At 39.8% G+C, this 57,671-nt stretch carries 54 protein-coding genes and 1 pseudogene (1 of these 55 running past the window's edge); 42 read left to right on the top strand and 13 right to left on the bottom strand.

Going from position 1 to position 57,671, the window contains the following annotated elements; translation table 11 throughout:
- From R2S10_RS18005 to R2S10_RS17985, 5 genes are all read left to right on the top strand, one after another.
- Window positions 1-1,681: the 3' portion of a CheR family methyltransferase gene (locus R2S10_RS18005; protein ID WP_316841799.1), read on the top strand. The gene continues 1,280 nt to the left of window position 1, outside the view; only the last 1,681 of its 2,961 coding nucleotides appear in the window; the start codon falls outside the window, past its left edge; the stop codon is at window positions 1,679-1,681.
- Window positions 1,674-3,299, top strand: coding sequence for a PAS domain S-box protein (locus tag R2S10_RS18000; RefSeq protein WP_316841798.1), 1,626 nt, complete (start codon window positions 1,674-1,676; stop codon window positions 3,297-3,299). The genes R2S10_RS18005 and R2S10_RS18000 overlap by 8 nt, the downstream gene beginning before the upstream one ends.
- A gap of 10 nt (window positions 3,300-3,309) precedes the next feature.
- Complete coding sequence (locus R2S10_RS17995) at window positions 3,310-4,308, top strand: chemotaxis protein CheB (protein WP_316841797.1); 999 nt, start codon at window positions 3,310-3,312, stop codon at window positions 4,306-4,308.
- 18 nt (window positions 4,309-4,326) lie between these two features.
- Window positions 4,327-4,977: a response regulator transcription factor gene (locus R2S10_RS17990; protein WP_316841796.1), complete on the top strand. Its 651-nt coding sequence runs from the start codon at window positions 4,327-4,329 to the stop codon at window positions 4,975-4,977.
- Between the two features lie 178 nt (window positions 4,978-5,155).
- Window positions 5,156-5,695, top strand: coding sequence for an RNA polymerase sigma factor (locus R2S10_RS17985; RefSeq protein WP_316841795.1), 540 nt, complete (start codon window positions 5,156-5,158; stop codon window positions 5,693-5,695).
- A 52-nt stretch (window positions 5,696-5,747) separates the two neighbouring features.
- Here R2S10_RS17985 and R2S10_RS17980 read toward each other — a convergent pair whose 3' ends face one another.
- From R2S10_RS17980 to R2S10_RS17970, 3 genes are read right to left on the bottom strand one after another with little or no spacing between them, the layout of a single operon-like run.
- Window positions 5,748-6,053, bottom strand: a complete 306-nt coding sequence (locus R2S10_RS17980) for a hypothetical protein (protein WP_316841794.1) — start codon at window positions 6,051-6,053, stop codon at window positions 5,748-5,750.
- A gap of 26 nt (window positions 6,054-6,079) precedes the next feature.
- Window positions 6,080-6,856, bottom strand: a complete 777-nt coding sequence (locus tag R2S10_RS17975) for a DUF1080 domain-containing protein (RefSeq protein WP_316841793.1) — start codon at window positions 6,854-6,856, stop codon at window positions 6,080-6,082.
- A gap of 53 nt (window positions 6,857-6,909) precedes the next feature.
- Entirely contained in the window at window positions 6,910-7,656 is a 747-nt protein-coding gene (locus R2S10_RS17970; protein ID WP_316841792.1) for a hypothetical protein, read from the bottom strand.
- A 198-nt stretch (window positions 7,657-7,854) separates the two neighbouring features.
- On the opposite strand from R2S10_RS17970, the gene R2S10_RS17965 reads away from it, so the two are divergent.
- Entirely contained in the window at window positions 7,855-8,154 is a 300-nt protein-coding gene (locus R2S10_RS17965) for a metalloregulator ArsR/SmtB family transcription factor (RefSeq protein WP_316841791.1), read from the top strand.
- An 11-nt stretch (window positions 8,155-8,165) separates the two neighbouring features.
- Entirely contained in the window at window positions 8,166-9,272 is a 1,107-nt protein-coding gene (locus R2S10_RS17960; protein ID WP_316841790.1) for an NADH:flavin oxidoreductase, read from the top strand.
- Window positions 9,273-9,377: 105 nt separating this feature from the next.
- On the opposite strand, the gene R2S10_RS17955 is transcribed toward R2S10_RS17960, so the two are convergent.
- Window positions 9,378-9,641 carry a hypothetical protein gene (locus R2S10_RS17955; RefSeq protein ID WP_316841789.1) on the bottom strand — a complete coding sequence of 88 codons (264 nt, stop codon included), beginning with the start codon at window positions 9,639-9,641 and terminating at the stop codon, window positions 9,378-9,380.
- 141 nt (window positions 9,642-9,782) lie between these two features.
- Here R2S10_RS17955 and R2S10_RS17950 point away from each other — a divergent pair, with 141 nt between their 5' ends.
- Complete coding sequence (locus R2S10_RS17950; RefSeq protein ID WP_316841788.1) at window positions 9,783-10,490, top strand: DUF2490 domain-containing protein; 708 nt, start codon at window positions 9,783-9,785, stop codon at window positions 10,488-10,490.
- On the opposite strand, the gene R2S10_RS17945 is transcribed toward R2S10_RS17950, so the two are convergent.
- Window positions 10,473-11,675, bottom strand: a complete 1,203-nt coding sequence (locus tag R2S10_RS17945) for a DegT/DnrJ/EryC1/StrS family aminotransferase (RefSeq protein WP_316841787.1) — start codon at window positions 11,673-11,675, stop codon at window positions 10,473-10,475. The genes R2S10_RS17950 and R2S10_RS17945 overlap by 18 nt on opposite strands.
- 102 nt (window positions 11,676-11,777) lie before the next feature.
- On the opposite strand from R2S10_RS17945, the gene R2S10_RS17940 reads away from it, so the two are divergent.
- The 4 genes from R2S10_RS17940 (at window position 11,778) to R2S10_RS17925 (ending at window position 14,415) form a co-directional block, all read left to right on the top strand.
- Window positions 11,778-12,347: a phosphatase PAP2 family protein gene (locus tag R2S10_RS17940; RefSeq protein WP_316841786.1), complete on the top strand. Its 570-nt coding sequence runs from the start codon at window positions 11,778-11,780 to the stop codon at window positions 12,345-12,347.
- 114 nt (window positions 12,348-12,461) lie between these two features.
- Window positions 12,462-12,773: a hypothetical protein gene (locus tag R2S10_RS17935; RefSeq protein WP_316841785.1), complete on the top strand. Its 312-nt coding sequence runs from the start codon at window positions 12,462-12,464 to the stop codon at window positions 12,771-12,773.
- Window positions 12,774-12,845: 72 nt separating this feature from the next.
- Window positions 12,846-13,739 (top strand): hypothetical protein, encoded by an 894-nt coding sequence (locus R2S10_RS17930; RefSeq protein ID WP_316841784.1) that lies wholly within the window; start codon window positions 12,846-12,848, stop codon window positions 13,737-13,739.
- A 148-nt stretch (window positions 13,740-13,887) separates the two neighbouring features.
- Window positions 13,888-14,415 (top strand): OmpA family protein, encoded by a 528-nt coding sequence (locus R2S10_RS17925; protein WP_316841783.1) that lies wholly within the window; start codon window positions 13,888-13,890, stop codon window positions 14,413-14,415.
- A 1-nt stretch (window position 14,416) separates the two neighbouring features.
- Here R2S10_RS17925 and R2S10_RS17920 read toward each other — a convergent pair whose 3' ends face one another.
- Window positions 14,417-16,411 carry an ATP-binding protein gene (locus R2S10_RS17920; protein ID WP_316841782.1) on the bottom strand — a complete coding sequence of 665 codons (1,995 nt, stop codon included), beginning with the start codon at window positions 16,409-16,411 and terminating at the stop codon, window positions 14,417-14,419.
- Window positions 16,412-16,627: 216 nt separating this feature from the next.
- Window positions 16,628-17,077 carry a DUF1842 domain-containing protein gene (locus R2S10_RS17915; RefSeq protein WP_316841781.1) on the bottom strand — a complete coding sequence of 150 codons (450 nt, stop codon included), beginning with the start codon at window positions 17,075-17,077 and terminating at the stop codon, window positions 16,628-16,630.
- A 177-nt stretch (window positions 17,078-17,254) separates the two neighbouring features.
- On the opposite strand from R2S10_RS17915, the gene R2S10_RS17910 reads away from it, so the two are divergent.
- The 12 genes from R2S10_RS17910 (at window position 17,255) to R2S10_RS17855 (ending at window position 29,605) form a co-directional block, all read left to right on the top strand.
- A complete protein-coding gene (locus R2S10_RS17910; protein ID WP_316841780.1) occupies window positions 17,255-18,337 on the top strand; it encodes an ionic transporter y4hA in 1,083 nt (360 codons plus the stop codon).
- 106 nt (window positions 18,338-18,443) lie between these two features.
- A complete protein-coding gene (locus tag R2S10_RS17905) occupies window positions 18,444-18,722 on the top strand; it encodes a hypothetical protein (protein WP_316841779.1) in 279 nt (92 codons plus the stop codon).
- Between the two features lie 350 nt (window positions 18,723-19,072).
- Complete coding sequence (locus R2S10_RS17900; RefSeq protein WP_316841778.1) at window positions 19,073-19,309, top strand: thioredoxin family protein; 237 nt, start codon at window positions 19,073-19,075, stop codon at window positions 19,307-19,309.
- A gap of 18 nt (window positions 19,310-19,327) precedes the next feature.
- The gene (nrdI, locus tag R2S10_RS17895; protein ID WP_316841777.1) at window positions 19,328-19,690 is read left to right on the top strand and encodes a class Ib ribonucleoside-diphosphate reductase assembly flavoprotein NrdI; all 363 of its coding nucleotides are present in this window, start codon (window positions 19,328-19,330) and stop codon (window positions 19,688-19,690) included.
- Window positions 19,691-19,694: 4 nt separating this feature from the next.
- Window positions 19,695-21,785, top strand: a complete 2,091-nt coding sequence (gene nrdE, locus R2S10_RS17890) for a class 1b ribonucleoside-diphosphate reductase subunit alpha (RefSeq protein ID WP_316841776.1) — start codon at window positions 19,695-19,697, stop codon at window positions 21,783-21,785.
- A 38-nt stretch (window positions 21,786-21,823) separates the two neighbouring features.
- On the top strand, window positions 21,824-22,807 hold the full coding sequence (nrdF, locus tag R2S10_RS17885) for a class 1b ribonucleoside-diphosphate reductase subunit beta (protein WP_316841775.1): 984 nt from the start codon (window positions 21,824-21,826) through the stop codon (window positions 22,805-22,807).
- A gap of 192 nt (window positions 22,808-22,999) precedes the next feature.
- A complete protein-coding gene (locus R2S10_RS17880; RefSeq protein ID WP_316841774.1) occupies window positions 23,000-23,878 on the top strand; it encodes a universal stress protein in 879 nt (292 codons plus the stop codon).
- An 81-nt stretch (window positions 23,879-23,959) separates the two neighbouring features.
- Window positions 23,960-24,634: a PAS domain S-box protein gene (locus tag R2S10_RS17875; protein ID WP_316841773.1), complete on the top strand. Its 675-nt coding sequence runs from the start codon at window positions 23,960-23,962 to the stop codon at window positions 24,632-24,634.
- A gap of 63 nt (window positions 24,635-24,697) precedes the next feature.
- Window positions 24,698-25,483, top strand: a complete 786-nt coding sequence (locus R2S10_RS17870; RefSeq protein WP_316841772.1) for a metallophosphoesterase family protein — start codon at window positions 24,698-24,700, stop codon at window positions 25,481-25,483.
- A 54-nt stretch (window positions 25,484-25,537) separates the two neighbouring features.
- Window positions 25,538-25,906: a BlaI/MecI/CopY family transcriptional regulator gene (locus R2S10_RS17865; protein WP_316841771.1), complete on the top strand. Its 369-nt coding sequence runs from the start codon at window positions 25,538-25,540 to the stop codon at window positions 25,904-25,906.
- 141 nt (window positions 25,907-26,047) lie between these two features.
- The gene (locus R2S10_RS17860; RefSeq protein ID WP_316841770.1) at window positions 26,048-27,028 is read left to right on the top strand and encodes a M56 family metallopeptidase; all 981 of its coding nucleotides are present in this window, start codon (window positions 26,048-26,050) and stop codon (window positions 27,026-27,028) included.
- A gap of 123 nt (window positions 27,029-27,151) precedes the next feature.
- Entirely contained in the window at window positions 27,152-29,605 is a 2,454-nt protein-coding gene (locus R2S10_RS17855) for an outer membrane beta-barrel protein (protein ID WP_316841769.1), read from the top strand.
- A 115-nt stretch (window positions 29,606-29,720) separates the two neighbouring features.
- Here the strand turns inward: R2S10_RS17855 and R2S10_RS17850 are convergent, their stop codons facing one another.
- The 4 genes from R2S10_RS17850 to metN form a co-directional block, all read right to left on the bottom strand.
- A complete protein-coding gene (locus R2S10_RS17850; RefSeq protein ID WP_316841768.1) occupies window positions 29,721-30,608 on the bottom strand; it encodes an alkaline phosphatase in 888 nt (295 codons plus the stop codon).
- A 170-nt stretch (window positions 30,609-30,778) separates the two neighbouring features.
- On the bottom strand, window positions 30,779-31,603 hold the full coding sequence (gene metQ, locus R2S10_RS17845) for a methionine ABC transporter substrate-binding lipoprotein MetQ (protein WP_316841767.1): 825 nt from the start codon (window positions 31,601-31,603) through the stop codon (window positions 30,779-30,781).
- Window positions 31,604-31,656: 53 nt separating this feature from the next.
- Window positions 31,657-32,310 (bottom strand): methionine ABC transporter permease MetI, encoded by a 654-nt coding sequence (gene metI, locus R2S10_RS17840; RefSeq protein WP_316841766.1) that lies wholly within the window; start codon window positions 32,308-32,310, stop codon window positions 31,657-31,659.
- Complete coding sequence (metN, locus tag R2S10_RS17835) at window positions 32,303-33,334, bottom strand: methionine ABC transporter ATP-binding protein MetN (protein WP_316841765.1); 1,032 nt, start codon at window positions 33,332-33,334, stop codon at window positions 32,303-32,305. Before metN ends, metI begins: the two co-directional genes overlap by 8 nt.
- A 118-nt stretch (window positions 33,335-33,452) precedes the next feature.
- Between metN and R2S10_RS17830 the strand changes: the two genes are divergently transcribed.
- The 9 genes from R2S10_RS17830 (at window position 33,453) to R2S10_RS17790 (ending at window position 42,361) form a co-directional block, all read left to right on the top strand.
- Window positions 33,453-34,043: a GNAT family N-acetyltransferase gene (locus R2S10_RS17830; RefSeq protein WP_316841764.1), complete on the top strand. Its 591-nt coding sequence runs from the start codon at window positions 33,453-33,455 to the stop codon at window positions 34,041-34,043.
- Between the two features lie 124 nt (window positions 34,044-34,167).
- The gene (locus R2S10_RS17825; protein WP_316841763.1) at window positions 34,168-34,647 is read left to right on the top strand and encodes a sigma-70 family RNA polymerase sigma factor; all 480 of its coding nucleotides are present in this window, start codon (window positions 34,168-34,170) and stop codon (window positions 34,645-34,647) included.
- Between the two features lies 1 nt (window position 34,648).
- On the top strand, window positions 34,649-35,248 hold the full coding sequence (locus tag R2S10_RS17820) for a hypothetical protein (protein WP_316841762.1): 600 nt from the start codon (window positions 34,649-34,651) through the stop codon (window positions 35,246-35,248).
- Window positions 35,249-35,420: 172 nt separating this feature from the next.
- Window positions 35,421-36,674, top strand: coding sequence for a murein hydrolase activator EnvC family protein (locus R2S10_RS17815; RefSeq protein WP_316841761.1), 1,254 nt, complete (start codon window positions 35,421-35,423; stop codon window positions 36,672-36,674).
- A 283-nt stretch (window positions 36,675-36,957) separates the two neighbouring features.
- Window positions 36,958-39,477: a DUF5686 and carboxypeptidase-like regulatory domain-containing protein gene (locus R2S10_RS17810; protein WP_316842066.1), complete on the top strand. Its 2,520-nt coding sequence runs from the start codon at window positions 36,958-36,960 to the stop codon at window positions 39,475-39,477.
- Between the two features lie 153 nt (window positions 39,478-39,630).
- Complete coding sequence (locus tag R2S10_RS17805) at window positions 39,631-40,260, top strand: TetR/AcrR family transcriptional regulator (RefSeq protein ID WP_316841760.1); 630 nt, start codon at window positions 39,631-39,633, stop codon at window positions 40,258-40,260.
- 300 nt (window positions 40,261-40,560) lie between these two features.
- Window positions 40,561-41,142, top strand: a complete 582-nt coding sequence (locus tag R2S10_RS17800; RefSeq protein WP_316841759.1) for a DUF4833 domain-containing protein — start codon at window positions 40,561-40,563, stop codon at window positions 41,140-41,142.
- A gap of 114 nt (window positions 41,143-41,256) precedes the next feature.
- On the top strand, window positions 41,257-41,625 hold the full coding sequence (locus R2S10_RS17795) for a LiaF transmembrane domain-containing protein (protein ID WP_316841758.1): 369 nt from the start codon (window positions 41,257-41,259) through the stop codon (window positions 41,623-41,625).
- A gap of 247 nt (window positions 41,626-41,872) precedes the next feature.
- Window positions 41,873-42,361 (top strand): response regulator, encoded by a 489-nt coding sequence (locus R2S10_RS17790; RefSeq protein WP_316841757.1) that lies wholly within the window; start codon window positions 41,873-41,875, stop codon window positions 42,359-42,361.
- A 40-nt stretch (window positions 42,362-42,401) separates the two neighbouring features.
- Here the strand turns inward: R2S10_RS17790 and R2S10_RS17785 are convergent, their stop codons facing one another.
- The gene (locus R2S10_RS17785) at window positions 42,402-43,136 is read right to left on the bottom strand and encodes a GntR family transcriptional regulator (protein ID WP_316841756.1); all 735 of its coding nucleotides are present in this window, start codon (window positions 43,134-43,136) and stop codon (window positions 42,402-42,404) included.
- 240 nt (window positions 43,137-43,376) lie between these two features.
- Here R2S10_RS17785 and R2S10_RS17780 point away from each other — a divergent pair, with 240 nt between their 5' ends.
- The 3 genes from R2S10_RS17780 to fabF all read left to right on the top strand — a co-directional run bounded on the left by R2S10_RS17780 (window position 43,377) and on the right by fabF (window position 45,744).
- The gene (locus R2S10_RS17780; protein WP_316841755.1) at window positions 43,377-43,817 is read left to right on the top strand and encodes a hypothetical protein; all 441 of its coding nucleotides are present in this window, start codon (window positions 43,377-43,379) and stop codon (window positions 43,815-43,817) included.
- Between the two features lie 160 nt (window positions 43,818-43,977).
- On the top strand, window positions 43,978-44,436 hold the full coding sequence (locus R2S10_RS17775; protein ID WP_316841754.1) for a PaaI family thioesterase: 459 nt from the start codon (window positions 43,978-43,980) through the stop codon (window positions 44,434-44,436).
- A 54-nt stretch (window positions 44,437-44,490) separates the two neighbouring features.
- Window positions 44,491-45,744, top strand: a complete 1,254-nt coding sequence (fabF, locus tag R2S10_RS17770) for a beta-ketoacyl-ACP synthase II (RefSeq protein WP_316841753.1) — start codon at window positions 44,491-44,493, stop codon at window positions 45,742-45,744.
- Between the two features lie 108 nt (window positions 45,745-45,852).
- On the opposite strand, the gene R2S10_RS17765 is transcribed toward fabF, so the two are convergent.
- Window positions 45,853-46,686 carry a mechanosensitive ion channel family protein gene (locus tag R2S10_RS17765; protein WP_316841752.1) on the bottom strand — a complete coding sequence of 278 codons (834 nt, stop codon included), beginning with the start codon at window positions 46,684-46,686 and terminating at the stop codon, window positions 45,853-45,855.
- Between the two features lie 157 nt (window positions 46,687-46,843).
- Here R2S10_RS17765 and R2S10_RS17760 point away from each other — a divergent pair, with 157 nt between their 5' ends.
- The 6 genes and pseudogenes from R2S10_RS17760 to R2S10_RS17735 form a co-directional block, all read left to right on the top strand.
- The gene (locus tag R2S10_RS17760; protein ID WP_316841751.1) at window positions 46,844-47,584 is read left to right on the top strand and encodes a phosphatase PAP2 family protein; all 741 of its coding nucleotides are present in this window, start codon (window positions 46,844-46,846) and stop codon (window positions 47,582-47,584) included.
- Window positions 47,585-47,644: 60 nt separating this feature from the next.
- Window positions 47,645-48,424: a phosphatase PAP2 family protein gene (locus R2S10_RS17755; RefSeq protein ID WP_316841750.1), complete on the top strand. Its 780-nt coding sequence runs from the start codon at window positions 47,645-47,647 to the stop codon at window positions 48,422-48,424.
- Window positions 48,411-49,661 (top strand): TolC family protein, encoded by a 1,251-nt coding sequence (locus tag R2S10_RS17750; protein WP_316841749.1) that lies wholly within the window; start codon window positions 48,411-48,413, stop codon window positions 49,659-49,661. The genes R2S10_RS17755 and R2S10_RS17750 overlap by 14 nt, the downstream gene beginning before the upstream one ends.
- Before the next feature lies 1 nt (window position 49,662).
- Window positions 49,663-50,586: an efflux RND transporter periplasmic adaptor subunit gene (locus tag R2S10_RS17745; protein WP_316841748.1), complete on the top strand. Its 924-nt coding sequence runs from the start codon at window positions 49,663-49,665 to the stop codon at window positions 50,584-50,586.
- 2 nt (window positions 50,587-50,588) lie between these two features.
- On the top strand, window positions 50,589-53,636 hold the full coding sequence (locus R2S10_RS17740) for an efflux RND transporter permease subunit (protein WP_316841747.1): 3,048 nt from the start codon (window positions 50,589-50,591) through the stop codon (window positions 53,634-53,636).
- An 804-nt stretch (window positions 53,637-54,440) separates the two neighbouring features.
- Window positions 54,441-57,671: pseudogene (locus tag R2S10_RS17735) on the top strand (hypothetical protein); the annotation flags it as partial.

Below are 57,671 nucleotides of genomic sequence, written 5' to 3'. Positions count from 1 at the left end.
TAACCTTATTAAAGATGCCCCTTTTACCAGACTGGATCTGTTATGTTGTCGGAATGTGATGATTTACCTGACTGCAGATCTGCAAAAGAAACTCATGCCTATATTCCATTATTCCCTGAATATTGGGGGAATTCTATTCCTTGGACCGGCAGAGTCTGTTGGGATTTTTAATGATGCTTTTAACGTACTGGATTCCAAATGGCGACTTTATGAGCGTAAAGACGGTGTTTCAGTAGCGGGGAAATTGATTGACTTCCCCTTTAATATTACCAATCAATCCGATAAAAACATGAAAGGACTGCAGGAAAAACCGGTAGCCAAAAGCTTATTGGCAGAACGTTTTCATAAAGTACTCCTAGAGGCCTATACGCCATCATCGCTACTTGTAGATGATAAAGGAGAGATTTTGTATATTAATGGTAAGGTAGATAAATACCTTAAATTTCCTTCGGGAGAGGCTTCCATGAACATCCATAAAATTGTGGTGGAAGAACTCAAATATGCATTGGGGAATGCCATTCATCAATGTGTGTTGGAAAAAGCCAAAGTAGAATATACGGACTTAAAAGTCAATGTGAATGGTGTTCAGCAAATGGTAGATTTTAGTGTGGATCGTCTGGATGATCTACAGCTGCAAAATCTTTTTGTTGTAGTTTTTATGGATAAAGGACCGATAAAGAAGAAAATCGGAACAAATGCAAAACGCAGTTCAATTCAAGGTGCCGCAGTGGAAGGCCTGGAAAAAGAATTGACCTATACCAAACAGCAGTTACATACTACTATTGAGCAAATGGAGACTTCTTTAGAAGAATTGAAGTCTACAAATGAAGAACTTCAAAGTACAAATGAAGAATTACAGAGTACCAATGAAGAAGCATTGACCACCAAAGAAGAGATGCAGTCTTTAAATGAAGAACTCATGACCATTAATCTTCAATATCAGAACAAAGCGGAGGAATTAACCCGCATGAATAATGATATGAAGAACTTACTGGACAATACAGATATTGGAACTATATTTTTAGACAATAACCTGAATATACTACGGTTTACACCACAAGTCAATAAACTGTTTAATGTGATCAATTCTGATATAGGAAGATCCATTACACATATCGCTTCAAATTTTGATTACCCTTCTATTGAAAATGCCATATTGGAGGTAATAGAGAAGCTAAATGGAAAAGAATTAGAGGTGAAAACTAAAACCAATGATTGGTATAATCTGAGGATAATGCCTTATCGTACAATGGATAATTTCATTAGTGGCGCGGTGCTTACCTTTACAAAAATCACTCCTGTTAAGGCATTGGAGAGGAAGTTCTCGAGCCTGCTGTGCTATATTCAGGCCAATGTAGATCATTTACGTCATGCGGCGGTGATCCTGGATAGGGATGGTAAAGTTTTGGTTGTAAATAGTTTCTTTTTGCAGTTGTTTCAAATGAGAGAAACTGAAATTAGAGAACAATTTTTCATGGAAATTGTTCATAATAGATGGAATACTAATAAGTTAGATGTCTTGTTTTTAACAGAAGATAAGCAGGCTAAGTTATACCTACAGCATGATTTTCCTAGTATAGGTATGAAGAAGTTAATGATACATTTAGAATATGTGCCTGAGTCAAAAAATGAAGAATACACAGTTAGTATTGTAAATTTCATCGAAAAAGAAAGTGAGTAAAAGAAGCGATAGAGAGAAAGTCATATCCTTGCTGCGTGCAAGAATTGGGAAATCCAATGACCCTTCATTGTCTTTAGAGAAACAAATTTCTAATCATGAATTGACGGTACTTCTGGAAGAATTACAGATCTTTCAATTGGAGCTGGAAATGCAAAATGATGAATTGTCTAACTCTTATGAAATGTTGGAATTGGAACGAACTAAGTTTGTAGACTTCTTTAATCTTGCACCTGTAGGTTATTTCATAATCAATCATATCGGTTTAGTGGAGGAAGCTAATCAGACGGGAATTGATATGCTGGCTGTCTCAAAAGAGACCATCATCGGTGCGAAATTCCAAAGTTTCATCGTGGAACCAGAATGGGAAGCTTTCTATGCTTTTTTACACAAAATGAATGTTGCAAAACATAAGAAAAATTGTGAAATCAGGACTATTGCAGCCAATGGGCAGGAATATGATGTCCGTATGGAGGGCATCGCTATTGAAGGTGCTTTGTCAAAAGGCAATAAATATTATGTAACGGTCATTGATATTTCAGAAAGTAAACGCGCCCAGAGAGAACTCATGAAAACTACTCAAAGGTTAGAAATGATTTTGACTGCATCAGGTACAGGAACATGGACAATGGAGCTAGGGAACAACAAATTATTTCTGGATGAGTTTAGTTATTCCGTCCTCGGCTTAATGAGATGGGAATTTGATGGTACCATTAAAGGTTTAGTTGCTTTAATCCATCCTGAAGATAAAGATCTGGTTAAACGTATTTTATTTGATACCATTCATTCTTTTAAAGACCTTGATCTCGAATTTCGCATCATTACCAAACATGGAGTCACAAAGTATATTCTGGCAAAGGGACATGAAGTGGCAAATGAAATTACACCACGATATTTTGCTGGAATTTTAATGAACATTACTGCTCAAAAAGAGCTGGCAAAAGCTGCAGATGAGCTGCAGCAAGAACAGCAAAGATTGGTATTGTCTGCTACTTTTAGTGCCCAGGAAAAAGAACGCTACAAAATCAGTAGTGCCTTGCACGATAGCGTTTGTCAGATTTTATATGGAATTCGTTTAAATCTCCAAAATATACAACTCAAAAATAACCTAAAAGGGGAGTTTGTACATGTCAATAAATTACTGGATCAGGCGATTAGGGAAACCAGGGAACTGTCTTATGAACTGACCCCTTCGGTTCTCCGGGATTTTGGTTTTATTTCTGGACTAAAAGAGATGGGACAACGATTAAGTACCCCGGAATTCCAAATTAAAACGGTGATCAAAGATGAGGTTTATCCTATAAATGAAGAGGTGCAATTGTACGTGTTCAGGATGATCCAGGAATTGATCAGTAATTGTATCAAACATGCTCATGCCTCAGAAGCAAAGATCCAGATTTCCTCGATACACGATTATATCAATATCATTATTAGTGATAATGGTCAGGGCTTTGAAAAAGATGTAGATGAATCCTTATTTCTTGGATCTGGAATTCGGGGAATCAATAACCGCATTTTTCTTTTAGATGGCAAAATCAACTTTAAGACTGGAAAAACGGGGACAACCGTGACCATGCGAATTAAACATGACCCAGAGTTAGTAGAAAGGCTCGGGTCCTAAATCCTAAGGTATGTCCGACAATAAACTGAGAAATATCATTGTGATTGGAACTTCTGCGGGAGGAATCTCTGCGGTATCAAAGCTGGTTGCTGGTTTTGAAGCAAATTTTGATGCCTCAGTTTTTGTGGTGATTCATATGTCCAGAAATTCATTAACGGAAGTCATTCTTAGTCAGATTCAAAAACAAACTGTTTTGGAATGTGTCATTCCTAAGGATGGGGAAGAGATTAGGACTAAGGTCATTTATCTGGCCCCGGCAGACCATCATATGATGATCGAAAAAGATACAATCCTGATCAGAAGGGGGGCCTACGACAACCACTGGAGACCTTCTATAGATGTGTTGTTTCGCTCTGCTGCTGCTGCCTATGACTCCTGTGTTACAGGGATCATTTTAACCGGTTTATTGGATGATGGAACCTCAGGGATGTCGGCCATTAAAAGAAGTGCTGGCAGGTGCATAGTGCAGGACCCTCAAGAGGCGGATTTTCCAGATATGCCAATAAGTGTGTTGAATAGCGTGGATGTAGATTATAAAGTGCCTATTAATGAAATGGCTTATATATTGTCGGATTTGTTTTCAAGGGCGCATTGTGAAGTTGGAGAGGTGCCTGCCGATGTGAAATTGGAAGCTGAAATTACAAAAAGGATGAGTAGCAGTGTGAAAGAGCTGGAAAAATTAGGACCTTTCACTCCAATTACCTGCCCGGATTGCGGAGGTATATTAGTGAAAGTAGAAAATGATCAGATTTCAAGGTACCGTTGTTATACAGGACATACATTTACAGCAAAAGTATTGGAATCTGAAAAGACAAAAAGAATAGAAGAATCCTTGTGGGTAGCCATTCGGATGATGGAAGAACGAAAAAATTTACTAGAGGCGATGACGGATTATAATACTCAGCACAAAATGGAACGGGTGGAACAAATGAAAATCCATATTGATCGCTTAAAAACAATGCTCGTAGATTTAAATGAAAATCTGGACACAAAGAAATATGAAGATTAAAGTGCTAAATTTAGGAAGATGTTACAGATTTTATTAGCAGAAGACCATAATATTGTACGTAATGGCATTAAGATGTTATTGGAGACAGATAAGGAGATACATGTGGTTGCGGAGGCGGAAAATGGGGTTCAAGCTCTGGCATATCTCGCCACCGGAGCAAAAGTAGATCTAGTACTTGCAGATATCAATATGCCCGAACTAGACGGGATAATGCTATTGAAAGAGCTAAAAGAGCATTATCCATCCACGATAGCGGTGATGCTTTCTATGCACGACAATGAAAAGTATGTGACCCAGGCCTTTGAAGCAGGAGCGAAAGGATATTTGTTGAAGAGTGTTGGTGCAGAAGAACTTATTTTCGCTTTAAAACACGTAAATTCAGGAGGGAAATACCTGTGTTCGGAACTGGCTATGAGAATGCTAGGAAAATGTAGTCAAAATACAACACGTACAACGGCCTATCTTCAGGAACCACACGATTTTTCCAATAGAGAACTTGAAATCCTGGCGCTAATCGCAGAAGGATTAACCAATACTGAGATTTCCGAGCGCTTATTTATTAGCAAAAGAACAGTGGAAGGACACCGTCAGACTTTGATAGAAAAAACGGGTTCCAGAAACACAGCCGCATTAATTCATTACGCGATATTGAACGGCTTGATCCATTAGGTAAATACGTTCTTGTTATAAATTGTTTATTTTAGCCATTTAAAGAGGGTTTTTGCGTTAAATACGTAAGGCTAGATATCGATTACCTGTTTTACTTGTGATTTATACGGGTTAGTTGATGTCAGGCCTGCTGAGGCATAGCGTTTGATATTTACATGTCAAACTAATCTATAATCCAATGAGCACTACCACAATCGATTTTAATTTTCAACTTTGGAGCTATAAGGATAACCTAAGATCTTTTGCTCTTGCATTTACTCAGAATGATGATGATGCCGATGACCTGGTTCAGGATACTATGCTCAAAGCGATTCGTTATGAAAGAAACTTTAAGCAGGGTACCAATCTTAAGGGATGGTTATATATGATTCTGAGAAACACTTTTATTAACAGTTACAGGCGCAGAAACCTGGCAAAAACCTTTATGAATTATGGGGTCGACATTACGACTACAGGTGCAGCTTTAGGCGCTTCCCATAATGCAGGGCTAGGGAAGTGTATTATGAACGATATTCATAGTGCATTAGGAAAGCTGCAGCCACAATATTATATTCCTTTTGTGAAGTATTTCGAAGGGTATAAATACCATGAAATAGCAGAAGAATTACAAATCCCGATAGGTACAGTGAAAACCAGAATTCATGTGGCAAGAGGTATCTTGAAAAATGATTTGAAAGCTTACCAGGATCAGTTTTTTCGTAACGGTACTCCCGTATAAAAATAACTTATAAAAATAAAAGGTCTCCCATAATATTAATGGGAGACTGGTATTACTTTATTTTTACTGAACTTACTTCGATCAGTAAAGGCCCATTCTCTACTGGGTAACCAGGAACTTTCGTCCCTACCAACTCCACATCTTTGTTCTCAAATTGATTCAGGTCTACGCTACTGCTTTTCAAAGCATAGGTTTTTTTGTCAGATTCAATGGTATGCGTACCATACTGATAGGTAGTCATTCCCATTTTTTCAATTTTCCCTGTAAGATTAACCGTATTTGCATCTTTTGATGATTTCATACTGCTACAACCGGCAAAACTGAAGCCAATGGCTAAAAGAAGGATTAACTTTTTCATAGGTTCGTTATTTTATAAGGTGTGATTTATAGTTCTCTAATCCAGATGTTACGGAAACTTAAAGGTTCACTTTTATCTCCATGCGACTGTAGTTTTATTGGTGATGGGCCATGCGCTTTGTTGTAAGAAGGTAATCCAACATATTGTGATGGGCCTTTCAATTCAAAATTATTCTGCACGACAACGCCGTTAAACAATACAGTTACTTTCGCAGGGCTCTTTAAACTGCCGTCTGTTTCAAATACCGGTGCGGTCCAAAGCACATCATAAGTTTGCCATTCTCCTGGTTTTTTGGAAGGATTAACCATTGGAGTCGTTTGTTTGTAAACGCTGCCCGCCATACCGTTAGTATAAGTAGGATTGTTATAAGCATCAAGAATTTGCAGTTCATAACCAAGATCTCCTTTTCCTATAGACGCAAGGAAAAGTCCGCTGTTGCCACGAGCTTGCCCTTCACCACTGATATTTGCAGGAACTTTCCATTCCAAATGCAACTGGTAATTGTTAAAAGACTGTTTCGTTTCAATGTTTCCAGTTTGCTTATCCACTGTAAATGCCCCTTTGCCTACTTTCCATTTTGCAGGTTGAGACCTGTCGTTAGTCATCACCCATTGGTCTAAATTTTTACCATCAAACAGGACAATCGCATCAGATGGTGCATTACCTGCCGTTTTTGCAGGAGTAACTACCGGCGGAACAGGCGTGTAAAATTCGGTGTCTTCGTGTTTGGCTTCCTGTGCATTGGCAATACCAATAGTACCCAGGATTAAAGTAGTGGTTAGGATGGCTCTATTCAAGTTCATAGCTGATAGTTAACGTGATATTTTTTTCTAATATACTATTATTGAAGACAGTTTTAATTGAAAAATTCCTCCATCAGGTTTTGTCGCTCATTTGTTGCAAGATTAATTAGCTCAAAGCGTTTAGCAGAAGTAAAAGAGCCCATATCAGTATCACTGTTGATGTGGATTGTACCCAATAAAATCACATATTTACAGGTGTATTTTGTACGGTTTACCAATTCATTGATGCGTTTGTCTATAGCTTCATAAATGGCTTCTGTAGTTTCTTTTAAAGGGTGTACCGCAGATAGGATTCTGTCTTTTTCTTTAAGAATAATTTGTTCAATAGTATTCATTTGATAGTCCAGATCCTCCAGGTGTCCATCAACAATGGCGTTGGAGTGTAGCTTTTTTAATGCACCTTTTGCGGCACCACAACAATCTGTACTGTTTTGTTGTCCGTAACGGTGAATTTCGCCAAGTGTCCCTTCTTTGGAAATCCCGATATGTGGACCATAATAAACCAACACTGCTCCATCATCTGGCACATGACTAGCTAAGGCAGCCATTCCACTCAGTCCGGCGAAAGGAAATCCATCTAAACCGCCCAGTTTAAAAGGCCCCAGGAATTCATTGGACCTCACCGGGAACTGGATACTATTGACATCATCACTACAAATACTGTCTGCCATCATGATTTGAGAAGGTTCAAGATCCAGATTCGCTTCTACAAAATCAATTAAAGTGTTGATACTGTCGATCGTGCTGATGGCATTAGGGTAGTGTTGACGTATGATCGCCAGTTTTTCTCTTTTTTTCATAAAACTTGATCGCATCATCCTTTAGCAATGATCATTTAAGATGGATACAATTCAAATATCCGATTTTCTGGACTACTATCGCAGGACTGCCTGATTTAAATAAAGAGAGTTATATCGGGAAAAACCGATATAATCAGGCTAATGTCATCTCTTACAGTTTAATAGGGATATCGGAAAAAGTCGATATATATTTGTAGCATGAAACAGTTAGAAATATTTAAAGCGCTTTCCAACAAGACCAGGTTGGAGATTCTGCTTTGGTTAAAGGACCCTGCCGCGAGTTTTCCTGAGCAGGTACACGCCGGTTTTGAAGTTGGCGTTTGCGTGGGTGAAATCCAAAAAAAGGCAGGATTGACGCAATCTACTGTTTCTGAATATTTGTCCATTCTCCAACGTGCCGGTTTGGTTTCTTCAACCAGGGTAGGGCAGTGGACGTATTACAAAAGAAATGAAGAAACATTTGTAGAATTAAGCAAAATCATTGAATCCGATATATAAATAATATAATTATGAATACAGAAAGTTTGTTTAGACCGTTTAGTCTGAAATCTTTAAATATAAAAAATAGAATAGTGATGGCACCAATGACGAGATCATTCTCGCCAAATGGAATTCCAGGGGCAGATGTAGCTGCTTATTATAGTAAAAGAGCGGAAGGAGAGGTTGGTTTGATTCTTTCTGAAGGAACCGTAATCGATCGTCCAGCATCGTCTAATGATGCAAATGTGCCTCATTTTCATGGAACTGAGGCATTGGCAGGCTGGCAAAATGTGATCAAAGACGTACATGCACAAGGTGGCGCAATGGGGCCTCAAATCTGGCATATGGGCATCATGGATAACCACCATTCTGGTTGGACACCATCCGCACCATTTGAAGGTCCTTCCGGCTTAAACAGACCTGGCTTTAACAATGGCAACACGATGACTGAAGCTGATATTGAAGCCACAATTCTGGCCTATGGTAAAGCAGCAGCAGAAGCAAAAAGAATGGGATTTGATACGGTAGAGATACATGGTGCCCATGGTTACCTGATCGACCAGTTCTTCTGGGAAGAAACCAATTTACGTACAGATATTTATGGTGGTAAAACTTTGCCAGAACGTAGCCGTTTTGCAATAGAAGTGATCAAAGAGGTTCGTAGACAAGTAGGGGAAGATTTTGCGGTTATCCTTCGTTTATCTCAATGGAAACCGGCCGACTATACTTTCCAACTGGCAAAAACAGCTCAGGAAATGGAAGCATGGTTAAATCCAATGGCAGATGCAGGAGTGGATATTTTCCATTGTTCACAACGTCGATTCTGGGAGCCTGAATTTGAAGGTTCTGATTTAAACTTCGCAGGATGGGCTAAAAAAATCACAGGAAAAGCAACCATTACCGTAGGTTCGGTAGGCTTAACCGGAGAGTTTTTGAAAGCTTTTGCTGGGGAAGCTTCAGAGCCTAGTTCTTTAGATGAATTGATGCGTCGTATGGATAGAGGTGATTTTGATTTAGTAGGAGTGGGTAGACCATTATTGGCAGATCCAAACTGGGTAAAGAAAATTAAGGAAAATCGTGTTGACGAATTGAAAGGCTTTAGTAAAGAAGCATTAGGAAAGCTAGTGATGGACTAATCACTGGGGCAACAATAAACAAAATGGCCACATCAAAGATTTGATGTGGCCATTTTGTTTTATAGGAATCACGATATCTAATTCCAGGTCATTACCTTTTAGGGCTTATCCTCGAACTGCTTGTGCTTTTAAATAATTGTCAATCTGCTGACCAACCTGATCAACAGTTTCTTGTGGTTGCTCGGCTTCATTTCCTCCGGATTCATACCAACCATTGTCATCTCGGATCAGGTAAAGATAAAAATCTGAACCTCCTGATTGACTTTTGAAATAATAGGTTTTGTCATCTGAGGTGGTTACCGGCCCTTTAACGATTCTACCTCCCGGCAATTTTACTTCCGCGTCTAATAAATGCTTCTTTACACCCATGTTTTTTTACGAACATAGTCAATATAACTTGCATCCCGGCTTTTATTCAATTACAGGTCTACGATATTATTTTAGGAACAGATCAAATCTTTAAATAATTGTTTTTATTTTAGCCAAACACGATTTGAAACCCTTTTTATAATGCGTAATTACTTTCTTTTGCTGGCCTTCATGTGCTTTTTCAGCACTTTAGCCATTGCCCAGACTTCAAACCAAAACACAGGTTGGTTATTTCTGATGAATAATAATAAACTCACAAAGAAATGGGGAACTCACCTCGATGTTCAATTGAGAACAGGAGACCAGTTTAGTCATTTGAAGAACTTTATGTTCAGACCGGGACTAACCTATTTTATCAATGATAAAAGCGATTTTACATTGGGTTATTTATTGAACAAAACCTATATTCCTGTACCTGGTCTTAGTGATATTCAACTCACTGAACACCGGATATGGCAACAATACATCTATAAACATAAGTTGAAGAGCCTGAATATCAGTCACCGGTTCAGGTTGGAACAACGCTTTATCGACCAACAAATTGGGGATGATTTGTTTGCTCAACGCATCAGATATTTTGCCCGGGTGCTACTTCCTTTGGTAAAAGGCCAACCTAATTTCCAAAAAGGTGCTTTTGTAGCTTTACAGAATGAATTGATGTTTAATGTTCAGCATAAAGACCATGTAAACGGTCATTTCTTTGATCAGAACAGGGCTTATGTGGCAGGAGGATTCCGCTTCAGCAAACAGCTGGATCTTGAAGCAGGCTACCTGAACCAAGCTCAGAAAATGCGCAATGGACAGTCCATCAACCATGCCATTCAATTGGCGCTATATACCAGATTTTAATAGCAAACGAAGTTCCTCCCGCTTTGAACTTTTCATTTGAGTGTCCATCGGGAGGTAAATCAGCCACTTTAAGCAAAGTGCAGCAGGATTTTCAGTTCCTGGTTTTACTGGAGACAGTTTGATCAGACTGGATGCTTTTGCGGTGGCATCAAAACCATGCTCGCGGAGTTTCTTGATCATTTCATCAGGATCATCACATTCGATGGGCAAGACCCAGTAGGTGTGATGTAGATTTAATCGACCAATTTTTAAGGATTCAGGAAGTCCTGTTAAAATGTCCTTAGCCAGTTGTTTTCTTTGTCTAATCTTTTCAGTAGAGAAGTTGTTCCACTTTCTTTCCAGTAAACGTTCATTGGCCATACAGGGCCTGAACCTTATTTTCTTTAATGGATCAGCACCAGGAAAGCCCCTGGTAAAACTACTCAACACTTCATCAAAATTTTTTCCACTATTACCTATCAAATGATAAAATAAAGTGTAAAAGCTGTTGATTGTCAATAGCTTCATGAATAATACTTTGATCAGCTTTTTAAAGTATACCCGTGTTTTTTGTCGGGTTAAACTCTCATTTAAACACTTGATTTTTAAATAAAGGACAGGGTCTTTTATGGTCATCACTGCCCCGCTGATTGCAGTATTCGTCTTGATCAGACCAAAACTATACAGCAACACATCAGTTTCCGGGTGTCCCGGATGTGCAATATGGCTTGCGCTAGAAGGGGCAGGTAAATCCCCCATAAAAGCTTGTGCAGCATCTTCCACAACCAAAAGCTGATGTTTTTTGGCAATTGGTAGGATGGACTCCAGATCCATTACCCCTCCAAAAAGAGGACTTAACAAAAGCATTTTGCTGGAGGAACTGATGGCTGCGCTAAGTTCTGCCGGATCAATTGATAAGCTGTCTTTATCAATTGATAAAGGGATTGGAATCAATTGATGGGCCCGAATAATGTTGAACATATCCGGAATATTAATATTGCTCATCAGGATTTCCGTATCCGGAGGGTAATTTAATGCAGTTAAGAGCAGATCCAGGCCGGTACGCACCGAAAGTGTAACCATCCTGTCGCTTTCTTTTGGAAAGCGCGTAGGACTTTCTTTCCTACGGAACCCCTCAGCGATGCAAAAGCCAATGCCCGCAAAAGTATCTGAAAAAGTAAGGTCTAGTTTGCCTCTTGGGATCATCTGCTTATTTTCGTCCGAAGATAAGTTTAAAAAAATAAAATGTAGCTTTACGCCATGATCAGCAGGAAAAGCACATTTCTTAACTATATTATACTATTTCAGTTGACTATAGTTCTTGCCATCCCGATGCAAGTACTTGGCCAGCATAAATTACAACAGCTGGATGATCGGATTCTGATCAACCTTTCTGAACGGAGAACTCCGGAAAAAACAAGCTTCTTTATGTTTCTGTCCAAATATAATGATGTGGTCAATGTTGGTGTTCCAGTAGGACTGATGGCTGCAGGTGTGCTATCAAATGATAAACAAATGCGCCAGAATGCAGTATATGTGGCCAGTAGTTCTGCCGTAAATGTAGTGGCTACCTTGCTCATTAAAAAACTGGTAAAACGTCCAAGACCATTTAATGGATTGGTGAAAATCAACGCAGTTTATCAACCTTCGCATTATTCCTTCCCTTCAGGGCATACCTCTACGGCTTTTACTACGGCAACCGCCTTATCTAATAGCTATCGGAAATGGTATGTCATTGCACCAGCTTATTTATGGGCAAGTTCTGTTGGCTTTTCCCGTTTATACCTCGGGGTTCATTATCCTACGGATGTGGCTGCAGGGGCTGTATTGGGAACAGGTTCAGCAATGTCGATGGGCTTTATGCGCGGAGATAAGTAATTCCTTCTTTTAATGCCTAATAATTTTTATATTTGCTAATATTTGTAGTATTTCTATGGTTTGCAACCTTGATAAATGCAAGCCTATAGATAGGATCCTAGATTGAACAAGCGTATGACCATAACCGTACTCCCAATTGTAGAACCGGACATTAAACCGGCAGAGCCCCTAGTAAAAGTGATGAACGACCAATTGGCTGTATTGGCCAGAGAACTTCAGGATTTACACCTCAAAGACCTGGAGCTGATGGAACCTTTATTTGAGGATATTGTAATTTATATCAGCTACTATAACAAACAAGGTATCCGCTGGAAAATTGTCAATGATGTACCGGAAGCGGCCATTGCTGAAGTAGCAAGTCAATGCGACAAATTAGGTTATGTGCGCTGGAAAACAGCTACACTAAACGCCTTTAACAGGGATTAATAAAGCTTTTATTTTTTGAGGAATATGAAACTTTTTTGACCTTCGATGCGTATGTAGTATTAAAAGGTTCCAATGAAAATTCCAGGCTTAATGATACTGATTTATAGCCTAAGTTTAGTAGCTGTACAGGCTCAAAATCATCAAGAAATAAATACGGACTTTATACAACTCTACAAAGAGAACGCAGCGCTTTCTTATATCTCTCCAAGAGGAGAGCTAGGCGCTCCGGGTAAATTTGTGATCAATGGACGGCTCACCACCACCTATATGCTGCTTGCTACAGAAAAGTTGCCCATCGCTTTTGCTGTAGTACCCGATTTTACTGTTAAAGTAAAGGAAGAAAGATCAGCAGCGGTACGAACTCCAAGTTTCAAACTTGGAGGAACATTATTTGTACGGTTAGACAGGTCTGTACCTGATTACAAGTATGCCAGCCTAACTTTTACCCACCATTCCAATGGTCAGGATGGAACAGCCTTAAATCCAGATGGAAGCATAAATACCAATAATGGTAATTTTACGACAAACTATTTAACTTTAGCTTACCATTTTGGAACGGACTTCAATAAGCATAAAAATAGCGGTTATTATTCCCTGAATCATAAGGCCGGCCTCGAATGGCATAAATGGTTTAACTACGAAAAGGCCATGAAAGACGATTATGGCTTTACCAGAATAATCTATAATTGCTCATTGAGAAGTTACCACCCTGAAAAAGAGGACTGGAGATTAAATGCAGAAATCAATTATGCCCTTAACCCAATGAAGGAATACGAGCTGAATGCCATCAAAAAAAGACTCAACGCGGAACTTTCCTTTCATTATAGCTTCCCTTTTATGAACAATGCTTTTTTAATGATGGCAGCGGGTTATTATGGGGAAGATCCTTACAATATCTATTACAGGGACAAGTACAGCTATTTTCGTTTTGGAATTTCCAGCGGAATCCTGCGTGGGAAAAAATGAGAGATTCCTTATGACAGTTGATTTTCAGGGATTCCATATCAAAATTATTCCTTCCTTTTGTTGCGGCTAACACTATAATCGTAACTAATTCGTTTTATTGCTTAATCATTGGATAATAATTTTTATTTTTAACAAACACAAAACATAAATGAAAATTTTAAGAACACGTACACTAATCGTTGCGATTGGGCTGTTGACCCTTTCGATGCAAGCTTGCAAGACTAAAAAAATGGTTGCAAAACCAGTTGCCCCAGTAGCAGAAACCAAAGCACCTGTTGAGGAGCCGAAACCAACTCCAGCACCAGTAGAAGAGAAAGAAGCACCAGCTCCTGAAGAAAAAGCAAACTTTAATTTCAGCAATGTTCAATTTGAATTCAATTCAGATGTATTGAAAACTGCTTCTTTTGAAACGCTTGATCAGGTAGTTAGTCAAATGAAAAAATCACCGGATGCCGTATTAACCATCCATGGTAATTCCTCTACAGAAGGTTCTGCAGCACATAATATGTCTTTATCAGTAGACCGTGCTAATGCAGTAAAATCTTACCTGGTAAATGCAGGTCTTAACGGCAGTAAGTTGAAAATTAAGGGACATGGTGCAACCAATCCAGTAACCTCAAATGATACTGAAGCAGGAAAAGCTTTAAACCGTCGCGTAGAATTTAAAGTAAAATAATTTAAAGGTTGGAGTCAGAGTTTGGTATTGGTAAGCTGAAATGAAAAGTCGAGCCAATGCCAATCTCACTCTCCACCCATATTTTACCCCCATGGTGTTCCAGTATTTCTGAACAGAGATACAATCCGATGCCGAATCCTGAAATGTTCTGCGTGTGTTTCGTTTCTACCCGAAAGAAACGTTCGAACAGCTTCCCTAAGGATTGTGGTTTAATGCCCATTCCTTCATCTTTAATACTGATCTGAGCAGCTAATGGGCTGACCTGGCAGTTGACTTCTATTCTTTTTCCCTTTGGGGAGTATTTCACCGCATTACTCAATAAATTGGAAACCACAGAACCGATTTTATCACGATCCGCATGAATAGTAACTGCTTCGCAGGAATTTAAAGTAATGGTATGCTGGTGGAGTGTAGACTTGGTTTCGTCAATCATTTCCTGGACCAACTGGCCAAGATCAAAACTTTCCATGTTCAAATGGATTTTCCCAGATTCTAACCTCGAAAGATTCAGAAAACCATTGATCATGTTGCTCATTTTTTTGACCTGTACATTCGCTTTGCTCAAAGAAGAAGCTATAAACTGATCCTGTGGCTCTTTTAATTTAAGCATCATCAGTTGAAGATATCCATTTAAAGAGGTGAGGGGAGTTTTTAACTCATGACTCACCATTCCAATGAAGTCATTTTTGCGAATCTCATCCTGCTTTTGTTCTGTAATGTCCAGTAGCATCCCAGAAAAATGAGCCGGATGCCCAACTTCCATAGGGTAAAGCCGACCTAATGCCCTCACCCAGCGCATAGCTTGATGATCACGACCAACAATTGGATGCTCTACACTAAAATCCTTTCCTGTTTCTATTGAATTCATCACCGCATCAGCAACCTGTTGTCGATAATCTTCATGAACCTGATCCAGCGTGTCTGAAAGTGAAACCTCCTCATCATGGCTATAGCCAAACAGTTCTTTCATCCTTGGAGAGGCAATAAAAATATTGCTTTCAATATCCAGTCTCCAGGTGCCCACATTCGCAGATTCAATAGATAATCGAAGCATTTCTTCCGCTTGTTCTACCTTTTTTCTGGCCACAACCTGTTCCGTAATAACATTAGCCACCATTAAGATGCTGTGGGTATTCCCTTTTTCATCTTTTATGGGTTGATACACAAAGTTGGCATAGAACTCTTCCAGTTTGTCTTGCTGTTTCAATAAACCCCTCACTTCATTGCCATGATAAGGTTGCCCGGTAGCTAAAACATGATTTAACAATTCGAAAAATGGTTGACCAGTTAATTCTGGGGAAGCGATTGCCAATGGCATGCCAATAATTTCCTCTCCTTTATCCCATTCTTTCATGGCCAGTTTATTTGCTGATTCGATAATGAAATCCGGACCAGTAAACAAGGCAATGGAAACAGGGGCATCGGCCAGCATATATCTGATTTTCGACTCACTATTGGCAAGCTCAGCTAAGGTTTTCTCAATTTTTCTATCGGCATGGACCTTTTCCGTCGTTTCAGAACAGATCACCAATACACCACCGATTTGGCCCGGAAGGTCTTTTACTTTACTAAAACTAAAGGTCCAGTATACATCCTCCAGCTGGTTGTTTCTAAAAATTGGAAGTAATTCATCTTCACACCAGGTAGCTTCTCCAGTAGACATGGCCTGTTCAATCATGGGCGACACCATGTCCCAGATCTCTGGCCAGCAATCTTTGCCAGCTTGCCCCAATGCAGTAGGATGTTTCCCTTCATCACCAAGACTTTTGCGATAAGCATCATTATAAAACTGAATCAATTCTGTTCCCCACCATAAAAACATTGGAAAACGCGAACCTATGATGATACTTATAGTAGTCAGTAAACTTTGCGACCATTGCCCTGGCGATCCTATCACTGTCTTAGACCAATCATAATCCCGAATCAGCTGTCCCATTTCTCCTCCTCCTTCTAAATAATGATGATAGTTGGGGTTCTGGGCTTGATCTTGAAGCATATGAAAAGTTTAATAGGTCTGGAAAAACTAAATATATTTAATTAGCAGCTGCTTTTGTGATGAAATTATACAAAAAAATTAGTCGATTAAAACTTTTCTGAATTATTATTTCATATTTTGATAAGGGAAGGAGGCTTGTTTTTTTCGATGTAAAAAAACTGGCAGGTGGGGGACTGCCAGTTAGTTAAAATCAATACACCTTTAAGAAGTGATTGATTACAATAGAGCGTAATGATTCTTTTTTGAAAGGTCAGCCATACCAAATGCTTTTTTTGATGGTGTGGTTGCAAATAGTATACTCGATACCGTTGCATTTCTGACGTTTTTATTGATTTCACCATGATAATGGTAATTGCAAATACCGGTAGTATAAGCAGCATTCATCTCTAAGCTTACAGTCAAACAAGGCTTTTGTTCAGTGTCTAGTAGCTTATGACCTTTAAGTTGTATAGATATATTTGCGAGATGAGCTTGGTTTTGGTAACTTCCAACCACTTTGAAGCTTAAATTAAGCGGGCCAGTAAGTTCTTTTATAGTGATCACAGCAGTTCCCGAAATAGTGCCCGAGGAATGTCGCTGCAAATTTAAATGAAGTACAGGTTGGAATAACCCTTCACTAAGGATACGTAAGTTTATTGGTTCGCCGTAAATGTGTTCAGTTATCATTGGAGCTTGATATTTCTATTCCGCTAAAGTACCGGTACGCAGCAGCTCTGGTAACCGTGAAAATACCCTAATAAAAAAACAGGTATAAATACCTGCTTTCTAATCTAAACAAAGCCTTAAATACAGCTTTTTTAAACAATTATTGAATTTTTTGGTTCTAAATAAATATCTTTTACTATGAAAAAAACCTTACCTCTTCCTTTATGGACCATTGCCGTTCCAATTCTAGCATGGATTGCTTATTTTGGAATGTCATTAGACCTTGGGGGCTTATATTCGATTGTTCTTGCCGCAGTATTAATTGGTAGTGTACTGGCTGCCGTACACCATGCCGAAGTCGTTGCCCATAGGGTAGGTGAACCCTACGGAACGTTACTCCTGGCATTGGCCATTACAGTGATAGAAGTTGCTTTGATTGTTTCCCTGATGCTAACAGGAGGACCTGAAACGACAGCCCTTGCCCGTGATACGGTATTGGCCGCCGTAATGATTATTTTAACCGGAATGATCGGTACCTGTTTACTCGTTGGTGGCGCCCGGTTTAAAGAACAGTTCTTTAGTCTGGAGGGCGTGAGTGCAGCATTAGTAACACTTTCGGCCATTCTGGTACTCACCTTGATCCTACCTAATTATACCACAAGTAAGGCCGGTCCTGTATATACTACAGCACAGTTGGGCTTTGTAGCGATAGTTTCCCTGGTACTCTATGGTACTTTTGTATTGGTACAGACGGTCAGACACCGTGATTTTTTCCTCCCTCCGGAAGCAGATGGTGATGAAGATGTGCATGCTGAACCACCAACTAAAAAAGTAGCCCTTTGGAGTGCTTTATTGTTGTTGATCTGTTTGGGAGTGGTAGTGCTGTTGGCTAAAGCTTTAGCCCCTGATATTGAACTGGCAGTAGTCAATGCCGGTGCCCCAAAATCTTTAGTAGGGGTCATCATTGCTGCAGTGGTACTCTTGCCTGAAGGCCTGGCTGCCTACCGTGCGGCTAGAAAGAACCGCCTGCAAACCAGTCTTAACCTGGCAATGGGCTCTGCACTGGCCAGTATTGGTTTAACAATTCCTGCCGTAGCAATTGTTTCTATGGTAACCGGAATGACCATTACCTTAGGTATCGATATGAAATCTACTGTGCTTTTATTGTTGTCGCTATTTACGATCATGCTTTCATTAGCTACGGGAAAAACAAATATCCTGCAAGGAGTAGTCTTATTGGTGATCTTTGCCGTGTACCTGTTTACAATTATAGCACCCTAACTCTTGCTTAGACCTAACCTTTTCTTTCAGGAGCAGCAACTGTTCCTGAAGCTATAAAATGAGCCCAATAAACGATTGATCCCGAATTATCCTTAGCTTTACGATTATGAAAAAGGTAAACATAGAAGGGTATGTGGAGTTTGATGCCAATATTCTGAAAGATTGGATCGATAACGGGGTTAATTATGTGAAAATTGTGAACCTTAATTTAAGAGGTAGTATCGAAGCTTTTGAATTAATTCCAAACTCTGAAATTCCAGAAACTGGCGACCTGATCCATCACATCCTTTCTGAGGATATAGAAGACTTGCTGGAAACCATGGAAAAAGTGAAGTTTTTAGTCCATGAAATCTACTTGGAAGAAGACGAAGAAGAAACAGCATAGTTTCAAAACAGAATATTGTCATTTCCAGATCAGCTATACCTCGAACCTTATCATTCGGAGTATAGCTTTTTTTATGAACTAACTTCTTATGAAAAGTATTTTGAGCGCTTTTAATGCTTTCAAACATCAAGTTATTTTCTTCAATATTCTTTATACGAATGCATTACAGAACAACGCTTACTAAGTGTAATCATTTTTGTTGTTTTTTCAGTATCTCATCCGTCATAAAATGCAGCTGTTTTTCCACCGAATGTGGATAACCGTTTAGAGTCTTTCTAGATAATATTTGCCATTTTTGAAATCGATCACCAGCCCTGCATGAGGGCTGATTTATTAAAAAATCCTACGAAATGAGTACTAAAAGAATCATCAAATTCGAAAAAGAAGATTGTAGCCCATGTAATATGGTCTCTGAATATCTGGATAGAAAAGGAATGGTATACGAAACCATCAATCCTTTCAATGACCCTGAACTGGCCATGCAATTCAGAGTACGTTCTGTACCAACGGTGATTCTAATGGAAGCAGGAGAGGAACTGGCAAGAGTGATCGGATATAAGCCGGATGAGTTAGCCGCTTTAGCTTAGTTTAATCAAGTTAAATTGATGACCTGCATTTATTATGACAGTAAAACCGGTAATGTAGAACGGTTTGTGAACCGCTTAAAGTTACAGCGCGACTGGAATATTCAAAAGATTGATCAAGTGTCTGCTCCCCTGGAGGAAGGACACCTGATCACCTATACCACAGGTTTTGGAGAAGTCCCTCTGTCAACTTTAAGGTTCCTCGAAGAAAATAGCAGCTCCATCAAATCAATTACCTCCAGTGGAAACAAAAACTGGGGCCCTAATTATGCACTCGCTGCAAAAAAAATCTCTGCCCTGTTTCAACTGCCCATATTGATGCAGTTTGAACTTTCAGGTACCGCAGATGATATTCAAAAATTTATAGATAATATAGAAGGCTAAAGATATGGTGACTAAAAAATGGATCTTGTTGAACAACGAGATCATGGTTAAAAAAGATGACGAATTCAGCCTTAGCAAAGATAAGGAAGCAGTTCGTTCTTACTTTTTGGACTATGTAAATAAAAACACGGTTTTCTTTTATACGCTAAAAGAGAAAATTGATTACCTGATTGAACAGGAGTATTATATTGATTTCTATCAATGGTATACTTTTGAACAAATGGAAGAAGTATATGACCTGGTTTATGCGAAGAAATTCAGGTTCCAGTCCTTCATGAGTGCTTTCAAATTTTTTCAAAGTTATGCACTTAGAGACGATAGCGGAGAGAAGTTCCTGGAACGCTATGAAGATCGCGTAGTAGCGGTTTCTTTATTCCTGGCCAGAGGCGATGTGCCTCAAGCCAAACAATATGCAGAACTGCTGATCAATCAGGAGTACCAGCCTGCAACACCAACCTTCTTAAACTCAGGAAAAAAACGCTCTGGTGAATTAGTTTCCTGCTTTTTAGACGAAATCGGTGATAACCTGAATGGAATTGGTTACGCAATTGATTCCGCAATGAAACTTTCTTCTATCGGTGGAGGTGTTTCTTTTAACATCTCTAAAGTGCGTGCAAGAGGAGAGTCCATCAAAGACGTGGAAGGACGTGCAGGTGGAGTATTGCCAATTATGAAAATTCTGGAAGATACTTTCTCTTATGCAAACCAATTGGGGCAACGTCCCGGTGCCGGAGCGGTATACTTAAACATCTTCCACACTGATATTGAAGAGTTTTTAGACTGTAAAAAGATCAATGTGGATGAGAAAGTCCGCATTAAATCTCTTTCTATTGGCGTGATCGTTCCTGATAAGTTCATGGAGCTTGCAGAAAACGATGAAGCTTGTTACCTGTTCTACCCACATACTGTATTTAAACAATACGGTAAATATCTGGATGAATTGGATATGAATGAGATGTATGAGGATCTGGTGACCAATCCTTTAGTGAAAAAGAAAAAGATCAATGCCCGTCATTTGATGGTGAAAATTGCTCAAACTCAAAAAGAGAGTGGTTACCCATATTTGTTTTTCAAAGGAAATGCCAATAGAGGACACGCTTTAAAAGAACTTGGAAACGTGAAATTCTCTAACCTTTGTACAGAAATCATGCAGATCTCTGAGGTTTCAGATATCGAGATCTATGGTAAAGAAGATACCATCCGTTACGGAATTTCCTGTAACCTGGGCTCTTTGAACATTGCTACAGTAATGGAAAACAAAAGGGTAAAAGAAGCAGTGTCTACGGCAATGCGCTCTTTAACGGTGGTTTCCGATCTAACCAATATCGCAATGGTGCCTTCTGTACAGAAAGCAAATAAAGAATTGCATAGTGTAGGCCTGGGCGCGATGAACCTACATGGCTTCCTGACTAAAAACTTTATCATGTATGAAAGTGCTGCCGCACTGGATTTCTGTAATGTGTTCTTTATGATGGTTAATTTCTATTCTATTCAAAGTTCCATGGAAATCGCAAGAGAGAAAAAGGAAACTTTTGTAGGATTTGAGCAATCAGAATATGCAAATGGGAATTATTTCCAACCTTACCTGATTAAGGACATTGCTCCGGTAAGTGATAAAATTGCTGGTTTATTCGAAGGAATGGCAATTCCTACAGTAGCAGATTGGACTGAATTGATGAATGAAGTGAAAACCCATGGTCTTTACCATGCGTATCGTCTGGCTATTGCTCCGAACCAATCTACTTCTTACATCATGAATGCAACCGCTTCTGTGATGCCGGTAGTAGATGTGATCGAAGTAAGAGAGTATGGTGATAGTACTACTTACTACCCAATGCCATACCTGGACAACGACAACTATTTCTTCTATAAGTCTGCCTATGATATGGATCAGAAGAATGTATTGCGCCTGATATCTGTAATTCAAAAGCATGTGGATCAGGGAATCTCCACGATTTTACATACCAATACGAAAGACAGCACGCGTGATATCGCTAAATACTATATCTATGCGCATAAAATGGGTCTGAAATCCCTGTATTATACCCGGACGCGTAAAGCTTCCATTGATGAATGTGTATCCTGCTCGGTTTAATCCCAGGCAGTAATTAATTACCTTATTAAATTATATAAATGAGTTCATATAAAGCAGTAAACTGGAATACACCTGAAAATGATTACGCAGGAATGTTCTGGGAGCAAAATCTTCGTCAGTTTTGGGTGGATACTGAATATATTCCTTCAAAAGATATTGACAGCTGGAAGTCTTTGAGTCCCGAAATCCAGGAAGCTTATAAAAAAGCATTGGGTGGCCTTACTTTATTGGATACCCTGCAAAGCCATACCGGAATGCCTAAATTGTTAGACCATATCGATGGCCTGCAAAATAAAGCAGTATTGTCGTTTATGTGTATGATGGAAGCGATTCACGCCAAGTCTTATTCAACCATTTTTACGACGGTAAATAGCACTGCGGAGATCAATGAACTGTTCGAATGGGTAGAAAATAATAAACTCCTGCAATATAAAGCAGCTACCATCGACAAGTATTATAGAAACCTGGATGCACAGAAAGTAAGCGATGAAACCTTGTTTATGGGACTTGCTGCCTCTGTTCTACTGGAATCTTTCTTGTTCTACAGTGGTTTCTTTATGCCATTATGGTTAGCAGGACAAGGACAAATGGTTGCCAGTGCAGATATCATTAAAAAAATTGTAGCCGATGAATCCATTCACGGCGTATTTGTAGGCTTACTGGCTCAGGATCTTTATAAGAAATTACCTGATCCGGAAAAAAGCAAGCAAGAGCTGATCGATCTTTTGATGGAGCTTTATGAAAACGAATTGAAGTATACGGATGAATTGTATACAGAAGTTGGTTTAACAGCTGATGTAAAAGAATATGTCAGGTACAATGCCAATAAAGCAATGATGAACCTGGGCTTTGAAGAGCTTTTCGAAGTGAAATCCGTAAATTCAATTGTCCTGAATGGCTTAAACGGTGAAACGACACAACATGATTTCTTCTCAAAGAAATCAACAAACTATGAAAAAAGTATGGAAGTAGTACACCTGAGAGATGAAGATTTTCAGGTTGCTGCAGAACCGGTTTTCTAATCATAGAAAACGCTGCTGATTTTTTTCAATGAAAAAATATCCTGTCTCCAATTAGCTTTAAACAGCTAAAAGGGGCCAGGGTATTTTTTTTTAAAACAAATAGGCTCATAATCAGTGTTTAATATGATAGATATCATGTTTCCTTAATTAAGGATTGTTGACCTTAGTTATAGATCAATTAAACAAAGTCCGATGAAAACTATTCTGATTCCCACCGATTTTTCTCCTAATGCAGACCATGCCGCGCTATACGCTTTGGAACTTGGAAAAAGCATGAAAGCCAGCCTTAAATTGTGTAATGCCGTTATGCTGCCGGCAGCGGCAACCATGTCGCCACAAGTAGCCTGGCCATTGATGGATTTAGGTACGCTGAGAACGGATGCCACTAATGAGCTAAAGAAACTTTCTGAAAAGTTGAAACAGCAAGCCAAAGCCAGCGGTACTACTGCACAAGAATGTCCGCCAATAGAAGTCCTGGCGGAAGTAGGTACCGTAACAGAAGTGTTGAATATGCTGGCTGAAAAGGAAAAAATTAACCTGGTCGTAATGGGGACTTCCGGGGTAGGTAGTATAAACCGGTTTTTTCTGGGAAGTACCAGTCGGGATTTAATCGATCATGCTAATTTCCCCGTCTTGCTGATTCCACCAGGAACGAATTTCAAACCTATAAAGAGAATCGCATTTGCGACAGATCTAAGTGACGGAGATCTGGAATTGATTCATTCCCTGGCGCTCTTTGCCCGTCCTTTTAATGCGGAAATTCTAATTGTACACATTACTCCAGATGATTTTGACCCAGAAGTTCATCAAAAGAAAGTCGATGCATTTTTAAATGACATCACTTGTAAAGTGCATTATCATAAGGTCTATTATCGCCATGTTAAGGATATGGGAATTGACGAAGGCTTAACCTGGTTAACCGATCATGTAGATCTGGATATGCTGGCCATGGTTCACCGCAGATATACTTTTATCAAAAGATTATTTGAAGGTAGTCATACTCAAAAGCTCGCTGTTCATGTAAAACTTCCCTTATTGGTGTTCCCTCCTGAAAGTCATAATGTGCTTTAAGGTGGATAAAAATTAACTCAGTGTTCTTAATTTACTTTTTATTGCCGGGAAAAGTTGGCTAAATTGTAAATTTGAGCGCTTATGGGAATAGCAAAGAAGGATGAGGTGTGTTTGGTGGACGGTTCTCAGGAACGATTGATTCCACTATTGATGGCTTATCAGCAAGCAGTAGATACAAGTATAATTTCCTCTATTACAGATGTAAGGGGGACCATTATTCATGTAAATAAACGGTTTTGTGAGGTGTCGAAATTTAGCAGAAAAGAGCTGTTAGGACAAAATCATCGCATTATCAATTCCGGTTTTCATCCTAAAGAATTCCTTAAAGAAATGTGGAAGACTATTGGAAGAGGAGAGGTATGGCATGGGGAAATTAAAAACCAAGCCAAAGATGGATCCTATTATTGGGTCGATAGCGTGATTGTTCCCATCAAAGATCTCGATGGTAAACCGGTACAATACCTTTCTCTTAGAACACTAATTTCAGAACGAAAAGAAAAAGAAGAAAAAGATAGAGAAGATCAGGTCAATGCAATGGAAGAAATGCTGTTTAAGATCTCTCATGAACTTCGACAACCCGTAGTGAAAATTCTAGGCCTTTCTGAACTGTTTGATTATTCAGGGAATTCTGCGGAAGACCTGAAAATTATGATCGAGGGAATCAAGGAATCCGCAATTATGCTGGACAATTATACTAGGGAACTTGCGGGATTCGTCCATAAGATTCGTAATGAGCAGGATTCAGAACCTGGTTAATCGCTTTTTACCATCTTTTCCTTGTATAGTACAATTTTGGTGTCGTTACAAATACCATCTTTGTTGAAATCTACTGAACCTCAAATGAAACTAGCGATCATTACTGATCTTCATGCCAATCTACCCGCAGTAAAAGCAGTGTTAACTGACATCGACACCTTCCATCCAGATCAAATTTATTGTTTGGGGGATTTGACAGATGCCGCACCATGGCACAATGAGGTGATTGAGCTGATAAAAATAAGGAACATCCCTACCATCATGGGAAACCACGATGAACGCATCGCTTTTGATCTCCCCGTTTATACATTGGATAAACACAGTTTGTCAGAACAACAAGCCCGCTTAGAAGCGATCAATTATACCAAACAGACGATAACGGAGGCGAATAAAGCATTCCTTTCGACGCTGCCGGCCACATTGAAAATCGAATTTGATGGGCTGAGTATCTTATTGGTTCACGGAAGCCCGGATAGCAATGAGGAGTATATTTATGAAGATGCCGAAGAAGATCGGATCTCAGAAATGTTTAGGAAAGCAGAAGTAGATGCCATCATTTCAGGACATACCCACCTTTCTTTTATACGTTATTTGCCGGAATCTGCTCATCAGAGGACGAAAGTACTGATCAATGCAGGATCAGTGGGGCGCTCAAAAGAAAAAGGCGCTAAGGCCTGCTACCTGCAATTGGAAATCCTAAATGCGACGGAGGCTGTCGGAATAGATCGATTAAAACCTGTTATTCGAGAAATAGATTATCCCATCAGGGAAACCATCATTGGGATTCGGAATAGCCCGGTTCCTGATTTTTACGCAGATTTTCTGGAAAAGGCTGACCATAAATTCTAATCATTGCTGCTCCTAAAGAATTTTTATAACTTTAATGCTGACTAATTCAGCAAAATGGAAATTAAAGACCTGACCAAGGCAGAAGAGCAACTCATGCAATTATTATGGAAGCTGGACAAAGCGTTTGTAAAAGAACTGATTGCGGAATTGCCAGCGCCTAAGCCGGCCTACAATACCACATCTACCATTATTAGAATTCTGGAAGCAAAAGGTTTTATCGGTTATGAAGCGTTTGGAAGAACTCATCGGTATTATCCGCTCATCAGTAAGGTCGATTATACTCGTCATCAGGCACAGAAACTACTGACAGATTATTTTGAGAATTCTATCCAGGACATGTTTTCTTTTTTTGTAAAAGAGAAAAATATGAACCTAAAAGAAGCAGACGAGATTTTAAGAATTATAGACAAAATAAAGGATTAGTGTATGACTTTAATCAGCTTCCTTCTTCAGGCCAACTTATGTCTTCTTGTTTTCTATTTTTTTTATAGACTATTCCTTCACAAGGAAACCTTTTTTACATGGAACCGGGTATACTTGCTTGTGGCCGTTTGTTTTTCATTTGTGCTTCCAATTCTGCGCTTTGAATGGTTAAGCAAGAGTTCCGCTAGTAAAGAGCTACAACTAAAAATCGGGGATATCTTAGTGGAAGGTACTGTTGTGGCAAATACAAATTTCGACTGGATACAACTACTTTATATCGCGTATTTTTCTGGGCTAGGCATCGCTGTATTGTTCTTGTTTTACAAATTATGGCACCTGCGGAGTCGAATTCGCAATCCTCAACAGGGAATTGCATTTTCATTTTTTAGATTTAAGCGGGTGGATCCAAACCTCGCCGATTTTGAAACCATTAACCGGCATGAAGAGATTCATGTTCAACAACTTCATAGCCTGGATATTTTATTAATGGAGATTGCCGGAATAATTGTCTGGTTTAATCCCGTGATTTATCTATATAAGTTAAACATTAAAACTATCCATGAATACCTGGCTGATGAGGCTGCAGCAAGATTTGCAGGCAGTAAGAAAAAATATGCGTTGCTACTGCTCAGTAGAGGGATGGGTGTAATTCCGGAATTAAGCAACTCCTTTATTCGCCATTCGGAAGTTAAAAAGAGAATACTCATGTTGCAAAGAGAAAGATCAGCTAAGCAATCTTTATGGAAATACCTCTGGATTGTTCCGTTGCTGTCCACATTGCTATTGTGCTCTTCTGCAATTAAAGGGACTAAAGCAACGCGGACTTTTGATGCAGTCTTTCCAGGGGGACTAGCGAAATTTGTAGCTTATCTTAAAACAGCAACTAAATATCCGGCAATTGATCTAAAAAATAGAACCGAGGGGAAAGTGATGGTTACTTTTATCATTGATAAAGATGGGAACTTAATTGACGCCGAGGTGAAAAAAGGAGTTAGTCCTGGTTTAGACCAGGAAGCAATACGGCTGATCAGTAATTCGCCGAAATGGATTCCTGGAAATGAAAACGGTATTCCTGTTAGAATCAGGTATGATATAGGTGTGAATTTTAAACTTAAAAAATAATTCTTCCCTGGGAAACAGGTTTTTTGACCTTCAACTAATTTATTAGTAATAAAACTAATTGATTAGTTGCGCAACTAAATACTTAGGTGTATACTTGTGTTATAAACCTTATTATTTACGCTTATGCTCTACTCTTTAAAAACCACTATTCGCAGTTTAGCTGTTTTGTTTTTAATGGCAGCTCATCTTTCTTCATCTGCTCAAAACAATGTTTCAGGCACAATTAAAGGCATTGTGATAGATGAAAACAAAATGACTTTAGCCTTTGCCTCCATCTTTCTTAAACAAGAAAAAGATACCATCATTTACAAGAGTCAGGTAGCTACGGAGGAGGGAGCTTTCTCTTTTGCTGCAGTAAAAGAGGGAAGGTATTTCCTGGAAATTAAAGTCATGGGCTATGGAGATTTCAAAAGAGAAAATATCATTATTGATCGAAACAGCAATTTGATGGATATCGGGAGGATCCAATTATTTCCATCTTCAAAAGCGCTTAGCGGCGTTACCATTACTGGGCGGATTCCCCTGATAGAAAGAAGAGCAGATAAAATCATTGTCAATCTTGACCAGCATTTTCAATCTAGTCCCTCTATACTGGAACTGATGGATAAGCTCCCAGGAGTACAGGTCAACCCGGTTGATGATCAGATTAGCCTGAATGGTAGAGCCATTCAAATTTATATTGATGGAAAAGCAACTCCCTTAACCTCAGTTGCACTTGCAGGCCTTCTCAAGGGGATGTCGCCAGCAAGTATTCAAAAGATAGAGCTGATTGCCAATCCATCAGCTAAGTACGATGCCGTTGCTGGAGGAGGAATCATCAATATCATTAGAAAAAGAAACTATAAAGGAGGGTTGAATGGAAATGTATTTGCCAACATCGGACAAGGAACCTATGGTAAGCAGGTAGCAGGATTGAACCTGAATTATAAAGGCGAAGGCTTTAATGTTTTGTTGAATACGAATTACAACCACAATAAGTATTATTTTGATACTAAAGTCAGGAATGATTTCTTTGACAGCAATGGCCAATTAATGACACAAAGTGGATCTGATATTAAAAGTATTAGGAATACGCGGATTTATACCCCCACACTTGGACTTGATTTATACCTTTCCAAGAAAACAACACTCTCTTTTACTACCGTCCAAAATATACAACGCTTTCATAAAGATGCAAACTCTGTTTCTTTAATCACTGATCAAATACCTGCGGAGAAGGACCAGTTTTTAAACCTGGTTAAAGCAAAAACACTGAATTCTTCTTATAGCGTCCATTTTATAAGGCAAATTGATACCCTGGGAAAGGAGCTAACTGCAGACCTGGATTTCTTTGATTACGATAGTCAGACGGGTAATGATAATACTCATTTGAACAGTGCTGACGCTGGCATGTCACTGAATGCCGGGAAGACTTTTCTTGATCAGGGACGGAAATACAAGGTCTATGCAGCCAAAGTGGATTATGCTCAACCTTTAGGAGCAAAGAGTAGGATGGAAGTAGGAGGGAAAACAAGCTTCGTCAGGTCTGATAATGAAAACTTGCTTTTTAAAGATAGGAATGGATTGCTGGTATTGGATCCTACACAAAATGATCATTTTAAGTACAGGGAGATGATCAACGCCATCTATGCTACTTTTAGCAAAGATGGGAAGCGTTTTTCCTATCAAATAGGGCTTCGTGGGGAACATACGATAGGTAAAGGTAGACAATTGGAAATTGCTCAACGGAGCAGCAGTCATTATTTTCAATTGTTCCCTTCCCTATATATTGACTATAAAATAAATGCGCATAATGGCTTAAACCTGACTTTTAATAAGAACATCAACAGGCCTACCTATGAGAATCTTAATCCTTTAATTAGAATTTTAGATGCCAACAATTACCTGCAGGGAAATCCAGATTTGAAACCAGGAATCGTTTACAACACATCGCTAACCTATAGTCTCAAAAATGCATTGTTCGCAACGATAACTTATGCCTACACTGAAAATGATTTTACCTCATTTTCTACGAAGTTTGATCAGACTGGAATTATCAGTACCAGACCTGAGAACAACAGGTATACTCAATATTTTTCTTCTCATGTGGCTTACAATAAGCAAATCAATCCATGGTGGTACAATTCAGCTGTGCTGAGTTATAATCAGCGAACTTACAAAAGCGATTTTAATGGATATGCTTTGCACAGTACCGGAATTCCAGGCTTTGCGGGTAATGTTTATCAGGCTTTTTCCCTAACGAAGAAGTTCTCTTTATTGTTTTTGTTGCGCTATACCGGGAAATTTCAGGAACGCAACATCATCAATGATCCATCTTTTGTTTTTACCGCAGGTGTCAGTCAGAAGCTGTTTAAAAACAAAGGTACACTGGCTTTTAATGTCACCGATATCTTTGAAACCTATAAGTCTCGCTACACGCAAAATTCTGCTGTGATTAATCAGGTATGGGAGAATAAGCTGGAAACCAGAATTGGAAGGCTGTCGTTTACTTACAATTTCGGTGGAACAATAAGAAGCAGAGCCACAGGCAAGGGGGCCGACGAGGAGAAGAAGCGAACGAATGCGGTAGAGAATTAATTGAAAAGCCATCCTTAATCTACTCATTACAATGCCCCCAAAATGTCTAAATTTTGGGGGCATTGTATTTAGCCTGCTCCTTTTTATTTATAAGCGATCGCTTCAGGCATCGTGCTTACTTGCTGAAACTATCACTAACGGCTTTACCTCTCCAGCTTTGAGGGATTTTTAGCCCCATAATCCAGGCCAGTGTCGCTGCGGTATCATAAGTGATGATCACATCTTTGATCTGGTGGTTTTTCTTTACACCAACACCATTGATTACCCATGGTATTTGTACTTCATCCAGTGTTTTTCCACCATGTCCTTTACCGGTACCACCATGGTCTGCCGAAACAATAATGATGGTTTCTTTCTCAATCCCTGCATCTTTAACCGCTTGCACGATTTTTCCGATTCTTTCATCCACTTTTTTCAATTGCTCGTAATACGCCGGAGTGCGGTGACCAATCTCATGGCCAGTATGGTCTGGCTCATCAAAATGAACGAAAGTGAAGTATGGTTTTTCTCTTTTGATAATACTTGCTGTGGTATCTGCGCAGAAATCATCTTTGTCATTTCCCGGAACCACGATGCTAATGGCATCTTTTTCTACCAATGGTCCTATTCCCGGCCAGCTGTAAATGACAGCAGTTTTCGCATTTGGTTTCTGATCCCTGATCACGCTAAAAATAGAAGGGAAAATGCCATACTTTGTAGTAGTAACAGAAGGAATTTCAGGTGTTTTACTTCCCCATTCCGTATACCCATGTTCTGTCGGTCCGGCGCCCATCAACATAGATGCCCAGTTTACGGCACTGGAAGATGGAAGCACAGATCTAGCAACAAGACTAGATGCACCGGTTGTCATTAACTTTTTAAGATGTGGCATTTGTGCATCAGGAATGGCATAGGCACCCAGTCCATCGCAGCCAATCAGAATCACATGTTTTACATTTTTCAGTTGTGCATTGACACCTAATCCAGCGCAAAGCAAGCAAAAGGCAATAATTGATTTTTTCATTTGTGTGGTTTGTTATGGTTAATCGCATTCGAAAGTTAAATATATATGTTATGATGTTTAGTTTTATTAAACAAATGTGATTTTTTTGTCTGAAGCCCAATCAGGCTGCAAAAAAAAGCCCCCAAAAAGTGATTAACTTTTTGGGGGCAATTGATTATAATTTTTTTTAGCTACCAACCTTTAATGGCACCGCCTTTAAAGGCTTCTTTTGCAGCTTTTTCTACTTCTTCACTTTGGTAAGCTTTCACAAATTTCAATACTTTCTCGTCATTTTTGTTGTCTTCTCTGGCAACAATAGAATTGACATAAGGCGAGTCTTTTGCTTCCACAAACAATCCGTCTTTTTCTGGACTTAAGCCTATAGGAGCAGCAAAAGTATTGTTGATGATCGCGATCGTTACATTTTGGTCATCTAATGCTCTTGGTAATTGTGGCGCCTCTAATTCCAGAATTTTAAGCTTTTTTGGGTTGCCCGTAATGTCATTCACGGTAGGCAATAAGCCCACGCCCTCTTTTAATTGGATCAATCCGAATTTCGCCATTAACAACAAGGCTCTTCCACCGTTAGTGGCATCATTAGGGATAATTACAGTGCTTTCGTCCTTAAGTTCTGATAAAGATTTGATCTTTTTTGAATAACCAGCAAGTGGGTAAACAAAAGTATTTCCTACGATCGCAAATTTATAACCACGTTGCTTGGTTTGTACATCCAGATAAGGCTTGTTCTGGAATACATTCACATCAATGTCTCCCTGTTGAAGCGCCTCATTAGGCATCACGTAATCATTAAACTGTACCAGATCAACTTCTAAACCGTATTTTTCTTTAGCAACTTTCTTCGCTGCTTCCGCCAGGCTATACTCAGGACCGGACTCTACGCCAACCTGGATGTAATTTGGATCCGTGTTTTTTGCGGAACGGCCACAGCTGAATAGGGCTACTGAACTTGTTAGAATGGCTATTGCCGCGATAAATTTGATGTTTTTTGTATTCATTTGTTTTTCATATTTGATAGGTGATTTCCTTTTGATCCGGCTTCCCGGAAGGACTACCTGTGGTCTACTCTTTTAGCGATAAAGTCACCCAGAAACTGGATGATAAATACCAATGCAATTAACAGGATAAGAACAGTATTCATTACAAATACATCATAGCCTACATAACCATATTGATAACCAATCTGGCCCAGTCCGCCGGCACCAACGGCACCACCCATTGCCGAATAACCAACCAATGTGATCAAGGTAACTGATGCACTGTTGAGGATGGAAGGAAGGGCTTCTGGTAACAATACCTTATATACGATCTGGAAAGGAGTGGCACCCATAGCTCTTGCAGCCTCTACTAATCCACCAGGAACTTCAATCAGGCTGTTCTCAATCAATCTTGCGATAAAAGGAGCTGCACCGATACTCAAGGGTACAATTGCCGCTTCAACACCAATAGAAGTACCTACCAATGCTCTGGTGAAAGGGATCATCCAAACAATCAAAATGATGAAAGGAATGGAACGAAAGATATTAACGATGATGGAAATGGTATGGTTAAAAGTTTTATGTTCTAAAACCTGGCCTTTTCTGGTCATAAATAAGAGTACACCCGTAGGTAAGCCTATTAAAAAACCGAAAAATCCGGAAACAAAAGTCATGACGATCGTTTCCCAGGCTCCTTTAGCAAGGAGCAAAATCATTGCATCAGACATAACCAATTACCTCCACTTTAATGTTCTTACTTTTATAAAATTCTATCGCCTGAAGGCTGTTTTCCTGTGTACCGAAGACTTCAATCAGCATCACGCCAAATTTAATGCCACCGGCATAATCCATTCTTGCACTGATCACATTACTATCAATCTGGAAAAGACGCGCTACCTCTGATAACACAGGGTCGTCTACTGATTGTCCGGTAAATTCAAGTTTCAATAATGGGCGCTTGTTGTCTGCAGGAGCAGCAACCAATCGCTCTTTATAGTCTGCGGGGATATCAAGGCTTAATGCAGAAGCAATAAATGCCTTTGCCAGCTCAGTCTTTGGATGAGAAAAAATCTCACTCACCGCGCCCTGTTCAATCAATTGACCTTCACTGATCACCGCAACTTCATCACAAATGTCTTTTACAACCTCCATTTCATGAGTAATGAGTAGGATAGTAATGTTCAAACGCTTGTTGATGTCCTTCAGCAAAGCCAGGATAGATTTGGTGGTGGCAGGGTCTAAAGCACTGGTAGCCTCATCACAAAGCAATACCTTAGGATTACTGGCCAATGTTCTTGCAATCGCCACACGTTGTTTCTGACCTCCGGATAAATTCACCGGATAGTCATGGTGCTTTTCATTTAAGCCCACCAAAGCAAGCAATTCCGTTACTCTTTTCTCAATCTCTGCTTTTGGAGTATGGTCTAGCTCTAAAGAAAAGGCAACATTCTCAAAAACGGTGCGTGAGGATAGTAAATTGAAATGCTGGAAAATCATTCCTATATGTCTTCTGGCTTTTGCCAGTTCTTTCGGAGAAAGAGCCATCAGGTTTTGACCATCAACAATCACTTCTCCTGAAGTCGGTTTCTCCAATAGATTTACGCAGCGGATCAGCGTGCTTTTTCCTGCACCTGAACTCCCGATTACCCCGAAGATTTTACCTTCAGGTACCTTTAAGGAAACTCCGGATAGGGCAGTGATCGCTCTCGTCTTCTGGAAAAATGTCTTCGTTATATTTCTTAATTCAATCATTGCCCGGAGGTATTTTTGACAAAGATAAGGTTTCAGGCCATTAGAAACGCTATTAATTCTATGAAACTAGTATAGAATGAAATTCCAGAATCTTGAAATCGATGAAAACTGTTATATTGTGACTAGATATCAAGCAGATCAAATGATGAATGAATTTAAGAATTTTAGCTTTGAAAGACCTCCAGTTTTGGAGTCCGAGCGACTGATACTTCGCGAACAAACGGTAGAAGATGCGCACGCAGTGTTTAAATTGAGGACCAATGAAGAGGTAATGAAATACGTGCCGAGGCCAAGACCAGCAAATATAGAAGAGGTCTATGCTTTGATCGATGAAATTCATGAAGGGTTTTTGAAAGAGAAAAACCTGGGTTGGGCCATTACCTTAAAAGAAGCTCCAGATGTATTGATCGGTTTTATCGGCTTTCCAAAGTTTGATTTTGATAACTTCCGTGCGGAGGTTGGCTATATGGTTGCTCCCGGATTCTGGGGTAAAGGGATCGCTGGAGAAGCATTAGCTGTAATGAATGATTTTGGCTTTGGAGAACTGGGCTTACATTCAATCTATGCAACGATTGATCCGGAAAACATCGCCTCTGCTAAAGTTTTAATTAAGCAAGGGTATGTTAAAGAGGCTCATTTTAAAGAGGATTTCTTTTATGAAGGGAAGTTCCTGGATACCGTAATTTATAGTCTGCTAAAATCAAAATAGCCATTGTTTGAAATGCCCCCAATCATTTCCCCAAGCGGAAAATAAGTTGCAACTGAAATTATTTTCCGCTTGATGTAATCTTATTCGCCTTTCCAATACTAATTGGGAAATGACGATATGAAATATGGTACCACAAAATGAATTCTTAAAAAACATCAATGATAATCGTGGGATTATCTTTAAGATCATCAATCTCTATGTCGAAGATGAAGAAGATCGAAAGGACCTATACCAGGAGATTGTCTTCCAGGCTTACAAATCTTTTGTAAACTTTAAAGGGAGTTCCAGCTTTTCTACCTGGCTATATAAGGTTAGTCTGAATGTTTCTATGACCTATTTGTCGAAAAGAGATAAAAGAGAAAAGATCCGAGAATCATTTCCTGAAGAAACTATCGCCCCAGCTAAAGAGCTTTCAGAACGTGCAGATCAGTTGTATCGTGCCATAAAAACCTTGAACGAACTGGATAGGGGAATCATTATGCTGCACCTGGAAGGTTATGAAAATCCAGAAATCAGCGAGATGGTAGGGATCTCAAAAACAAATACCGGGGTGAAACTACACCGGATTAAACAACAATTAATTCAAATTCTAAATCATAAATAAGATGGACTTACAAAACGAATGGAATCAAATGAATAACGAAGTAGTCGCAAATTCGGATAATTTAGGAATTGCTGGAGCAAAGCTCAAAACAGAATCGCTCAGCGTATTGTCGCAGATTCGAAAAAGACTAAATGTGAAGTTGATGTGGGCAAGAGGCATCTCTTTATTGTTCTTTATCGGATTTATATTTGCAGATGCACAGGTCAGGTATTGGATTCTGGCAGTATTTCTGGCCTATGGACTGGGGATTTACCTTTCAAAAAAGCAAATGAAAACCATTAAATATGACCTTGACTTTGCTGAAGCCACAAAAACGATTCTAACAGAACAACTCCGCGCCATTCAGCAAACGTTAAAAATTGAAAAGGTTTGGGGACTGTTCGTGATTCCTTTTATGGGACCAGTAGGGTTCATGGTTTCGAATCTGGCGAAAGGAAAAGAAGCTGTAGCGATACTATCTGATCCTAAAATGCTGGCCATCATTATCGGATTGGCCCTCTTAGGCGTTCCCCTGATTTACCTGTCGGAAAAAATGAACAATAAAGCGTTCGGCGCATACCTTGCTAAGTTGGAATCACAACTGGAACAAATGGAAGCCTAGTTTTAGGAGTTGATTGCTTGTCATAATCTCTCCTAAAATTGGGAATACTGTGATATTTTTGATTGTTTTGCCTTACAATTTGCATTTAAGCCTCGATTTCAATAGTTTTAGAATCGCGTTGCTATTTTAACACACTAGCCAGGCTACGGTATTTAGTTACTTATTACACATAATGAAGCTCCAGAAATTATTCTTAACCATCATATTTACAGCCGTTACCACCCTTGTTTTTGCACAAACCAGTGCAGAATTGAAAAGGAACAAAGAAGCCATTCAAAGGGAAATTGAATTGTTGCAGAAAAACTTAAATGTGACTTCCAGCAATAAACGGCTGACTTTAGGTCAGATCAGAGCAGTAAATGCAAAGATCAGGTTGATGCAGAACAAAATTGCAGTGATCAACTCAGAAGTAAAAAATCTGGACAATCAAATTCATGAAAACAGCAATGAAGTTCGCACCCTAAAAGGGCAATTAGGACAGCTGAAGAAAGAATATGCAAGTATGATCCGCTTTGCACAAAGAAATCAGAATGCCTACGAAAAAATGATGTTCGTATTTGCAGCTGATGGCTTTAATCAGGCTTATAAAAGAATTAAATACCTGCAACAGTTTGGGCAATACCGCAAGAAACAAGCAGACTACCTGCAAGGTACACAGAAGAATATCGAATATAAGATCGGTGTGCTGGATAAGAATTTGAAAGAAAAAAGCAACTTGCTGACTGAACAAGAGCAGGAAAAGGTAAAGTTGAGTAAGAATAAATCTGAGCAGTCGGTGATGTTAAACCAGATCAGCCGACAAGAAAAGCAATTCAAGCAGGATCTTGCAGCGAGAAAAAGAAAACAAGCTGATATTGATCGCGCCATTAGAAACGCCATTCAGAAAGAAATAGAACTCGCCAGAAGAAAAGCGGAAGAAGAAGAACGTTTGGCCAATCAAAAAGCCATTGCTGAAGGTCGTCCAGTGGCTGCGGTAAAAGAAAAAACCAATTCCAGTTACCTAACAGCTTCTCCGGAAGCAGCAAAGCTTTCTGCGGGCTTTGAAAACAATAGGGGGCGCTTACCTTGGCCAGTGGCTCAATATTCCATTGTAGAGCGCTTTGGTGCCCATACGGAAGGCCAGGCCAGCTACAATAATGATGGGATCAATATCCTTACGGAGAACGGTGCTGCAGTAAAAGCAGTGTTCGAAGGCAAGGTGCTATTCGTAAGAGAATTGTACGGAACGTATATCGTTGCCTTAATCCATGGGGATTATTTTACCATTTATCAGAACCTGAAATCGGTTAGTGTAGCCAAAGGCGATAAGGTAGAAACCAAGCAAACACTCGGTGTGGTTGCATCAAAAGAAGATGGACCGGTACTACACTTTGAAATTATGAGAGGCCAGAATAAATTGAACCCAGAGGCCTGGATCGCAAAGTAATACCTTAAATTTCCGGAATTTTCATTTAGATGTCATAACATCTACCAATGGACTTCATGCTGACCAAATCTATGCAGATAGTCAGATGTTAGCTATATATTTGTGCCCACTATCAGAGAATTTCTGAATGGTCTCAAATAAGTTAAACGGAACCGTGTACATACCATACCCATATTCAGTAGCCGAAAAATCTACTGCCTTAACCTTGAAAAAGCCGCTTCTAGCTGAAACAGATGGGCTTCTTGTCTTTTTAAAACCAATCAGTTTATTGGTCTTGTTCCTGATGTTGATGTTTTCGAATCAGGCACATGCGCAGCAAACAGTGATAAGTGGTACTGTAACTGATGGCAGTACTAAAGAAAGCCTTCCTTATGTTTCCTACCAGATTGTGGGGACTACACTCGGTGGAAAAACTGATGCAGATGGTAAATTCAGCCTTACGATCAAAGGAGAAGGCACGGTGTTGAAATTCAGTTATGTAGGCTATAAAGCCCAAACCAGAACCATCAAAGCAGCTGCGAGCCAGGTCATCAATGTACAGTTGATGCCAGATGCAATGCTGATGAATGAAGTGGTGATTTCCGCTGGAAAAAAGCCCCGCTATCGCAATAAAGAAAATCCTGCTGTAGAGCTGATCAGAAAAGTGATCGCCAACAAGTCTAAGAACAAAATGGAAAACTACAACTTTGTAGAATACCAGAAGTATGAACTAATGAAATTCTCTTTGAGTAATCTTTCTGATAAGTTCAAAAACAAAAGGGTTTTCCGTAATTATCAGTTTTTATTCCAGGAGCAGGACTCTACCCAGATCGGTGGCAAGAATTTTCTCCCTGTATTCCAGGAAGAAAAGCTGAGTGATGTTTTTTTTAGAAAACGTCCTGAGCAGACTAAAACAGTAGTCATTGCAGATAAAAGAGTCAATTTTGATGAACGTTTTATTGATAACCAAGGCTTGACTGCTTATTTTGACCGTATGTATCAGGATATCAATATCTATGATAACAATATCAACGTAGTGAGTAATCAATTGCTAAGTCCAATTGCAGATTCCGCCCCGACTTTCTATAAGTATTTCATTACCGACACGATTAAAAATCATAACCCTCAACTAATAGAGCTAGCCTTTACCCCGCGTAATAAAACAGATCTGTTGTTTGAAGGAAAGTTATATATAACCCTGGATGGTAATTATGCCATTCAAAATGCTTACCTGACTGTCAACAAAGATATTAACCTGAATTTTGTTCGTGCTTTAGAAGCTAAATTAGATTTTGAGCGCAATCCTGATCAACGTTATCATTTGAGTAAAAGCAACCTGATTGTTGATTTCGGCCTGAGTAAGAAGAGTGGGGGAGGTTTCACAGGGGAAAGAACGGTTGCCTTTAAAGATTTTAAAATCAATGTTCCGGTTCCGGATACCACTTTTAAGTCAGGAGGCCAATTGGCTGTGCTACCTGATGCCAGCAAAAGATCAGAAGAGTTCTGGGCAAATAATCGCCCTATACCACTTAGCCCAACAGGAATAAAGATTTATGGAAACATAGATTCCCTGCAAACGATCCCTTCATTTAAACGAACACTGGATATCGTTACGCTCTTCTTTGCCGGGTATAAAGATTTTGGCCCATTCGAAATGGGACCAGTCAACACATTCTATAGCTTTAATGGGGTAGAAGGTTTCCGCCTTCGCCTTGGAGGCCGGACAACCCCTGCTTTAAGCAAACGCTATTATTTAGAAACCTATGCGGCTTATGGCTTTAAAGACGAAAAATGGAAGTATTTCCTGAGTGGAACCTATTCTTTAAATAATAAATCTATCTATGCTTTCCCTCAAAACTATATCAGGGCAAGTTTTCAAAGAGATACTAAAATCCCCGGACAAGAACTTCAATTTGTACAGGAAGATAACTTTCTTCTTTCTTTCAAAAGAGGGGATAACAATATGATGTTGTACAATGATTTCTACAGGTTAGATTATGTACATGAATTTGAGAATCATTTTTCCTATACACTAGGGCTACGCAAATGGAAACAGAGCCCTGCAGGGTCACTATACTTCAGTAATGCCAGCCCAGACGGTTTAATTAGTCGCACAGATCATATTAATACTACAGAGATCAGCGTAGGCTTAAGGTATGCACCAAATGAGAAGTTTTATCAGGGTAAAGTTTACCGTGTCCCATTTGTAGGACCTCACCCAGTATTCAATTTCCGTTATACCGGTGGAATTAAAGGGGTGTTAGGTGGGGAATATAATTACCACAACTTTATGGGAAGCATCGATAAACGTGTTTACCTGAGTCAGCTGGGTTATACAGATGTCACATTGGAAGGAGCTTATATCATTGGTAAAGTCCCTTTTCCTTTGTTGGCCATTCATAGAGCCAATCAGACTTATGCCTATCAGTTGAATTCTTATAACCTGATGAACTTCTTAGAGTTTGTAAGTGACCACTATGCCAGCGTTAACCTGGACCATAACTTTAACGGTTTCTTCTTCAATAAAATTCCTTTGTTGAAGAAATTGAAATTACGTGAAGTGATGTCTTTAAAAGTATTATACGGTGGTCTAAGGGATGAAAATAACCCGGATAAGAATCCTGATGCCATGCAGTTTGTTCGCAATGCAAATGGCCAGTCGATCACTAATTCTCTAAATAACGAGCCTTATATGGAAGGTAGCGTAGGTATTGGAAACATCTTTAAAGTGCTTCGCGTAGATGCCGTAAAAAGGTTCAATTACCTGGATAACCCGGAAGTATCCAGCTGGGGTATCCGCGCCAGGGTAAAGTTTGATTTCTAAATACAAAAAGGCAGTCTAGCTGCTTAATGAAGCTATTTTGAAAAGCGATGTGGACTTATGTTCCACATCGCTTTTTTTTTGAAACTCCATCTTGAAATTGGCCGGAGATCATTTTCTATCTTTGGGACATTAATGATTATACTCAATTGAGAAATGGCAGAGAAAGAAACAGTACTGAAGATTGAACCTAGCACCGAAGAAAAGATTAAGGAAGCCGCAACAAAACTCTTTATTGAGAAAGGATTTGCGGCAACAAGAACAAGGGATATTGCAACAGAAGCAGGCATCAACCTGGCCTTGCTCAATTACTATTTCCGGAGTAAAGAGAAACTTTTTGAGGTGGTAATGACGGAGAGTCTGGCTTTGTTTCTCCGGGGCTTGGAAGAGATTTTGAATGATGTGAATACTGTTCTCAAAGATAAAATTGCAGGGGTCGCCAGCCACTATATCGACCTGTTAAAAAAGCATCCTGATCTTCCTTTGTTCATCCTGACAGAAATTAAAGCGAATCCATCAAGGCTTGAGGCCGACCTCAGTATTCAGGAAATGCTTAAGGAATCTAACTTCTACAAACAGCTGGAAGCAACCACCAATAAGAAGATTGCGCCCATGCACCTGATCATGAATATGCTTGGAATTCTTGTTTTTCCTTTTGTTGGAAGTCCGGTCTTAAGAGGGGAGGATGAGCAAAGTAAGACTGAGTTTGATCAACTTATGGAAGAGCGTAAATACTGGATTCCGATTTGGATGGAAGCGATGCTAAAAACCATAACTTCTAAGTAAAATACCGTTAATCGTTTGATTAAAACAAATTATTAACTTATTAATATGTATATTATATTCAGGTAGTTGTGTGTTCTTTTGTAATGTGATTATTTATGTTTAATGCCAGAGCTGCTTTCTGGACAATCCAGCTAAGCACATTGGAATAAAGGCTTGGCTTTCCTGAAAATAAAACGAAGTTCAGCGCGTTATTTTGACAATATACTGGATAAGTTGTTTTTAGAAATCTCTAGCTTTGCAAGACCTTATTCCCACCAGGCTTAATAACAGGTCTGCTTAATGGAGTAAAATAACCAAGCAATGACTTCTATCATTTTCACTAAAATAAGCCGCAGTTGTTTAGCTGTGTTTATTGGTCTCTTTACTTTTTTAACAGTAAATGCGCAGACAGCCGACCGCAGTAATCCTTCTCCATTAAAGTTCCCAACTCCAAAAGGTATCAAGAATCAGTTGTTCTATTTACAGAGAGATCCGAATACCAATACCATCATTTATGAACTCAATGTAAACGCCAAAGGGGAGGTCAACAGAGCTGAACCAGTTCTGGTATACTGGCTCCGTTATGACGACAATGGAGTTAAGAAAGACCTGAGTTATATCCAACGGAAATTTGCCTATGGCATCCAGACTAAAGAAATCGCAAAGGATCAGTTTGAGATTCGTTTTGTCTCTCATAAGAAAATCCCAATGTATTTAATGCAGTCAAAAGAAGACCAAAAGTTTCATGTATACGTCACCGTAAATAACAAGAAAATTGAGCTGTCTAAGATCTTTGTAAGAATCGAAGGTGGATCTTTCTGGTTGCCTAATGTGAAATATGTAGAGCTTAGCGGAATCAATACGGCCACCGATACACCGGTTGTAGAAAGAATCAAGGTTTAATCAAACCAGCAATCCACCGATGTTTTTCCTCCTTCCACCGATCCTAGACGGAGGTACAACATGCTGATCTTGATCAGCATGCCCTGGCGCCATAGTTTTGAAGAAAAAAAGAACATGGAACCACAAGAAAAAAAACAGAAATTAAACTTTCATATCATTGCAGGATCAGGAATCGTTGCAATAGGATTAATCATGATGTTGGATAATCTAGGACTGGAATTCCCATCCTGGTTGTTGTCATGGCACACAATTATGCTTGGTGTAGGATTATGGATGGGGTATCGCAGAGACTTTAAAATATCCACCTGGCTGATTCTGGTGATCATTGGAGGGATTTACACCTTAAGCGACCTTCCCTTTGTAGACCTGTCAGGATATAGAGGTGCATTGGTCTTGATCGGGCTAGGAGTATATATGTTGCTGAAACCTGCTAAAAGCTATGCTTGTGATGGTTTTGACGCAAAGAAGCCAATCCAGTTTTAATCCCCATGGGAATGGCCCAAAGAAGAACGGTCGGAGTAATTGGCTGAGGGCCCTTTATTTCGACCTTTACAGATCAACTCTTGCTATTCCTAATACTGAACAAAATCAAAAAAAAAGGCTTGGATACCAAATCAATGGCTACTTGATTTAAATACTGAAGGTTTAGGCTTAAATTAAAACAGGTATTTAATGACCTCTTTAACCGTATAAAAACGGGTGCTTGCGCAGAATGTATTGTTGTAAATTTATGAAAAAATTAATTCTCATGGTAAATTTGCTGCAACAAGATAGACCGGAAAATTATCCAATTTTACAAATCCGGCCACCCAGAATAATTATTGTCGACAATGATAAGGTCCTATGCGACAGACTATCTGAGGCTTTTGACGAACTTGGTTTTCAACATAGAATCTATCACCGGGTAAGCAATATTACGCCCCTGGCCGAGGATTTTACCCCCGATTTAGTATTGATGGAATACCTGTTGCCCTGTTTAAACGGAGGCGAACTCTGTAGCCAACTCAGGATGCAGCAGCATACCTGCCAGATTCCTATCATCATCTATTCCAGCTTCCCTAAGGCATTCTTAGCCATGAACGCTTGTAGCTGTGATGCCTTTTTGCAGAAGCCCTTTAGTATAAACGCACTTTTGAGAACGATGAATTGCTTTTTGAAGTGTTGTAGCCATTTAAGAAGCAACAACGCCATACTTCCTTCGTTCTCTGATTTGAACTGATCTTTAGAGACTGGAATAGATCTGAACATTTCCTGAAATGCTAATCGGTTCTCCGGCTCTCTACTACATAGGTAAAGCTATTCGCTTTATAATACCCTAGATTGTATTCTACCGGACGATCCGATTGGTCATAAACGAATCTTTTTCTCAGTAGGATGGGAGATCCAGGTTCCGCTTCCAGCTTTGCCGCAGTAAATTTATCCGCCGCAATAGCGGAGATTTCCTCCTTGGATAGCTCTGCAACCGTATGGTAATCCTGCTCCAGAATTTCATAAAGTGGTCTTTTGAAATCTTCTTCTCCCGTTAATCCAATCCTTGGATGGAAATAAGAGATGAAATAAACAAAAGGATCATTCACTTTGCCCCTTAGACGCTCCATTTTAAGGATCTTCTTATCAGTCTTTATATCGAAAAAATTAGCAATATACTGGTCTGGATATACCCAGCTGATATGAAGCTCGAAATTCTTCACCGGAATACCCCTTGCGGTCATTTCCTGAGAAAAACTTAGCCAGTTTTTTGACTTCGAGCTAAATTTACCACTGGAAACCTTGGTGCCTACTCCTTTCTTGCGGACTAAAAGTTCTTCATAAACCAATTTATTGATAGCCAAACGCAATGTAGTGCGGGAAATGGCCAGAACCTTCGCCAGCTCTACCTCATTAGGTAACATCTTTCCATCCTGATATTCCTGCTCTTTAATCAGCGCTCTCAGCAGCTGCTCCGCCTGTATGTGTAAGGGGATAGGGCTTTTATGGTCTATTTTATAACTCATGTATATACGTTCTGGAGTACCTTACAAACTTAGAAAAAAAATGAATGGAACTGCAATCTATGCTTTCTTAGCGCTAAGTTCCTCATTTTGCGAAATTTACTGCAGCAAAGTTTTCCAAAATAAACAGCATAATATGTGTGTACATAAGTGTTGGGTTCTAAATTTCTTATTTTTCTATTACTTTTGATCCAATCATCCCTGAATAGGGTATCCTCGACAAGATCAAACCAAAGTTTAAACATGAACTACATTACAATTGGCGCTTTAATCCTAATCACCCTTATCGCTTTACCTTATCTTTTCAGTTCTTTTAAGAAATTAAACAGCCATCATATGCCTTTTCTAAAGGCATTTAACCCGATGTGCAGTCCAACTGCTTATGAAGCTGAACTATTGAAAAAAAGCCTTAGTCCCATTACTCAGGAAATGGAAAACAAAGAAATGGCCGGTTTTATCAACCACTGGACCGCAAAATTTGAAAATAAGCAATTGAATGTTGCCGATGTACTGCTGTTAAATGAGCAATTAGCCGTTGGAAATACCCAGCAGGTGAATGGTATTTTAGCTTTACACCCCGATGCCCTGAATATGTATAATGAGATCAATAAAGGCTTGACTGCTATTGAAACGGAGAAAATCGCTGCTCAAACAGCTGCTGCTGCCGAGTCGGCAACAGCATAATCCAACAAAAGCAAGGCTGTTTACTAGTCTTTTCCGCATTCATTCGGCCTTTTAGTTTGTTTTTCAACTAAGGGTGGGTATATTTGCGCCGTGGAATTTATAGCCTCCACAACTGCACGGATCTAAAGTCTTATCCAATTCACCATAAAATAATAGATAGATGCTTAAACCCTCAGAATTTTTCATACAGCACATCGGACAAGAGATGGAAACTTCTCTGTCGCCGGTACTGAACTGGTTAAAACCAACGATTCTGGCAGTAGAAAAAGGAAAGCTGGTGTTGCAGCACAAGGTGAGGAAAGAAATGACCAATCCAATGGGTATCCTACATGGTGGAATCACTTCTGCCATTATTGATGACGCCATTGGTGCAACATTGTTTGCCTATGATGAACCGCATTATTATGTAACGATCAACCTGGTGGTAGATTATTTTGCCGCTGCAAAAGAAGGAGACCTGATCATTGCAGAAACAATAATGGTAAAGAAAGGGCGGCAAATTGCCAATGTAAGTTGCGAAGTTTGGAATGAAAATAGAACAAGACTCATTGCCAAAGGTTATAGTAATCTGCTGAGGACCGAAAGAAGAAAACCGGAAGAAAGTACAGATCACAAATAAAAAAGATAAAATGGCTGTTTGCCTTAACAATATTAAATAAAATAAAAAAATAGGATGAAAAGAGTAGTCGTAACCGGAATGGGAGTTATTAGTCCATTAGGAAATTCTGTAGATGAATTGTGGAAGAATATCCTGGCAGGTAAGAGTGGAGTAGGACCAATCACAAAGTTTGATTCTACCAAATTTAAAACTCATTTTGCCTGTGAAGTCAAAGACTTTAATGCAGAAGATTACGTTGAGAAAAAAGAAGTCAGAAAGTATGATGTCTATACTCAATATGCCATTGCAGCAAGTGACCAGGCTATTAAAGCAGCGGGACTTGACTTCTCAACTATGTCTGAAGAAGACCGTTGTGAAGTAGGTGTGATCTGGGCAACTGGAAATGGTGGAATCGGTACTTTTGAACAACAATTGAAAGAATACCACTCAGGTGATGGTACTCCAAGATTCAGCCCTTATTTTATCCCTAAAATGATCGTGGATATTGCGGCAGGAGTAATTTCTATCCGTAACAGTCTGCATGGCCCAAACTACTGTACAGTTTCTGCTTGTGCCTCTTCAAATACAGCAATTATCAGTGCATTTGATACCATCAGATTAGGAAAAGCAAATATCATGATTGCTGGTGGTTCTGAAGCAGCAATTACAGATTCTTCAGTTGGTGGATTTAACGCTGCTCAGGCATTATCGAAAAGAAATGACGATCCTGAAAGAGCTTCACGCCCATTCGATAAAGACAGAGATGGCTTTGTGATTGCAGAAGGTGCTGCGGCATTGATTCTGGAAGACTATGACTATGCCATTGCCAGAGGTGCGACTATTTATGGTGAGATGGTTGGTGGCGGTATGGCTGCTGATGCCTACCATTTAACAGGAACACATCCTAAAGGCTTAGGTGCGGTTCAAGGAATGAAAAAAGCATTGAAGGATGCTGGAATTCAACCAGAACAAATTGATTATATCAATGCACATGCGACTTCTACAGGTCTTGGTGACTTAAGTGAGCTATTGGGTATTAAAACAGTATTCAACGATGCTCCGGTATTGATCAGTGGAACAAAATCTATGACTGGCCACTTACTAGGTGCAGCAGGTGCCCTTGAAGCAGTGATCAGTGTGCTATCTGCACAACATGATATGGTTCCTGCGACTACAAATACTGAAACTTTAGATGAAGCAATTCCTGAAGGATTACACATCGTTTTAGGTCAGTCAGTAGCTAAAAAGATCAATTATGTAATGAACAATACCTTTGGGTTTGGTGGACATACAGCAACATCAATCTTCAAAAAATACGAAGGTAAATAACCTAAAGAAGATCCTTCTTCGGAATAGGAATATAAAAAAAACGAGCGTATCCAACAGGGTACGCTCGTTTTTTATGCATTCAGTTTTTCTGAATAAATACAGTAGGGTTTACTTTGCAGTTTCTGTTCCTGTAATTACATGAACCTCTTTTTGCGGTGCTGGAATCCCAATGCTGTTTTTATCCAGCTCTTCTTTGATCAATTGAAAGTTTCTGTGGTAAACTGGCCAGAACTCTGTATTTGATACCCAGGCGCGGATCGTCAGGCTGATGGAGCTGTCTGCTAAAGCAGTAACCAGTACCTTCGGCTCAGGGTCTTTAAGGATCTGTGGATCCGAAGCCAATACTTTCGTAATCACGTTTCTGGCCACATTAATGTCGGAGTCGTAAGAAACTCCAATTACATATTCCATCATTCGGGTCTCATTATCCGTTAAGTTATTGATCACCGCATTGGCTAAAGGACCATTCGGAGCATATAAGGTGGTACCGTTACCAGCTTTAAGCGTGGTATATAGAATATCAATTTTAAGAACGGTACCGCTTACGCCATTATTGGAGCTGATGGCATGTCCAACTCTAAAGGGTTTAAAGAGTAAGATCAGGACACCACCTGCAAAATTGGAGAGGCTGCCTTGTAGCGCTAAACCTACGGCTAAACCTGCAGCACCCAATACCGCAACAAAAGAAGTGGTTTGGATACCCAACGTAGAAGCTACAGTTAATAACAGCAGCACATAAAGCACTACTTTGATGATACTCAATAGAAAGCTCGACAATGAAATGTCAATTCTTCCCTTTGTAAAACGATTGGTTAAAAAGCGGATCAGAAATTTGATCAGCCAAAGACCAACAAATAAGGTAATGATGGCTGCTATAAAAGAAGGTACTCGTGCAATTAAGCCGTTTAAAAGTTGATCCAGTGTGATTTCAATTTTGGACATATGGTGTGATTTTTGTGTATTCGGCTGGTAGGCACATTTATGATGCCACCAATACGCCTGATTTTGGTATTTTTGAAATTTAAGCCTAAATTAAGCTTTTAACCCCACAGAATTGCTACAGAATTGAGCTGTAGCTTTGATAAAACAAAGAATAAAGATGTTGAGATTGAAGTGTAGCCTGATGCTATTGTTGTGTTTTTCCTTGTCCATTAAGGCTCAGTATGCTGATTCATTAGCAAAACAGAATAAAGTTAAAATTGCCCCTTTTATTATTCCTGCGGTATTCATAAGCTATGGCCTATTGGCAAAAGGTGATAATTTTATCAGAGATATAGACCGCAATACCCAGAAGGAGCTTCAGGAAGACCATCCATTCTTTTCTAAAAGTGCAGATGATTTTATGCGTTATGTGCCTGCTATTGCAGTTTACGGCCTTAATCTGGCAGGGGTAAAAGGACGAAATAGCTATCTTGATGCAACCGGTAACTATGTAGTTTCAATGGGTATCATGACCGGAGTGGTTGCATTGGGTAAAAAACAATCCCACCGACTTCGTCCTGACGGCAGTGGTTACGATTCTTTTCCATCGGGACACAGTGCCGCTTCTTTTGTTGCTGCAGAATTCTTAATGCAGGAATATCGAGATGTTTCTCCATGGATTGGTTACGCTGGATATGCAGTGGCCACAACCACCGGTGTTTTCAGACTCTATAACAATAAACATTGGGTAAGTGATGTAGTGGCGGGTGCCGGAGTGGGTATTCTGTCTGCCAAACTAGGCTATTTAGTATATCCTCAACTTAAAAAGCTCATCATGGGCAGAAAACAAAGTAATTTTAACCTCGTTCCTGCTTATCAGCAGAAAGCAGTAGGATTCTCTTTTTCCGGTACTTTTTAACGAACCGCGACTACAGAATTACTACATATTTGAGTCTTAGCTTTATCTAAAATTCAAATCATGAAAAAGCTTCGCTTTCTGTTTGTCGCATTTTGTCTTCCAGTCGGTTTGTATGCCCAGGTTCAACCGGCTGATTCTTTAGCTTTAAAGAACATTACTGAAAATCCAATAAAGACCAGTAATGATAACACCTTCAAGGTAAAATCACTAATTCTCCCGGCAGCATTTATTACTTATGGAGCTTTGTCTTTTGGCGATAACCCAATCAGTAATTTAGACCGTACCACAAAAAACGAGCTTCAGGAAGACCATCCTTTGTTTGCGGCACATCTGGATAATTATATGCAGTTTGCCCCGGCACTTACGGTTTATGCTTTAAACTTTGCTGGGATTAAAGGGAAAAACACACTAGTAGATGCTACAGGGATATATGTCCTGTCTTCAGCCATAATGGGCGGTAGTGTCTCGCTTTTAAAACATACTTCACATCGTTTAAGACCAGATGGAAGTAGTTATACCTCCTTTCCTTCCGGACATACTGCCCTGGCTTTTGCAGGTGCAGAATTTTTAAAACAAGAATATAAAGACGTATCTCCCTGGTATGGATTTGCCGGATATGCAGTAGCAACAGCCACAGGAACTTTAAGAATGTACAACAATAAACATTGGTTTAGTGATGTGGTGGCTGGTGCCGGAATAGGAATCCTTTCTACTAAACTAGCCTATTACTTATATCCGCATTTGAAGAAATTAGTCGTAGGAAAACAGACGCTCAGTTACAGTATGGTGCCAGTTTATGAGGATAAAACCTTTGGTCTCTCCTTCCATGGAACGTTTTAAAAATAGCATTTATTGTCTTGTCGTATTGACCATGCTCTCGGTTTCCGGGAAAGGGCAGGTTGCATCCGGCAGGGATCTTGATTTCTTTATTCAGCAGGGCTTAAATTCAAGCCCGGTATTAAACGACTATAGAAATCAGCAATTGAGTAACCGGATGGACAGCCTAAGATGGCGGGCGGGCTATCGGCCACAGCTGAGCGCAAGCTCCGCAGGAATGTATGCCCCGGTGGTCAAAGGTTATGGCTATGATAAGACGCTGACTAACGGGCAGTCGCTGGAGGCCTTGCTCAGCCTGAACTATATGCTGGTGGGGAAAGATAAAATTAACCAGCAAATTACACAAAGTAAAATCCATAGTGATTCCCTGACCTATGCGGCCAATTGGTCTGCATTGGATTTAAAGAAGAACATCACTGATCAATACTTAAATGCCTATGCCAGTCAGGAGCAAATGGTGTTTAACGCAGAGGTATATGAGTTGCTAAAAAAAGAAGAACAGCTCCTTAAAAAGCTGACACGTGCAAATACCTACAAGCAGTCGGAATACCTGACTTTTCTAGTGACTTTTCAGCAACAGCACTTAACCTGGAAACAGGCCGAAATCCAGTTCAAGAACGATTACGCAATCCTGAATTACCTCTGCGGGATTACAGATACCGCCAGGAATCAGCTTAAAACACCAGATATTATCACTTCCAGCCCCCTCATAGCTGCGTTTTTCAATACACGCTTTAAGCTGGATAGCCTGAAAAATGAAAATGATAAAAGAGGAGTATCTCTCAATTACCGGCCTAAAACCAATATCTATGTAAATGGGGGCTATAATTCTTCTTTTTTACTGCAACCCTATAAGAATTTTGGGACAAGTGTCGGCTTTACACTTTCTATTCCTATATATGATGGGCATCAGAAAGCGATACAACTTCATCAGCTGAATATTCAACAGGAAACCGGAGCAGCATATAAAGCGTTTTTTATCCGCCAGCACCAACAGCAGCTGAACCTGTTATGGCAACAGATTCGGGAAAATCAGGCCTTGTATCCGCAAATTAACGAACAGATCAGGTTTGCTAAAAGTTTGATGGAAGTAGACAGTCAGCTCTTAACTACCGGCGACCTTCGGATTGCAGATTATATCATTGCAATTAATAATTATCTGGCGGCAAAGAATCTGCTTCGCCAAACACATATTAACGGCTTTAAGCTGATCAATCAATTCAATTTTTGGAACAGATAGTATGAAGCAGCAAATAAGAATTTTCATTGGCTCAGGCCTCAGTTTACTGTTGGCGGCATGTGGTGCTACACCGAAAGAGAAGGCTCACGATGCTGCGGACCTGCAAACACCAGTAGAAATCACCTTTGCTGGCCATAAGGATATGGCCTCTTATATAGATTTAAATGCCAGTTCAGCTTATCTGGAGAAAAGCAATATAAAAGCAAGTATCAATGGATACCTGCGGGATATGAAAGTAAAAATGGGGGATGCTGTCAATAGTGGCCAGGTGTTATTTAGCTTGGTCACTAAAGAAGCGCAGGCAATCGGCAACACCATTAATCGGTTGGATCCAGCCTTTAAATTTTCTGGAGTTTCAAATATTAGGGCCGCACAGAATGGCTTCATCACCATGCTCAATCACCAAAAGGGGGATTATGTTCAAGAAGGGGAGACCTTGGCAGTATTGAGCAATAAAAGCAGTTTGGTGTTTTTATTGGATGTTCCCTATGCAATGCGACAAAATATGATCAGTAATACCTCAGTGCTGCTCACTTTACCCGATGGGGAAAAGTTAAACGGCCTGGTTGCTGCTCCATTGGCTACTGTGGATTCCGTAGCGCAAACTCAACGTTTTATCATTCGTGTTAGCCCAACTCATGCCATTCCGGAAAATCTGGTGGCTGGCGCCAGATTGATCAATTTGTTTCACTCCAATGCAGTAACACTTCCAAAATCTGCAGTTCTGAGTAATGAAACTGAAGATGAGTTTTGGGTAATGAAGTTGAGTAACGACTCCACAGCAGTCAAAGTGCTGGTGAAAAAAGGAATGGACGATGGGAAAGAAATTGAGATCCTGAATCCAATCTTTTCTCCAAATGATCGGTTTGTGTTGATTGGTAATTATGGTCTTGCAGATACAGCGAAAATTAAAATCAAGAAATAGCTATGAATAGTTTTTTCATTTCTCATAAGAAACCCTTGACTGCAGTTTTGCTGCTGATTCTTTTGGCTGGCGTTTTTTCTTATACCAAACTAAAGACCGCTTTATTCCCGGAGATCACTTTTCCTAAGATCAAGATCATTGCCGAAGGAGAGTTGCAGCCCGTAAATCAAATGATGTTAACGGTGACCAAGCCCTTGGAAAACGTAGTAAAACAGGTGCCTGATTTAAAACTGATCCGCAGTATAACCAGTAGGGGCAGTTGTGAAATCTCTGCTTATATGAATTGGGATGCCGACATCGACTTGAGTCAGCAGAGGATTGAAGCACAGATTGCCAAAATTAAAAATAGTCTACCTCCAGGGTTGAACCTCAGTATAGAGAAGATGAACCCGTCGATTCTTCCGGTAAGTGGCTACGCTCTGGAGAGTACGAGCAAATCCCCAATCGAACTCAAGCAGTTGGCAGAGTTTACCATTAAGCCATTTTTATTACAGGTAGAAGGGGTATCAGAGATCAGAGTGATTGGTGGGAAATCAAAAGAATACCGACTCAGGTTAAACCAATCAGCGATGACTGCCCTGGCGATCAGCCCGGATCAAATTGCCAATGCAATGGCAATGACCAATTTTGTAAAATCTAATGGTTATGTATCGGATTATAACTATTTGTATTTATCGGTTACAGATGCCACTTTGAAAACTAAGGAGGATCTTGAAAACCTAATCGTGAGTAAAAAGAACAATAGAACGGTTAGGTTAAAGGAATTGGCGGAGGTAAATGTAGCCGAAGCCATCGAGTATACGAGGGTAAATGCCAATGGTAAAGCGGGGATCTTGATTGCAGTCATCAAGCAACCTAAAACCAATCTACTGGATCTTTCTGCGCAAATGGAGCAGAAAGTAGCCGATTTGAGAAAGATTTTACCTCAGGGAGTAACGATAAAGCCTTATTACCTGCAAGCAGATTTTGTAAACAGAGCAGTAACCAGTGTAACGGATAGTTTGTGGATCGGTTTGCTGCTGGCAATCCTGGTCGCCATCTTCTTCCTGCGCTCGATGAAGCCGAGTCTGACTATTTTATTTACCATCCCGGTTACCCTGGGCTTAACCTTAATTTCATTGTTAGCTGTCGGTTATTCTTTTAATATCATGACCTTGGGTGCAATTGCGGCAGCTATTGGATTGATCATAGATGATGCGATTGTAGTGGTCGAACAGATTCACCGTACAGGAGAAGAACATCCCACAGCAGCTACTCCGGTCTTGCTGAAAAAGGCGATCAGCTATCTTTTTCCTGGAATGTTGGCCTCTTCCATCAGTACCATTGTGATTTTTATCCCTTTTGCATGGATGACTGGTGTAGCTGGCGCGTATTTTCAGGTGATGACCAATACGATGGTCATTACGCTGATCTGTTCTTTCTTTGTAACCTGGATTGGCTTACCAGTGATTTATCTGTTATTGACAAAAAAGGAAAAGAAATCAGATTCAGAAAATGAGTGTCCTCTACCAGAGGAGAGCAGAAAATCTGATCATAGTCCGGCAGTAAACAGCACCTGGATTAACTATTTTATCAAAAGATCATACCTGAGTTTTGGCTTTATTGCATTATTACTCTTTCTAATGATTTTCTTGTTTCCTCGTTTGGAAACTGGCTTTTTACCCGATATGGATGAAGGGAGTATTGTCCTGGATTATAAAACTCCGGAAGGCACCTCTTTACAGGAAACAGACCGTATCTTAACTGAAGTAGAGCGGATGATCGTTAAAATACCGGAAGTGGAGGCTTATTCCAGGCGTACCGGTACACAGATGGGATTCTTTATTACGGCGGCCAATACAGGTGATTACCTGATCCAGTTAAAGCCTGGCAGGAAAAGAACTACCAATGAGGTTATTGATGAGATTAGAAGTAAAATTGAACAATCTCAGCCTGCATTGACAGTTGATTTTGGGCAGGTGATCGGAGATATGCTGGGGGATTTAATGAGTGCTACACAGCCTATAGAGCTTAAAATATTCGGTGCAAATCCAAAAGTATTACAACAGCTTTCGAAAGATGTGGCCGATGTGGTGTCAAAAGTTAAAGGTACTGCTGATGTATTTGATGGGATTGTTATCGCTGGTCCTTCTGTAGCAATTGTTCCCGATTATGCCGCACTGGCACAATATGGTATTTCTCCATCAGCTTTTCAATTGCAGGTGCAGACCGCCTTGGAAGGGAGTGTGATTGGGAATGTGTATGGTTTACAGCAGCTGTTTCCGATCAGAATGGTTTCCTTCAAAGGAGAGGGGCCGAGCATGGAGGAGCTGAATCAAATGAATATATTCTTAGACAATGGCAAAACGATTCCAATGAAGCTACTTGCCAGGGTTGAGATTAAAACTGGAGAAGCGGAGGTAGAAAGAGAGAATTTACAGCCAATAGGTTTGGTGTCGGCACGTCTTGATCAGCGGGATCTGGGGAGTGTCATGCAAGATATTAAAAAGGAAATCACAGCAAAAATTCAGCTTCCAAATGGTGCTTATATGGAATATGGAGGAGCTTATGAAGCACAGCAACAATCCTTTAAGGAGTTGTTTATGATTCTGCTGCTTTCCAGTTTGTTGGTGTTCAGTGTGATTTTGTTTGTTTTTAAAGATTTTAAAATTGCTTTCCTCATCTTATTTATTGCCATCCTCGGGGTTTCTGGGAGTGGCTTGGCGTTATTTGTAACACAGACACCGCTCAATGTAGGTAGCTATACAGGCATGGTGATGATGGTAGGGATTGTTGCTGAAAATGCCATATTTACATTCCTTCAGTTTAAGGAGTCGCTGCTGACCAAGGGATTAGATGAGGCTTTGGTATATGCGATTTCTACCAGGCTGAGGCCAAAATTAATGACCGCATTGGGTGCTATTCTCGCTTTAAGTCCATTGGCACTTGGTATAGGGGCAGGGGCGCAGTTGCATCAACCTTTAGCAATCGCAATTATTGGTGGGTTTTTAATGGCAATGCCTTTATTGTTAGTGGTATTACCTAGCTTAATCAGGAGATTTTATCGATAGAGATTAAATTTAAGGGGCCGAACTTCCCGGAACGTGCCCCTTTTCTGATCGACATCCATCGAGTTGAATAAATTATCTTCAAATATATATTCCCGATAAAGTCAAAAAAATGATCTTCGTCACAATTTTGAACTTTCTAGTGGAAAACTGCTTGTATCTTCTGTTTTACAGTGTTTTAAAGCTTTATAGTAGGATTTAAATTTTCTAATCACTTTTAAAACCTCTGTTTTTCGATATTCCTTTGTTCTAATATTCTATCCTTCTTTTTTTCTGTGTTTATGTTATAGTTTAATTGTGATATACGTTTTTGGCTTTTGTTCTCTTTTTGAGAATATTATTTTTCCAATAAATTTCATGCTTGGTTGTGCTTTTTACGGAATTCCGTAGAATTTGACGGTTTTGAAAGTATGGCATGATGATACTTGCCAATTTAGTCTAATTGGTATTTGTAAAAGTGTGCAATCATTTCCCCAAATAGGGGAAACGATTGCTTTTTTACCCCACTGAGTTGGGTATTTGTTCTACATAATTTATCTATTAAAATTAATTTCTGTCCTATTTGTAGTTTAAATGTTGTTTTGTGACTGATTGTTGTTTTTGGCTCGGTTTTTATTAAAAACTGAAAATTTTCATACTCTTCATGGGAATATTATCGAAATTCTAATTAATTTGGTAGTGATAAATAGAGTTAACCTTTAAGAAAAAATCGGTATTGGCAAGTCGCCTTTGAGCAAGAGTACTTATTTAAAGAATTGATTTCGCTTTACCAATATCCTTAGAGGCCCTACATCTATCTCCTTATGTATGATGCTAGAAACGCTCCGACGTCTGTCTTTTTTACTAACGAATAAATGCTGCCTGCTGGTTGCACTCTTTTTGTTAGTCAATTTTTCGGCTGTTCATGCCGAAGGAAGTAAAGACTTGTACCCGAATGGGGCAGAAGGTAATCGTGCATTTTTAAACTGCAATTCTAATACTAGTTTCCCTTACGATTCCTGGCCATTTAAAACCCGTGGTACTCATTATGTTTATGCCAAGGCAGGAGAAATTATTGCTGTAGCTTCCAGTGCACAGGGATATGGACAAGCCACGATTAATTTAACATCTCCTATAGGTTCAACCTTCAGTTCAAATTCAAGTACTTCCATCGGCAGAATTACTAATCGGGATGCTGAGCTTGCGGGCCCTAAGAAAGGGACTAATGATCCTGCAAATAGCTATACTCCTTTTACCGTAACGGTTGATGCTGCGAACGAAGGGGTCTGGAAGGTAGAATTTCTTCCTCCTTCCGGGATTGGAGCTAAAAACATAGAGACTGGTGTGGATATTTCAGCTGATGGGGACTGGACACAGTCGAGATCTGGGGCAGGCGGGAATCTTGATGACATCGCGGCATGGGATGTTTCGGTCAGAAAGCCGGGTGCTGACTGGTTAACAGGTAGAGTATATGCGAATGTATTAAATCTGCATATCACACAGAATTTTAGAGCAACCAAAGCTTATTTTGCAACTCACTATGTATTGACCAAAGATGGACGTGCATATCGGGTAAAAACCAACGGGAGTAATGGTGTTGCTTTTACTTTTTTTTCTAATAGTAATGGATTTGCCTATAATTCGGTTCCAACCTATAAAAGTTTTAATGCGTCTGCACTTGCTGCTATTTTACCAGTGACCCATAATCCAACGCTACCGGATAATGGAAATAACATTACCCATAAAATATTTTACAATAAACCAAATCCTGATTTACCTGAGATAGCTACAGTCTGGGGCTTTCCAGGATCCAAAACCTGGTTGAAGAATACTGAAGTACTGCCTGAAATCACACAGCTTAAGGTTATAGGGGCAGAAGGGACTCCTGGTCTTGCAGGTAGAAATGGCGCGTATATAAATTTTAATTCTACTACATCAGGTACATTTAGAATCACTATTCCTGTGACTACATCTGCAGGAGTGATTGCGAACAGGGTGATTATTGGTGTTGCAAGTAAAGGTTCTAACTCTGTCTATTGGGATGGAAAGGACGCCAATGGAAACTACCTTTTACCAGCAAATGTACTAAGCACACTTAAAACCAAATTGCAATCTGCAGAAGTTCATTTTCCTTATATAGACATGGAAATTAATCCTCAAGGATTGATCATTGAGCTGACTGATAATACAACCGATTATGAAATCAGGGAGAATGCCGGAAATGAGTCTATTTATAGTAGTAGAACCTATTGGGATGACTCGGATATTACTGGTGCAGGTAATTCCTCATGGGAAACATCTAATCCTGTTGTCAACAATGTGACAGGAAGTCTGAAGGAAGATAAGAGGCATAGTTGGGGGAACTACACTACAGGTGGTACAACGAATGGAACTGTAAATTCTGGTACCGGTCTTACGAGTTTTGGAAATGGAAGATCTATGGACACCTGGGCTTATATTCAGGGGAGTGAAGTAGATAACCCAATTGATTTAACGATTAAAGTTGCCGATTTGAAAGTAGTTAGTATTACTCCAAATGTGAGTTCTTTCCTCTCGAATCAGCAGATCACTTATACTGTAAAGGTGAAAAATGATGGCCCTAGTGACGTATTAGGTGCTACTTTTGCTTTTGTAAATCCAGCAGGATTCCAAATTGACCCAAGCATTCCGGTTACAATGAGCCCATCAGGAATGGTGACAAGTTCCTCAATTATAAGCGGAGGGTTTACTGCCAAGTTGAATATGATCAACCAGTCAGAAATTGAATTTGTCATCACTGGAAAAATGACCACTTCAGCTCCTGTTTATCCAATTTCTGCTGAGGCAAGTATACTACGTCCTGCGGATGTGACAGATCCCGATGCGACCAATCCAAACGTTACTCCTACAGGAGTGGCACCTTCAGATCCACATTTGGAATGTAAAAACGGGACTGCGACAGAAAACTGTAACAATATAAAATACCACCACATTCAGGTTTATGAGGTTTGTTCAGGTTCAAATATTACCCCGATTACATACCAGGGAAATGCTGGAATTGTATCTGTTCTCGGAAATGTTCCAGCCCTTAGTTTTGTACGGAATGATGCCAGTCAATCAATGAACGTTACGGGCAAACCGACGGCAACAGGATCTTTTACACTTGGAACGACTGGAAACGATCAGCATAAAACTACTTATGTAATCGATGTGGTCGCGCTACCGGTAGTGACGCTTCCAGCATTATTGGCGGTTTGTAAATCGAAAAGTATTACTATCCCAGCTACTGCTTCCGGAGAAAATAACACGTTTACATGGGAGTTTAAGGATGGCGCAGGTAATTGGGTGCCGTTTACTGAAGGAGCAGATATTGTAGGAGTGAACACGGCTACATTGAAACTCAATAATGTACCCTTGACGTTCGACGGGAAAGAGATTAAAGTGATCGTAACTTCTGCTATCGGATGTAAAGGGGAAACAACAGGGATATTGAAGGTCTCTGAATTGTCTACTTTAGTGAGGATTAGTGCGAGTAATACTGATTTTTGTGAAGGAACAATAGTGACCTTAACTGCTAGTAGCACCCCTTTTTCTAAGCAATGGATCAGAGGTGGTGTTCCAATTCCTGGTGCAACAGGAAACACTTATCAGACTTCTGAATCTGGAATTTATACCCTTCAAATTACAAACGATAAGGGATGCTCCATCTTGTCGCTTAATTCAATAGAACTAACTGCAGGACCAACACCTGTAATATCAGATGTAGTGATAGATGGACCAGCAACTGTATGTAACGGAGGACAAGTGAAACTATCTGTTACTTCCAGTGAAACGGGTCTTACTTACCAGTGGATGGATATGGATGGTAATATTCCAGGTGCAACTGGTGCTGTTTTTTATGCCACTAAAACAGGATATTATCAGGTCGAGGTGAAAAACAGATGGTGTAGCATCATCTCGAACACTGTGGAAGTTACCGTAAACCCAATTCCAGTAGCTACGATCACGGTTACTGGTGCGACCACCTTCTGCGATGGTGGTACGGTCTTGCTGACTGCATCGCTAGCAGACAGTTACCAA

Origin of the sequence: Pedobacter gandavensis, from assembly GCF_032678745.1 — a bacterium.
Classification (GTDB): Bacteria; Bacteroidota; Bacteroidia; order Sphingobacteriales; family Sphingobacteriaceae; genus Pedobacter; species Pedobacter gandavensis_C.
The sequence above is the reverse complement of the archived record's forward strand: the minus strand, read 5'-3'. Positions and strand labels throughout refer to the sequence as shown.

What these genes read in the sequence shown, in the direction of transcription:
- R2S10_RS17995 (WP_316841797.1), top strand. Translation starts at nt 3,310, where the DNA reads ATGTCCGACAATAAACTGAGAAATATCATTGTGATTGGAACTTCTGCG.
- R2S10_RS17990 (WP_316841796.1), top strand. Translation starts at nt 4,327, where the DNA reads ATGTTACAGATTTTATTAGCAGAAGACCATAATATTGTACGTAATGGC.
- R2S10_RS17985 (WP_316841795.1), top strand. Translation starts at nt 5,156, where the DNA reads ATGAGCACTACCACAATCGATTTTAATTTTCAACTTTGGAGCTATAAG.
- R2S10_RS17980 (WP_316841794.1), bottom strand. Translation starts at nt 6,053, where the DNA reads ATGAAAAAGTTAATCCTTCTTTTAGCCATTGGCTTCAGTTTTGCCGGT.
- R2S10_RS17975 (WP_316841793.1), bottom strand. Translation starts at nt 6,856, where the DNA reads ATGAACTTGAATAGAGCCATCCTAACCACTACTTTAATCCTGGGTACT.
- R2S10_RS17970 (WP_316841792.1), bottom strand. Translation starts at nt 7,656, where the DNA reads ATGAAAAAAAGAGAAAAACTGGCGATCATACGTCAACACTACCCTAAT.
- R2S10_RS17965 (WP_316841791.1), top strand. Translation starts at nt 7,855, where the DNA reads ATGAAACAGTTAGAAATATTTAAAGCGCTTTCCAACAAGACCAGGTTG.
- R2S10_RS17960 (WP_316841790.1), top strand. Translation starts at nt 8,166, where the DNA reads ATGAATACAGAAAGTTTGTTTAGACCGTTTAGTCTGAAATCTTTAAAT.
- R2S10_RS17955 (WP_316841789.1), bottom strand. Translation starts at nt 9,641, where the DNA reads ATGGGTGTAAAGAAGCATTTATTAGACGCGGAAGTAAAATTGCCGGGA.
- R2S10_RS17950 (WP_316841788.1), top strand. Translation starts at nt 9,783, where the DNA reads ATGCGTAATTACTTTCTTTTGCTGGCCTTCATGTGCTTTTTCAGCACT.
- R2S10_RS17945 (WP_316841787.1), bottom strand. Translation starts at nt 11,675, where the DNA reads ATGATCCCAAGAGGCAAACTAGACCTTACTTTTTCAGATACTTTTGCG.
- R2S10_RS17935 (WP_316841785.1), top strand. Translation starts at nt 12,462, where the DNA reads ATGACCATAACCGTACTCCCAATTGTAGAACCGGACATTAAACCGGCA.
- R2S10_RS17930 (WP_316841784.1), top strand. Translation starts at nt 12,846, where the DNA reads ATGAAAATTCCAGGCTTAATGATACTGATTTATAGCCTAAGTTTAGTA.
- R2S10_RS17925 (WP_316841783.1), top strand. Translation starts at nt 13,888, where the DNA reads ATGAAAATTTTAAGAACACGTACACTAATCGTTGCGATTGGGCTGTTG.
- R2S10_RS17920 (WP_316841782.1), bottom strand. Translation starts at nt 16,411, where the DNA reads ATGCTTCAAGATCAAGCCCAGAACCCCAACTATCATCATTATTTAGAA.
- R2S10_RS17915 (WP_316841781.1), bottom strand. Translation starts at nt 17,077, where the DNA reads ATGATAACTGAACACATTTACGGCGAACCAATAAACTTACGTATCCTT.
- R2S10_RS17910 (WP_316841780.1), top strand. Translation starts at nt 17,255, where the DNA reads ATGAAAAAAACCTTACCTCTTCCTTTATGGACCATTGCCGTTCCAATT.
- R2S10_RS17905 (WP_316841779.1), top strand. Translation starts at nt 18,444, where the DNA reads ATGAAAAAGGTAAACATAGAAGGGTATGTGGAGTTTGATGCCAATATT.
- R2S10_RS17900 (WP_316841778.1), top strand. Translation starts at nt 19,073, where the DNA reads ATGAGTACTAAAAGAATCATCAAATTCGAAAAAGAAGATTGTAGCCCA.
- nrdI (WP_316841777.1), top strand. Translation starts at nt 19,328, where the DNA reads ATGACCTGCATTTATTATGACAGTAAAACCGGTAATGTAGAACGGTTT.
- nrdE (WP_316841776.1), top strand. Translation starts at nt 19,695, where the DNA reads ATGGTGACTAAAAAATGGATCTTGTTGAACAACGAGATCATGGTTAAA.
- nrdF (WP_316841775.1), top strand. Translation starts at nt 21,824, where the DNA reads ATGAGTTCATATAAAGCAGTAAACTGGAATACACCTGAAAATGATTAC.
- R2S10_RS17880 (WP_316841774.1), top strand. Translation starts at nt 23,000, where the DNA reads ATGAAAACTATTCTGATTCCCACCGATTTTTCTCCTAATGCAGACCAT.
- R2S10_RS17875 (WP_316841773.1), top strand. Translation starts at nt 23,960, where the DNA reads ATGGGAATAGCAAAGAAGGATGAGGTGTGTTTGGTGGACGGTTCTCAG.
- R2S10_RS17865 (WP_316841771.1), top strand. Translation starts at nt 25,538, where the DNA reads ATGGAAATTAAAGACCTGACCAAGGCAGAAGAGCAACTCATGCAATTA.
- R2S10_RS17855 (WP_316841769.1), top strand. Translation starts at nt 27,152, where the DNA reads ATGCTCTACTCTTTAAAAACCACTATTCGCAGTTTAGCTGTTTTGTTT.
- R2S10_RS17850 (WP_316841768.1), bottom strand. Translation starts at nt 30,608, where the DNA reads ATGAAAAAATCAATTATTGCCTTTTGCTTGCTTTGCGCTGGATTAGGT.
- metQ (WP_316841767.1), bottom strand. Translation starts at nt 31,603, where the DNA reads ATGAATACAAAAAACATCAAATTTATCGCGGCAATAGCCATTCTAACA.
- metI (WP_316841766.1), bottom strand. Translation starts at nt 32,310, where the DNA reads ATGTCTGATGCAATGATTTTGCTCCTTGCTAAAGGAGCCTGGGAAACG.
- metN (WP_316841765.1), bottom strand. Translation starts at nt 33,334, where the DNA reads ATGATTGAATTAAGAAATATAACGAAGACATTTTTCCAGAAGACGAGA.
- R2S10_RS17825 (WP_316841763.1), top strand. Translation starts at nt 34,168, where the DNA reads ATGGTACCACAAAATGAATTCTTAAAAAACATCAATGATAATCGTGGG.
- R2S10_RS17820 (WP_316841762.1), top strand. Translation starts at nt 34,649, where the DNA reads ATGGACTTACAAAACGAATGGAATCAAATGAATAACGAAGTAGTCGCA.
- R2S10_RS17815 (WP_316841761.1), top strand. Translation starts at nt 35,421, where the DNA reads ATGAAGCTCCAGAAATTATTCTTAACCATCATATTTACAGCCGTTACC.
- R2S10_RS17810 (WP_316842066.1), top strand. Translation starts at nt 36,958, where the DNA reads ATGTTGATGTTTTCGAATCAGGCACATGCGCAGCAAACAGTGATAAGT.
- R2S10_RS17805 (WP_316841760.1), top strand. Translation starts at nt 39,631, where the DNA reads ATGGCAGAGAAAGAAACAGTACTGAAGATTGAACCTAGCACCGAAGAA.
- R2S10_RS17800 (WP_316841759.1), top strand. Translation starts at nt 40,561, where the DNA reads ATGACTTCTATCATTTTCACTAAAATAAGCCGCAGTTGTTTAGCTGTG.
- R2S10_RS17795 (WP_316841758.1), top strand. Translation starts at nt 41,257, where the DNA reads ATGGAACCACAAGAAAAAAAACAGAAATTAAACTTTCATATCATTGCA.
- R2S10_RS17790 (WP_316841757.1), top strand. Translation starts at nt 41,873, where the DNA reads ATGAAAAAATTAATTCTCATGGTAAATTTGCTGCAACAAGATAGACCG.
- R2S10_RS17785 (WP_316841756.1), bottom strand. Translation starts at nt 43,136, where the DNA reads ATGAGTTATAAAATAGACCATAAAAGCCCTATCCCCTTACACATACAG.
- R2S10_RS17780 (WP_316841755.1), top strand. Translation starts at nt 43,377, where the DNA reads ATGAACTACATTACAATTGGCGCTTTAATCCTAATCACCCTTATCGCT.
- R2S10_RS17775 (WP_316841754.1), top strand. Translation starts at nt 43,978, where the DNA reads ATGCTTAAACCCTCAGAATTTTTCATACAGCACATCGGACAAGAGATG.
- fabF (WP_316841753.1), top strand. Translation starts at nt 44,491, where the DNA reads ATGAAAAGAGTAGTCGTAACCGGAATGGGAGTTATTAGTCCATTAGGA.
- R2S10_RS17765 (WP_316841752.1), bottom strand. Translation starts at nt 46,686, where the DNA reads ATGTCCAAAATTGAAATCACACTGGATCAACTTTTAAACGGCTTAATT.
- R2S10_RS17760 (WP_316841751.1), top strand. Translation starts at nt 46,844, where the DNA reads ATGTTGAGATTGAAGTGTAGCCTGATGCTATTGTTGTGTTTTTCCTTG.
- R2S10_RS17755 (WP_316841750.1), top strand. Translation starts at nt 47,645, where the DNA reads ATGAAAAAGCTTCGCTTTCTGTTTGTCGCATTTTGTCTTCCAGTCGGT.
- R2S10_RS17750 (WP_316841749.1), top strand. Translation starts at nt 48,411, where the DNA reads ATGGAACGTTTTAAAAATAGCATTTATTGTCTTGTCGTATTGACCATG.
- R2S10_RS17745 (WP_316841748.1), top strand. Translation starts at nt 49,663, where the DNA reads ATGAAGCAGCAAATAAGAATTTTCATTGGCTCAGGCCTCAGTTTACTG.
- R2S10_RS17740 (WP_316841747.1), top strand. Translation starts at nt 50,589, where the DNA reads ATGAATAGTTTTTTCATTTCTCATAAGAAACCCTTGACTGCAGTTTTG.